Here is a 57,335-nt window from a genome sequence, read left to right as displayed (position 1 = left end):
CGCCGCCACCGCGAACGGCACAGCCAATGGGACGCCCGCCACGGTGATCTACAACGACTCGGTGGGAGGCGCCAAGTCCTGGCCCTTCGCCGTGTCGCCCTCTACCGGCGTGGCGGACTTCGGGCTGGACAACGCGCTGTGCCAGTATGCGCTGGTCAGCGGCAAGGACCCCGTGACCGGTGCGGCCCTTACGGCGGCCAGCACGCCGACCAAGGCGCAGAGCGACGCCGTGCGCAGCGGCGTGGCCGAGGTGCTGCACAACGCCAACCTGCGCGGCAAGCCCGCGATCATCGTCGCCGGCCGCAGCGATGCGCTGGTGCCGGTCAACAACAACGCGCGTGCCTATGCGGCGCTCAATCGTGCTGTGGAAGGCGCGTCGAGCAAGCTGCGCTACGTGGAAGTCATGAACGGCCAGCACTTCGATGCGTTCCTGCCCTTCTCAGGTTTCGACACGCGCTTCGTGCCGCTGCACCCGTACTTCAACCAGGCCATGGACGTGATGTGGGCGCACCTGAAGAACGGCGCCCCGCTGCCCGCAAACCAGGTCGTGCGCACCACGCCGCGCGGCGGTACCGCGGGAGCGGCGCCGGCCATTACCGCAGCCAATGTCCCGCCGTTCGCCATGAGCCCCGCCGCCGCCGACCAGATCGGCTTTGTGGGCACATCCATCAGCGTGCCGCGTTGAGGCTGCGCGGCTGAAGAGGCCCCGCCTGTGCCCCGGAATCCGGGGCAAGGCCGGGGCCCCTGCCTGGGGACTGCGTTTGGAGCTTCGAAAGGAAGGGACGGGCATGCGCAAGCTGAGGTGTTGGGTTGGCGGGTTGCTGGTGTCTTTGGCGGCTCTCGCGGCATCGGCCGCAGAGGTGGTGATCGGGCAGGTGGCGCCGCTGTCGGGCGTGCTCGCGTCCACGGGCGAGCAGATGGTGCTGGGCGGCAAGGTGTACTTTGACGCCGTCAACGCGCAGGGGGGCGTGCATGGCGCCAAGATCCGCCTGCAGGTGGAGGACGATGGCTACAAGGTGGACGACACCGTGCGCCTGACGCGTGCCATGCTCGACCACCCTGAAGTCGTTGCCCTGTTCGGCTTTGCCGGCACGGCCAACATTGCGCAGTTGCTGGCCGACAAGGTGCTGGAGCAGGGCGGTGCGGCCCTGGTGGCGCCGTACACGGGCGGCGAGGTGCTGCGCACGCCCTTCAACCCCTGGATCTTCCATGTGCGTGCGGGCTATGCCGATGAAGCCGAGCACATGGTGCAGCAGCTCGCCACGCTGGGCATCACGCGCATTGCCGTCATGTACCAGGACGACGGTTTCGGCAAGGCGGGGCTGGCCGGAGTGGAGGCGGCGCTGGAGCGGCGCCAGCTCAAGCTGGTAGCCGCGGCCGGCTATGAGCGCAACACCGATAACGTGGACTCCGCCGTGCAGACCATCCGCGCCATGGACGCGCAAGCTGTGATCATGATCGCCGTCAACAAGCCGGCTGCCGCATTCACCAAGCGCTACCGCGAGCAGGGCGGCGGCGCGCGGCTGTTCAACATCTCCGTGGTGGATCCCGCCGAAATCGTGAAGCTGGCGGGGCTGAAGAACGCGCACGGCCTGGCCATCAGCCAGGTGGTGCCGTACCCCTACCGGCCTCAATTGCCCGTGGTGCGCGAGTACCAGCAGTTGCTCAAGAAATACGCGCCAGAGGCTGAGATCAACTACACCAGCTTCGAGACCTTCCTGGGCGCGAAGGTCCTTGTCGAGGCCCTGCGCCGTGCCGGCCCGCAGCCTACCAGGGCACGCGTGCTGCGTGCACTGGAGTCGCTGCAGGGGTTCGATCTGGGTGGCGTCACGCTGAACTACGGGCCGAACAACCGTGTCGGCTCGCGCTTCGTCGAGGTCACGGTGATCGGGGGCAACGGCCGGCTCATGAAGTGAGGCGCGCCCGCGGCGATCACACTCTCCCTGCACAAAGGCTGCACCATGTCCTTCGTCTCGCGCTACGTGCGCTGCGCCGGCTATGAAATCCACCTGACCGACTGGGGCGCGCCCGGCGCGCCGGTGGTGGTAGCCTGGCACGGCCTGGCACGCACCGGACGCGACATGGACGAGCTGGCCGCACACCTGGCGGCCCATGGCTGGCGCGTGTTGTGCCCCGACACCCTGGGTCGCGGCCTGAGCCAGTGGAGCCGTGATCCGCAGCACGAATACACGCTGGCTTTCTATGCACGCGTTGTGGAGGAGCTGCTGGATCAGCTGGGTGTGCAGCGGGTGCAGTGGGTGGGTACGTCGATGGGCGGCGCCATCGGCACCGTGTGCGCCGCCGGCCTGCTGGCGCCGCGCCTGCACGGGCGCATCACGCACCTGGTGCTCAACGACAATGCCCCGCAGCTGGCCGGCCCCGCGCTGGAGCGCATCAAGGCCTATGCGGGCCAGCCGCCCCAGTTCGATACCGTGATGGAGCTGGAGGCCTTCTTTCGCCGTACCTACGCGCCGTTCGGCTGGCTCAGCGATGCGCAGTGGCTGCGCCTTACCGAGACCTCGCTGCGCCGCCTGCCCGATGGGCGCGTGACCCCGCACTACGACCCGGCCATGGTGCAGCAGTTCACGCGGCATGAGAACGACTATCTCGTCTGGCCGCACTACGACCGGCTCGACATTCCCGTGCTGTGCCTGCGCGGGGCCGAGTCCGACCTGGTGCTGCCCGCGGTGGTGCAGGAGATGCAGCGCCGGGGCCCGGGCGCACGCGGCCTGCTGGAGGTGGTCGAGGTGCCGGGCTGCGGCCACGCGCCCGCGCTCAACGTGCCGCAGCAACTGGCCTGGGTGCAGCGCTTTTTGCAGGGCCTGCCCGCGCAGGGGTGAGGCGGCGCACGGCTTGCGCGGTGTGCCTGCATTGTTGCCATCCACGCAACGCAGTTTCCTTATTTCAGGTCTCACTCGGCGCAGCCGTTGCAGCTAGCATGTGAGACTTGCATTGCCTGGGCGTCAGCGGCGACGCCGGCACGGCATGAAGGGAACCGCGACATGGGTTTTCTGGTGGATCTGATTCGCGAATACGGCCTAGGTGTCGTGTTCCTGAACGTGCTGATCGAGCAGCTGGGTGCGCCCATTCCCGCCTATCCAGTGCTGGTGGTCACCGGCGCGGTGGCGGGCGACGACTGGCAGCACGGCGCACGCATCGTGCTGTTGGCCGTGGCGGCCGCGCTCATTGCCGACCTGCTGTGGTACCAGGCCGGCAAATCCTACGGCCATCGTGTGCTGGGGCGCATCTGCCGCATTTCGCTGTCGCCCGATGCCTGCATCCGCCAGACGGAATCGCTCTACGGCCGCTGGGGCCCCAAGTCGCTGCTGATTGCCAAGTTCGTTCCAGGCTTTGCGTCGATCGCCAGCGCGCTTGCGGGTGTGGTGGGCACGCCGCGGTCGGTCTTCGTGCTGTACGACACGCTGGGCGCGTTGATCTGGGTGGGCTCGGCAGTGTTGCTGGGATCGCTGTTCAGCACCACGGTCGAGGATCTGCTGGCCGTGCTCACAGCGCTGGGCCAGGGGGGATTGGTATTGCTGGCGGTGGGGCTGGGCGTGTTCATTCTGCGCAAGTGGTGGCAGCGCCAGCGCACGGTGCGCTCGCTGAAGATGCCTCGCGTGTCGGTGCAGGAGTTGCGCGGCATGCAGGCCCAGGGGGTCATGCCCACGGTGATAGATGTGCGCACGGGTCAGGCCTACAGCGCGGGCCATATTCCTGGCGCCCAGGCGTGGGAGCTGCGCCCCCGGGACGCGGCAGCACCCCACGCCCATCTATTGCCGCACGACGCGCATCCGCACGGCGTGGTCATCTATTGCGACTGCCCGGCAGAGATATCGGCCGCCCGGCTGGCGCGCCAGCTACAGCGCGCAGGCTTTTCCAACGTGCGCCCGCTGCTGGGCGGGCTGCAGGCCTGGCAGGACGCCGGGTTCGAGGTCGCCAAGCCGTCTGCCGATACGCCCTGAGACCGCTCGCCGCGCCAAGCAACAAGGCCTCCGTGTGGAGGCCTTGTTGCGTTGTGCGCGGAGAAGGACGTCAGTCCGGCATGGAGCAATGCCCGCCCGAGGCGGCCTTGCCCGAGCCGGCTGCGATCAGCGGCGCCTCGAAGCGCAGGTCCACCGGGGCGGAGTTGCTGTAGTCCCAGGCCAGGAAGGCGGCGAGCACGGCCCAGAAGGCCAGGCGCAGTGTGGTGTGTCGTGTCATGGCGTAGCTCTCCTGGGTTCAGAAGCCGAAATGGCGACGGATGCGCAGGCCGAAGATCGTTCCTGCGAAGGCCAGCGGCACCCAGATCCAGCCGTGGAGGCTGCCCGTGGAGATGCCCGACAGCATGGCGCCGACGTTGCAGCCGAAGGCCAGGCGTGAGCTGTACCCCAGCAGCAGGCCCGCGACCAGGGCCACGGCCCATTGCGTGCCCGTCAGCGCCTTGGCCGTGACCGGCTTGCCGGCCGACACCCACAGAGCGCCCCCGAGGATGCCGATGTTGGTGATGCTGGTCACGTCCAGCAGCACGGTCTCCTGCAGGCGGGCGGCATTGCCGGGCTGGCTCCAGAACCAGTTGCCCGCCAGGTCCGCGGCACCGCTGGCCTGGGCGAGTTTTGCCGCCCACAGGCCAAAGCCGTAGACCACGCCCCAGGGCTGGCCGGCGATCACCAGGTTCAGCGTGGCCAGCAGCGCCAGCAGCACGGCGCCCACGATCCACCTGCGCACCAGCAGCGGCTGGGGCTGCGTGCCTTGCGGTCTCTGGGCACGGCGCGCATACCAGCGCACCGCCACCGCGACCACGGCCAGCACCGCCAGCGTGATCAACAGTGCCTGTTGCCAACCGAAGCGATTGACCAAACCGACGGGCTGCGCGCGGCCCAGGTCCAGCCAGAAGCCCAGGTGCATCGAGCCCAGGAAACTGCCGAGCGCGAACAGCGGCAGGATCGCCGCGTTCATTGGAATGCCCAGGCCCGCCTTGTACAGCGTGCCGCTGCCGCAGCCGTCGGCAATTTGCATGCACAGCCCGAACACGAAGGCGCCGACCAGCAGGCTCACGCTGGGTGGGCCCAGGGCGGCCGTCAGTTCAGGAAAGTGGCCCAGCAGCGGCATGGCCATGGCTGCGGCCAGCGCCAGCAGCAGCAGCTGGCCCATGACGCCGCTGGCGTCCTTGTCCTCGATGAGCATGCGCCAGCCCGTGGTGAAGCCAAAGCGCTGGCCGGCCAGCACCGCGCCCAGGCCCAGACCCACGGCGAACAGGGCCGCTTGCCGCACGGACACGGCCCACAGCAGCCAGCCCAAGAAAATGGCCAGCAGGGCCGCAAGAGGAAGTCGTTTCATGGAAGAGGGCTAGAGATTCAAAAAAGTGAGCTGCTAGCGCTTGCCTGGCAAGCGCTAGAGGCCGATTTGACTATGAGGCTGTCAGGTGCCCAGCGCAGTGGGCTGGCTTACTTGAGCTTGCGTTCCCACCACTGCTTGGCGTCGTAGGCCAGGGCCTCGGCGCGGGTGGGCTGGTTCGCCATCAGCGGCGGCTCCTGGGACTGGGTCCAGTCCACCATGGAGCCGGCGTACAGCTTCACGCCGGGCAGGCCCGCCACTTCGGACAGGCCGAACCAGTCGGTGGCCGCCCAGTGGCCGGTATTGCAGAACGCGACCATGTCCTGGCCCTGTTCGCGCTTGACCTTGGCGGCGATCTGCCGGGCCGTCGCCGCATCCACGAAGGTGGAGGTGCCGGGAACGAACCACTGGTTGAAGTCCAGCTGCTGTGCGCCCGGCAGGGTGCCAGACACCTTGGCCGCCGGCGCACGCACCTTGCCCTGGTAGAAGGCATCGGGGCGCGAATCCACCAGTGCGGCGTTGCTCAGGCGAATGTGCTGGCCCACGTCCTCGCGCGTGGCCAGCAGGCGGGTGTCCAGCGTGGGCGTGTACTGGCTGGCCGCGACCTGTGGCACCTCGGCCGTCAACGGAAGCTGGGCTTGGCCCCAGGCCTTCATGCCGCCATTGAGGATGGAGAGTTCCTTGAGGCCCAGCAGCTTCAGCGTCCAGTACACGCGCGCCGCCGCGCCGAAATCCGTCGGGTCCGCGCCCGTGGAGACCACCACGGCATGCGTGGTGGGCGTGAGCCCCAGCGACTGCACCAGCGCGGTGAGCCGGGGCAGGTCGGGCAGTTCACCCGGGTTGCTGGCGGGGCCGCGCCACTTGCCGTAGGGGGCATTCACCGCACCCGGAATGTGCTGGGCGCCGTAGCTGGCGGGGTCGCGGATGTCGATCACGCGCGGCGGCGTGGCCTGCGTTGTCTGGGCCTTCAGTTCGGCGGGCGTCAGCAGTGGCTGGGCTGCCCACGCCGCAGGGGCCACATGGGCGGCCGTGGCGAATACCGCGAGGGCGAGCAGTTTTTTCATGGCGATCTCGAAAACAGTCGTTCAGGGAAGGGCGTCATTGTCCCGCGCCCTTGAGCCTCATCAACGACAGAATCGGATTGTTCTTATAGCCAATATGGATAAGCCAGGCCCGGCCCACCGCGGCGCCGGGCGGCTTTCAGAGGCCGCTGCCGAGCCTGCGCGGCACGCGCCGCCGCCCCAGCGCCATGGCCTGCCACGCGCGGCGGTAGGCCAGCAGCGTGCTTTCGGCGCGCGCCCGCACGCTGCCTTCCCACGGCTCGTCGGGGGTGAGGCCCGCGTGCGTACCAGTGAGCAGCGCAATGCCCTCGCTGACGTGCTGCGCCGTATAGACGTGAAAGCGCCCCGCCGCGACCGCATCCACCACGGCGGGCGAGAGCATCAGGTGGCGCTGGTTGCGGGCCGGAATCAGCACGCCCTGCGTGCCGGTCAGGCCCGCGTGCGCGCACACGCGGAACCAGCCCTCGATCTTCTCGTTCAGCCCGCCCACGGGCAGCACCTCACCGTGCTGGTTGAGCGCGCCGGTAACCGCGATGTCCTGGCGCAGCGGCAGGCCCGACAGCGACGACAGCAGGGCATACAGCTCGGCGCAGGAGGCCGAGTCGCCCTCAATGCCGCTGTACTCCTGCTCCAGCACGATGGACGCGTTGAGCGCCAGCGGCGCCAGGTGTCCGAACAGCGCGCTGAAATAACTGTGCAGGATGAGCACGCCCTTGTCGTGGATCGGGCCGGACAGCTCGACCTCGCGCTCGATGTTGACCAGGCCTTCTTGGCCCGCATGCGTGCGCGCGGTGATGCGCACCGGAAAGCCGAAGCGGTAGTCGCCCAGGTCGATCTGCGTGAGCGCATTCAACTGGCCGACGCGCGTGCCGTCCAGCGTGATGAGCAACTCGCCCTCGGCAATCGATTCGTGCAATGCCTCCTCGGGGGCGTTGTGGCGCTGGCGCTTGGCGATCAGCGCGGCTTCCACGTCGGCCGCATCGGTCAGCGCCGCGCCGCGTGCCCGCGCCTGGGCCGCGCTTTCGAGCAGCAGGGCTTCCAGCAGGGAAAAGCGCGCGCTCTGGCGCGACTGGTCGTCGGCCTCGCGGTGGGTGAATTCCAGCAGGCGGGCCACGGCCGCGGCGCTGCAGTGCGGCAGGCCGCGGCGGGCGCACGCGCGCGCGATGAACACGGCGCTGGCGTAATGCGTCTGGGCGCTGGCGGTGAAGCGCTCGGCAAAATCCACCTTCACGCGAAAGCGCTGCGCCAGGTCTTCGTCGCCCTCCTGCAGCACGTAATACTCGACGGCGGTGCCGATCAGCACGAGCTTGACGTCCACATCCACGCCCTCGGGCTGCAGCGCCACTGTCGGCCCACCACCGCCATGGCTGGCGGCCGTGTCCTCGACCGCCAGGCGGCTGCAGCGCAGGAAGCGGCGCAGCCGTTCCCACAGCGGCGTATCGCCCAGCAGGTCGCGCAGGAACAGCATCAGGTAGCCGCCGTGCGCACGCAGCAGGCCGCCGGCGTGGATGCTGGAGAAATCGGCATACGGCGCGTCTTCCCCGGATTCGTACTGGATGTGGCCGAACAGGTTGCGCAGCTGCGGGTTGTCTTCGACCACCACTGGCGCGCCCTTCAGGGAAGCGTTGTCCACCGCCAAGTTCACCTGGCACAGCGCCAGCAGGTTGGCCAGTTGGTCGCGGCGTTCCTCTTCCTGCGGATCGTCGGGCTGCTCGCCTTCGTGAGGCACGAAGAGCTCAAGGTCGTCGAGCACCTCGCGCTGCACCTGGTCGAGCCAGCGTCCCAGCTTGACCGCGTCCTTGATCTGCTTGCGCAGGCCCTGGCGGATGTCGTCCAGACCGTGCGTCACCAGCGGGCCGGCGCTCTGGCGCAGAAGCTGCGCCAGCGCATCGTCGCGCGCGCGCTCCAGCGGGCGGGTCTGTTCCAGGAAGCGCACGATCTCCGCGCGCAGCTCCTGCTCGGCCAGCTCGATGGCGGCGCGCTCGGGTGCGCCGAGCGCTGCGCCATCGGCCTCCGTCAGCGGCTCGCCGCCCGGGCCCAGCAGGGTGAACACCATCTGCCCTTGTTCACGCGACAGGCGAAACCGCCGTGCACGCGCGAAGTCGGCCAACTGGCTGAAGGCGCGCGCCTCGTCGCTCTGGTAGCGCTTGTGGATGCGCTCGCGCTCGTTCTTCACGTCCGGCGCAGCCAGGCGCTTGGGGATCTCCGCCTCCAGCTGGCGGCTCCAGCTCGCCATCTGGTCGCGCAGCTGGCGCCCCTGGCCCGCGGGCAGGCGCAGGGCGCGTGGACGTTCGGGTGCGTCAAAGTCGTGCAGAAAGCACAGGTCCGGCGGCACGGGCCGGCTGGCGGCCGCTTCGTCCATGGCCTGGCGCATCAGGGAGGCACGGCCGCTGCCGACCTCGCCCAGCACGAACAGGTGGTAGTCGGGCTGTTGCATGGTCAGCCCGAACCGGGCCGCATCGAACGCGCGCTGCTGGCCGATCCACGGCAGGGGCTCGGCCACCAGTGCGCGTGTGTCGTCAAAGCCCAGGCTCTCGGGGCGGATGCTCAGGCGCAGCTGGCCGGGTGCGAGTGCCGTGCAGGGCGCGCTCATGGCTGGCTCCAGCCCGCCAGGTGCTGTTGCGCAATGCGGCTCAAGGCGGTGATCCAGGCGGGGTTGTCGTTCAGGCAGGGGATGTAACGGAAGTCCTGGCCGCCTGCGTGCAGGAAGGCCTCGCGTGCCTCCTGGTTGATCTCCTCCAGCGTTTCCAGGCAGTCACTGGTGAAGCCTGGGCACATCACGTCCACGCGGCGCGTGCCGCCCTGTGCCAGCGCCACCAGCGAGGGTTCGGTGTAGGGCTCCAGCCAGCGGGCCTTGCCAAAGCGCGACTGGAAGGTCAGCAGGTACCGGTCTTCGCCCAGCCCCAGCACCTGCGCGAGCAGCCGGGCCGTGTTGCGGCATTGCTCCGCGTAGGGGTCGCCCAATCGCACATTGCGTTCGGGAATGCCGTGAAAACTCATCACCAGCTTGTCCGCCGGGCCGCCCTCGCGCTGCCAGTGCGCGCGCACCGACTGGGCCAGCGCGGCAATGTAGTCCGGGTGGTCGTGGTAGTCGTTCACGAAGCGCAGTTCGGGAAAGCAACGCGAGCGGCGCACCCACGCGGCCACGTCGTCGAACACGCTGGCGGTGGTCGTGGCCGAGTACTGCGGGTACAGCGGCAGCACCAGCGCGCGGCGCACGCCGGCGTCCTGCAGCACCTGCAGTTGCGCACCAATGGCCGGCTGACCGTAGCGCATGGCGTGCAGTACCCTCACCGGCTGGCCGGCCTCGCCCAGCCAGCCGCGCAGCATCACCGCCTGCTTGGCCGTCCACACGGCGAGCGGGGAGCCTTCTTCCGTCCAGATGCTGGCGTACTTGGCGGCCGACTTGGCCGGCCGCGTGCGCAGGATGATCCCGTACAGCAGAGGCAGCCACAGCGCCCGCGGAATTTCCACCACCCGCGGGTCGCCCAGGAACTGCGCCAGATAGCGGCGCAGCGCCGGTGCGGTGGGGGCGTCTGGCGTGCCCAGGTTGCACAGCAGAATGGCGGTGCTTTCGCGTGCTGCGGTGGTCTGGATCGAAGAGGCTGAGGCCGTCTGGGCGGCATGGTGAGAAGGCGAGGCGGGCATGCGGTGATTGTGGCAAATGCCGGGCGGTATGCTCGGGCCATGCTCGATATTTCCCGCATCCGCGCCATCACTCTTGACCTGGATGACACCCTATGGCCTATCTGGCCCACCATTGCGCGGGCTGAGAAGGTGCTGATCGAGTGGCTGCTCACGGTGGCGCCCGGCGCCTCGGCGCTGCTGGCGTCGCCCGATACGTCCCGCATGCTCCGTGCGCAGGTGGCGTCCGCCCATGCGCACCTGTCGCACGACCTGACGGTGCTGCGCCGCGAGACCATCCGCGCAGCGCTGCGCCAGGCGGGCGAGGACGAGTCGCTCACGGACCAGGGGTTCGACGTGTTCTTTGCCGAGCGCCAGCGGGTGGAGCTGTTCGACGATGCGATCGCGGCGCTGGAATTCCTCTCGGCGCGCCACCCGTTGGTGGCGCTGTCCAATGGCAATGCGGACCTGCAGGCGATCGGCATCGGACGGTACTTTCGCGCCAGCATCAGCGCCCGCGAGTTCGGGATTGCCAAGCCCGACCCCCGCATCTTCCATGAGGCGGCGCGGGTGCTGGACCTGCCGCCCGCGGCCGTGCTGCACATAGGCGACGATGCCACGCTGGATGCGCATGGCGCGCTGGGCGCCGGCATGCAGGCGGCCTGGCTCAATCGGGGCGATGCAGTCTGGCCGCACGCGGTGGCGCCTCCTGCCACCGTGCGCGACCTGGCCGCGCTGTGCCGCCTGCTGGGGTAGGCGTGGTCCGTGTCAGCGATGGGCGTGGCGTGCGCGCCAGCGCCGCAGAGCCGCCTTCTCCAGTTCGGCCAGCGTGAAGACGGCCAGCCCGGCCAGCAGGACGCGCGACCATTCCTGCACAGACAGGTCCGTGGAGCCGAACACGGCCTGCATCCAGGGCAGGTGCACGAAGCCCAGTTGCAGCAGCGCACAGAGGGCGATGGTCAGCGGCACCTTGGGATTGCCCAGCAATCCCTCGCGCGACAGCACGCTGCGCTCGATGTGCCGGCTGTTGAGCAGGTAGAACATCTCCATCACCACCACCGCGCTGACAGCCATGGTGCGCGCGGTTTCGATCGCAGCGCCGTTGGACAGCTCCCACAGGAACAGCCCGAGCGAAGCCGCCGCCATGCAAACCGCCACCATGAGCACACGCCACGCGAACAGGCCGGACAGCAGCTTTTCCTGCGGAGGCCGGGGAGGGCGGCGCATGACGTCGTCCTCCGCAGGCTCGAATGCCAGCGCCACGCCCAGCGTGCTGGACGTGACCAGATTGATCCACAGCACCTGCGCCGCGGTGAGCGGCAGCAGCAGGCCGAATGCGATGGCGGCAAACACGATCAGCGCCTCGCCCCCATTGGTGGGCAGCATGAACAAGATGAATTTGCGCACGTTGTCGTAGATGCCTCGGCCCTCGCGCACCGCATGGCCCAGCGTGGCGAAGTTGTCGTCGGTCAGCACCATGGCGGCCGCGTCCTTGGCGGCCTCGGTACCGTTCCTGCCCATGGCGACTCCCACGTCGGCGCGCTTGAGTGCGGGCGCGTCGTTCACGCCGTCGCCCGTCATGGCCACGACTTCACCGCGGGACTGCAGGGCTTGCACCAGGCGCAGCTTGTGTTCGGGACTGGCACGTGCGAACACGTCCACGCTGGCCACCACGTCGCGCAAGGCGGCGTCGTCCAGCAGCTCGATCTCGGCGCCCGTGAGGGCGGGGCGGCCCAGGCCGATGCCCAGCTGCGCGCCAATCGCACGTGCGGTTTCGCCGTGGTCGCCGGTGATCATCTTCACGCGTACGCCCGCGGCCTGGCATTCGGCCACCGCGGCCACGGCCTCGGGGCGCGGCGGGTCCATGCTGCCCAGCAGCCCGAGCAGCGTGAAGCCGCCCTCCATGTCGGCGAACTGCAGCGCGTGCTGCTGCGCCGGCACGCGCTTGATGGCGATCGCCAGCACGCGCAGCGCCCGCGCCGCGCAGTCGTTGGCTGCGCGGCGCCAGTAGTCGTGCTGCAGCGGGGCATCGGTGGCCGCGCCATCGGCGGGCCACTGGCGCTGTGCGTTGCACATGTCCAGCACACGCTCGGGGGCTCCTTTCACCAGGATCACCGCATGCCCCGCGTGGTCGTGGTGCAGTGTGGCCATGAAGCGGTGCTCGGACTCGAACGGTATGGCGTCGATGCGCGGCTGGCGCGCATGCAGCGCCGTGGCGTCCAGCCCCGCCTTGAGCGCCAGGGTGACGAGCGCGCCCTCCGTCGGGTCGCCCGTCAGGCTCCAGCCCTGGGGTCCGTCGTGCAGCGTGGCGTCGTTGCACAGCAGCGCCACCTGGGCCACGGACTGCAGGGCAGGGTGTTCTTGCGCAGTGATGGGCACGCCCCCGATGAGGAAGCCCCCCTGCGGCGCATAGCCGCTGCCGGTCACAGCTATGACATGGTCGGCGGTCACCACGCGCTGCACGGTCATCTCGTTGCAAGTGAGGGTGCCGGTCTTGTCGGAGCAGATCACGGTGACAGCCCCCAGCGTTTCCACCGCCGGCAGGTGGCGGATGATGGCGTTGTGCTGCGCCATGCGCCGCACGCCCATGGCCAAGGTGATGGTCATGATGGCGGGCAACCCCTCGGGGATGGCCGAGGCCGCCAGCGCCACGGCCATCATGAACATGTCCGCGGGTGCCTGAGCGCGCCAGAGCACGCCGATGGCGAACGTGGCGAGCACGAACAGCCCGATGGCCAGCGCCAGCCAGCGGCTGAACTGCGCGATCTGCCGCAGCAGCGGCGTGGTGCTCGCCTGCACCTGGGCCAACAGCGTGCTGATGCGCCCCAGTTCACTGTTCGTGCCCGTAGCCACCACGGTGCCCAAAGCGGTGCCCGCGGCCACCAGCGTGCCGGAGTAGAGCATGCTGCGGCGGTCGCCCAAAGCGGCGTCGGCTGCCACGGCGGCTTCGTCCTTGTCGCAGGGCACGGACTCGCCCGTCAGCACGGCCTCGTCGGCGCGCAGGCTGCGGGCCGTGAGGATGCGCAGATCCGCGGGCACCTTGTCGCCGGACGCGAGGATGACGATGTCGCCCGGCACGAGCTGGTCGGCGTCCACCAGTTGGCGCTCTCCCCCGCGCAGCACCGTGGCCTGGTGCGAGAGCATGTGGCGTATCGCGTCCAGCGCCGACTCGGCCTTGCCCTCCTGCAAGAAACCGATGATGGCGTTGACGATCACGGCCCCCAATAGCACCCCGGTGTCGATCCAGTGCGCCAGTGCCGCGGTGACCGTCGCGGCAGCGAGCATCACGTAGATCAGCACGTTGTGAAATTGCTGCAGCAGGCGCAGCCAGGCCGGTCGGCGCGGCGGCGCGGGCAGGCGGTTGGGGCCGAAGCGTGCCAGGCGCCGCGCCACCTCGGCATGCGCCAGGCCGTGGCGGTCGTCGGTTTGCAGCCGTTGCAGCGCTTCGTCAGCGGACAGCGCATGCCACGGGGTGTCGCGGGCATCGGTGGATGGAGGCAGGTGCATGCAGGGCGGGCGCCGGGCGACGCGACGGGTCGAGTGAACCCAGTCTAGGTCCGCAGGCGCGGACCGTGCCAATGCCCCAGTGCCAGGCCGGGGAAAGTGGCCGCTATTGGCCTTCGCTTGCTATTTAAACAATAGCTGACTGCGCTTGCCGGTTGGTCGTTTAATGCTGTTTTTGATACGCATCACGCGGCCGTAAATGGTCGACGCAGGCAAGCAGGGGCTAGTGTTTCGCATGTGGCAGGGGAAGTCATATCCCCTCTGCCGAGGCGGCGGCGCCCATCATCCATCGGGCAGGGGAGCGCTGAAGGGGATGCCCCGCACCGCCGGCCCTGCCGTGCAACGATCTCAGGCGGAGATGCGTCTTGCCAGGAAGTCGCGGATGGCGAACAGCGTTGCGTCCGGTGCTTCGGTCATCTGGTGGTGGCCCGCCGGCAGATGGACGATCTGCACGTCCTTGTCCGCGGATCGCGCGGCCTGGATCAACCCCTGCGCGGCCTTGGGCGCGGTCATCTGGTCTTGTGTGCCCAAGGCAAACAGCACGGGGCACTGCACCGCTGCGATGGCCTGCTCGCCATGGGAGTAGCTGTCGCAGGCGACGAAGCCGCGGTGGAACACATTGACCTGCGGGTTGCTGCGCAGCACCTTGCGGCCCAGCGCCATGCCCGCGCCGTACACCCAGAAGCCCGCGCCTGAGGGGGGCGCGAGGGTGCTGCGCGAGAACACGTTGACCATGCGCAGCGCCTGCTCGGGGTCGGTCTGCGATGCCTCGATGAGCGCGGGCGACACCTTCATCGGGTAGGCCGTACCCACCAGCACCAGATGGCTCACGCGCGCGCCCAGGCGGGCGGCGGCCTCCAGCGCGATCAACGAGCCCCAGCTATGGCCCACCAGCGCGGCGCGCTGGATGGACAATGCGTCGAGCAGGGCGCCCACGAAGTCGGCGGCCTGCTCCACGCTTGCAGGGGCATCGCCCGCGCTTTTGCTGTGGCCGGGCAGATCCACGGCCAGCACGTTCCAGCCATGGTTGGCCATGTAGCGGCTTTGCAGCGCCCAGACGCTGTGGTCATTGAGTACGCCGTGGATGAACACCACGGTGGGCTTGGCGGCATCGAAGGGCTTGCCGCCGGTGTAACAGTAGGTCTGTGCGCCGTTGACTTGCACGTACATCACGCACCTGCCTTTCCCGCTTGCTTCTCCGCAGCCTTGAGTGCCCGCTTGAGGTCGTCGATCAGGTCGTCGGCATCTTCCAGCCCGATCGACAGGCGGATCGTGCCCTGGCTGATGCCGCCCGCGGCGAGCGCTTCGTCGCTCATGCGGAAGTGCGTGGTGGAGGCGGGGTGGATCACCAGGCTGCGGCAGTCACCCACATTGGCCAGGTGGCTGAAGAGCTTGAGCGTCTCGATGAACGTCTTGCCCTGCTCGCGGTTGCCCTTGAGGTCGAAGCTGAACACCGAGCCCGCGCCGCGCGGCAGCAGGCGCTGCGCGAGCTGGTGGCTGGGGTGGGACTCGAGCAGCGGGTGGCCCACGCGCTCGACGAACGGGTGGCTGGCCAGGAACTGCACCACCTTCTCGGTATTGCGCATGTGGCGTTCCATGCGCAGCGGCAGGGTCTCGATGCCCTGCAGGATCAGCCAGGCGGTGTGCGGGCTCATGCAGGCGCCGAAGTCGCGCAGGCCCTCGCGGCGAGCGCGCAGCAGGAAGGCGCCCACGGTGCTCTCCTCGGTGAACACCATGTTGTGAAAGCCGTCGTAGGGCTGGGTCAGCTCGGGGAAGCGGCCGGAGCCTTCCCAGTCGAAGCTGCCGCCATCGACCACGACGCCGCCGATCACCGTGCCATGGCCTGAGAGGAACTTGGTGGCCGAGTGGTACACCAGGTCCGCGCCATGCTCGAAGGGCTTGATGAGCCACGGCGAGGTGAGGGTGGAGTCCACCAGCAGGGGCACGCCAGCTTCATGCGCAATGTCCGCGACCGTGGGGATGTCCAGCACCTCCAGCCCGGGGTTGCCTACGGTTTCGCCAAAGAACAGCTTGGTGTTGGGGCGGATGGCGGCGCGCCAGCCGTCGATGTCGCCGGGCTTCACGAAGGTGGTGTCAATGCCGAAGCGGCGCAGCGTGTAGTGCAGCAGGTTCTGGCTGCCGCCATACAGCGCCGTGCTGGCCACGATGTGGCTGCCTGCGCCCATCAATGTGGCAATCGCCAGGTGCAGCGCGGCCTGCCCGCTGGCCACGGCAATCGCCCCCACGCCGCCTTCCAGCGCCGCCACGCGCTGCTCCAGCACCGCGTTGGTGGGGTTGCTCAGGCGGCTGTACACATGGCCCGGGCGCTCCAGGTTGAACAGGGCCGCCGCATGGTCGCTCGACTCGAAGACGAACGAGGTGCTCAGGTGGATCGGCACGGCGCGCGCACCTGTGGCGGGGTCCGGCTGCGCGCCGGCGTGCAGGGCCAGCGTGTCGAAGCCGGGGTCGGAATATCCGGGCATTCATGTCTCCAAAGTGGTGAATTTGTGCGCCATTGTGGGCTATATTTATTCGCTATCGGGCTGCATGCAGCGCCTGCAGAACCCTTCGGAGACTCCCCATGAAAGTCAGCGACATCCTGCGCCTCAAAGGCAACACCCTCTACACCGTGCATCCCGACGAGCCGCTGGCCCGCGCCGTGGATGCCATGGCCGAGAAGGACATCGGCTCGCTGGTCGTGATGGAACATGGCGACCTGGTGGGCATGCTCACCTTCCGCGAGGTGATCCAGGCGCTGACGAAAAATGGTGGCGGCGTGGGCACCATGCTGGTGCGTACCGCCATGGACGACGCGCCGCTGACCTGCACCCTGGAGACCGACATGGACGAGGTGCGCCGCATGATGCTGGGCCGCCACGCGCGCTACATGCCCGTGATGGACAAGCGCATGCTGATGGGCGTGGTCAGCTTCTACGACGTGGCCAAGGCCGTGGTGGACAGCCAGAATTTCGAGAACAAGCTGCTCAAGGCCTACATCCGCGACTGGCCGCAGGAAGAATCGCGGCCGGCCAACTGATTTGGTGATCAAAATAGCTGCCAGCGCTTGTCAATCAAGCGCTGGCAGCTATTTTTTTGGTAGTAACAGTGGCTCAGGGATAATCGCACTCCTATGAGCGGCAACACACTCGGTACCCTTTTTTGCGTCACCAACTTTGGTGAATCCCATGGCCCCGCCATCGGCTGCGTGATCGACGGCTGCCCGCCCGGCATGGAACTGTCCGAGGCCGACATTCAGGCCGACCTGGACCGCCGCCGCCCCGGCACCAGCCGCCATGTGACGCAGCGCAACGAGCCGGATGCGGTGGAAATCCTCTCGGGCGTATATGAGGGCAAGACCACCGGCACGCCCATCGCGCTGCTGATCCGCAACACCGACCAGCGCAGCAAGGACTACGGCAACATCGCGCAGAGCTTCCGCCCGGGGCATGCCGACTATGCCTACTGGCACAAGTACGGCCTGCGCGACCCGCGCGGTGGCGGCCGCTCGTCTGCGCGCCTCACGGCACCCACCGTGGCCGCCGGCGCGGTGGCCAAGAAATGGCTGGCCGAGAAATACGGCACCCGCTTTCGTGCCTGCATGACCCAACTGGGCGAGCTGCCCATCCCGTTCGAGAGCTGGGAGCATGTGCCGCACAACCCCTTCTTCGCACCGGTGGCCGACGTGCAGGCCTACGAGGACTACATGGACGCGCTGCGCAAGTCTGGCGACTCCTGCGGCGCGCGCATTCGTGTGCAGGCCACCAGCGTGCCCGTGGGGCTGGGCGAGCCGCTGTACGACAAGCTGGACGCCGACATCGCCCATGTGATGATGGGCCTGAACGCCGTGAAGGGTGTGGAGATCGGTGCAGGCTTTGCCAGCGTGGCCCAGCGCGGCACCACGCACGGCGATTCGCTCACGCCCACGGGCTTCGCCAGCAACAACGCGGGTGGCGTGCTGGGCGGCATCAGCACCGGGCAGGACCTCGAGGTGTCGCTGGCCATCAAGCCCACCAGTTCCATCATCAGCCCGCGCGAGTCCATCGACATCCACGGCCAGAGTACCGAGGTGATCACGAAGGGGCGCCACGACCCCTGCGTGGGCATCCGCGCCGCGCCGATCGCCGAGGCGTTGCTTGCATTGGTCATCATGGACCATGCGCTGCGCCACCGTGCGCAATGCGGCGACGTGGTGCAGGCCGTGGCTCCGATTCCGGCAGTCCGCCTGGGGTGATGGTCAAAAACGGCTGTAGCGCCCGCCCAGTGGGTGCTGCCAGCTATCAATAGAAGAGCAATGGGAGAGCTGCGGCTTACTTGCGGACTTCGTCCACCAGCGCACGGAACTCGTCGATGTCCTCGAAGCTGCGGTACACGCTGGCGTAGCGCACATAGGCCACCTTGTCGAGCTTCTTCAGCTCGCGCATGACCAGCTCGCCGATGCGGCTGGACAGAATCTCGCGCTGCCCCAGGTTGAGCAGCTTTTCCTCGATGCGCTCGATGGCCGAGTCGATCTGCACTGTGCTCACCGGGCGCTTGCGCAGCGCCAGCTTGAACGATCCCAGCAGTTTCTCGCGGTCGTATTCGACGCGGCGGCCGTCCTTCTTGACGACCGTGGGGAAGTTGACTTCCGGTCGTTCGTAGGTCGTGAAGCGCTTGTCGCAGGCGCCGCACTGGCGCCTGCGGCGGATGAAGTCCCCGTCCTCGGAGACGCGGGTCTCGACGACCTGCGTCTCCTGATGGCTGCAAAAGGGGCACTTCATCGCGGTGGTCGATCAGCGATAGACCGGGAAGCGGCTGGTCAGCGCGTGCACCTTGGCGCGCACGGCTTCCAGGTTCGCCTCGTCATGCGGATTGTCCAGCACGTCGGCCACCAGGTTGGCCGTGAGGCGCGTTTCCTCTTCCTTGAAACCCCGTGTCGTGATGGCGGGCGTGCCCACACGAATGCCGCTGGTGACCATCGGCTTTTCGGGATCGTTGGGGATCGCGTTCTTGTTGATCGTGATATGGGCCTTGCCCAGGGCTGCCTCGGCCTCCTTGCCGGTGATGCCCTTGGCGCGCAGGTCCACCAGCATCACGTGGCTTTCGGTGCGACCGCTCACGATGCGCAGTCCGCGCTGGATCAGCGTTTCCGCGAACACCTTGGCGTTCTTGGTCACCTGCTGCTGATACTGCTTGAACTCGGGTGACAGGGCTTCCTTGAAGGCCACGGCCTTGGCGGCGATGACGTGCTCCAGCGGGCCGCCCTGCAGGCCGGGGAAGATGGCGCTGTTGATGGCCTTCTCGCGCTCAGCCTTCATCAGAATGATGCCGCCGCGCGGGCCGCGCAGGCTCTTGTGCGTGGTGGAGGTCACCACGTCCGCGAACGGCACCGGGTTGGGGTACTCGCCCGCGACGACCAGGCCGGCATAGTGGGCAATGTCCACCCAGAAGATGGCGCCGACTTCCTTGGCGATCTTCGCGAAGCGCTCGAAGTCGATGCGCAGGGCGTAGGCGGAGGCGCCGGCGATGATCAGCTTGGGCTTGTGCTCGCGGGCCTTGGCTTCCAGCGCGTCGTAGTCGATCTCTTCCTTGTCGTTCAGTCCGTAGGAGACTACGTTGAACCACTTGCCGCTCATGTTCAGCGGCATGCCGTGCGTGAGGTGGCCGCCCTCGGCCAGGCTCATGCCCAGAATGGTGTCGCCGGGCTTCAGGAAGGCCATCAGCACAGCCTGGTTGGCCTGCGAACCCGAGTTGGGCTGCACATTGGCCGCTTCAGCGCCGAAGAGTTGCTTGATGCGGTCGATGGCCAACTGCTCGATCACGTCCACGTTCTCGCAGCCGCCGTAGTAGCGCTTGCCAGGGTAGCCTTCGGCGTACTTGTTGGTGAGCTGCGAGCCCTGAGCGGCCATCACGGCGGGCGAGGCGTAGTTCTCGCTGGCGATCAGCTCGATGTGCTCTTCCTGGCGGCGGTCTTCGGCCTGGATGGCGGCCCACACCTCGGGATCGGTTTGTTCGACAAGAATATTGCGTTGGTACATGGCAGTCCGATGAACTAAGTGTCCCTTGGCAATCAAGGGCTGCCCAGGCGAACGACGGATCGCTGCGGGGCTGGTGCCTGCCGCGCGGCACGCTCCCCAGTGGTTTGCAGAAAAACGCTGTTTCCTGCCGGTGTCCACGTCAGCGGCGGTGTCCCGGAAGACCTCCGCGCCTATCGCCAGTTGCGTGCCCTGCTAGTGTAGCTGAGCACGCCCTTCATCAGTGCCAGAGTAGGTTCCTTCAGAGGCCGCTCAGCAGGGCCACCTTCTCGCCAGTGGCAGGGGTTGCAGGTGCGGCTTCCGGTGTGGCAGGAGCCTTGGTGGACAAGAGAGGTGGATTCACTGGGCCGGCGGGAGAAACGCCCGTGCGACCATTGGCGACCTGGCGCAGCCGGAAATGCTCCGCCAGTACCTTGGCGGCGTAGCCCCCGTCGTCGGGCAGGTTGGCTGCGCCGACGTAGTAACGCAGCCCGCCCTCCAGCGAGCCGGCGCGCGCGATGCACTCCTGCAGCACCTTCACGCCCACGCGCAGGTTGGCCACGGGATCGAATGCCGCCAGGTGCCCACCAAAGCCTTCGTACTTGTCGGTATGCACGCGCGTCATCACCTGCATCAAGCCTTGCGCACCTACCGGGCTTTGTGCAAACGGGTTGAAGCTCGATTCCACGGCCATGACGGCCAGGATCAAGGTGGGATCCAGTTTGGTCCGCGCGCCGATTTCATACGCCTCGGTGACCAGTGCCGCCAGCGGTTCGGGCGCCACGCGGTACTTCTTGCTGAGCCAGTAGGCCACGGCAGCCTGTTCCCGCGGCAACTCCTTGGGGTTGAGCGCTACTGCCCGCTCGCTTGCGGCAGGCTCCATAGGGAAGCCCACTACGGCTTCCTGGCGGGCCTGCAGCCAGCCCATGAGTTCTTCTTCTCCTGCCTGGCGCAGGTCCGGGCGTGCCGTAAGTGTGATTACGCCGAAGACGACGCCCAGCCCGAGCAGGGCGAAGCCGCTGTGTGTCACTTCCAGAAAACCGTTGATCACATCGGCCGCAAACGTGCGGACGCCGGCAATCACATTTCCTGACGCTGTCATAGCTTTCCTTTCTAAGTCGGCTCCTGAGCGAAGAGCACTGTCGTGGTTGCTCAGGAGTCCGGTCCTGCCAGACGGAGGGGTCTGGGTGGGTATGCCGTTCAGTCCGTTTAGGCCCGTTAGGCCCAGGGGAATCTGTTGACTGTCGTAGCCGAAATCTGTAGCGGCTAGGGTTTTTACTAGGCCTTGGTTGAGGGCTGGCGGATTCTAGGAGGTCTCCAAATTCAAGGTCAACACTAACATTTGAATTTTTTAGAACAAAAAGTTCTGTTCAATCTGTGGGAAAGCACAGATTTTTCGCGCATGTCCTTTTAAGAGGGGTCTGTGCGCAAGCAATTCAACTGCTTGATGAAACAGTCAATTGCATGAAATTTTTCATTGCTAAAAGCTGTTGGAACGCGCGCTCGAATTTGCTATCTTTGAGGCGCCTGAACGATTCAGGCATCCGCCAAACGGGGCGATCAGTGCGATGAATGGCAGACAGTGCCGCGTCACATGAGATCTCCTCCAAGGCAACCCCTGGAGGCAATCCCTTGCCTCCTGCGCTTGAGACGATCCTCTCCCAAGCGCAAAAAGATGGCGAAAGACCGTTGTGTCAGCCGTCAAGCCCGGTGTACGAAGAAGTTCGACACCGGGCTTTCTTTTTTTGCGTTTTTTTACCTGCCTGCGTCAGCGCGGGACCGGTCCCATTGCGTTGGTAGCTCAACAGAATAGGTGCCGCGTGCTGCAAGTCATCAAGAACAACCCCTGGATTCGTCGATTTGCATGGTTGGTGCTGTGCTGGGGCGGCGCGTGGCTGCTCGGTTGGCTGGTGGTCCCTCCGCTGGCGCAGTCGCAGATTGAAAGGCATGCGAGTGAAGCGCTGGGGCGCAAGCTGACGGTCGAACGGGTGGAGTTTTTGCCCTGGACTTTGGAGGCCACTTTGCACGGCGTAGCCCTGGCGTCAAAGGATGGCAGTTCAGAGCAGGTACGGGTGGGCCGCATCTATATAGACGCTGAATTGCAATCCCTTTGGCGGGGCGCTCCAGTGATCGATGCGCTGCAGGTAGACGACCCGGTAGTTCGTGTCACGCAATTGGCCCCAGGGGTTTATGACGTGGACGACCTGCTCGCGCTCATGGCGGCGAAGCCGCAGGGCGAGAAATCAGCCGCGGAGCCGGCACATTTCGCGCTCTTCAATATCGCATTGAAGGGTGGTGTCGTCGAATTCGATGACCGTACGGTGGAGGTGGTGCACACGTTGCGCCGCGTGGAACTGGACGTTCCTTTCCTGAGCAGTTTTTCTGCGGACCGCGAGGTCAAGGTGACGCCGCGCCTGGCTTTTGAGCTCAACGGCAGCACCTTTGATACCTCAGCGATGGCCACTCTCTTCACGGGCGCCAGGCAAGCCGAGGTTCGCCTGCATATTGAGAATTTCGACCTGGCCCCCTTCGGCCGCTACCTGCCGCCCAGCGTGCCGGTGCGGCTCAAGGCGGGGCGATTGGGCGCGGATGTTCAACTAGGGTTCGAGCAGCGGGAGACCCCTCGACTGCTGATTTCCGGGGATGTGCAACTGAGCGGGGTACATGCCACCGATGCGCAGGAGCAGCCTTTGCTGCAATTCGAGGAAATGCGTGCCGTATTCAAGGAGGCGGAGCCCCTGCGGCGCAGGATCAACATTGATCTGCTGGAATGGCGCGGCGCGCGTGCACATGTACGCCGAAATGAGGCGGGTGAAGTAAAGCTTGCGGGATTGCCACGGGCCGACAGGGACGAGCACCCAGCGCCACAGACAAAGGAGTCTGCGGAGCCCTGGCGTGTCCATATCGCCAGGGTGGGTTTGCGGGATGGCTTCATCCAATGGACCGATGCCAGCCTGCCGCGGGGGATCGCCGCGTGGGAGGTGGAAGACCTGCAGGTAGAAGCGTCGTCCATTGCCTTGCCGCTGGAACAGCCCACGCAACTGCGTGCGAGTGCTTCCCTCAGGCAGTCTGCGGCCGCCGGCAGCAGCGAATCCGCGCGATTGGCTGTGCTGGGCCAAGTGAGTGCCTCGCAGGCGCAGGCCGCCCTTTCCATCAAGGGCCTGCCGCTGTCCATCGCTGCGCCCTATCTGGCGGGCGTGCTGCAACCCCGCGTGGAAGGTTCCGTGGATGCGGACCTGGGAATAGCACGGCATGGCGATGTCGTGCTGGCGAAGGTGGCTGCGTTGTCCGTGGATAAGTTGGCGCTGCGTTGCGCCTCCAAGGAACAATGCGTTCCACTGCAGAGCGCAGGAATCAAGGACGCGCCTGAGGATTCACTGGCCGCGTGGAGCCGGCTGGAAGCGGGCAATGCCTGGGTACGCTGGCCCCAGCGCGCCGTATCGGTAGAGCGGATTTCGTTGCAGAGGCCGCGCCTGCTGCTGTCGCGCACTCGCACGGGGGAGTGGATGTTTGAACAGTGGGGCGTGTCGCCCCCGGGGGTGAAGGGGCCCAACGCGGACGCTCCAAAGGCTGCGGGTCTTCCCTGGTCCATGGGGCTGGCTTCCCTGGAGATCGATGGCGCAGCAGTGGCTTTGCGCGACGCGGTAGCGCAGAGCGCCGTAGCGCTGAATGTGTTCGATCTGCAACTGCACGCGCGGGATTTCGCTTATGCGGACGGGCGGGTCACTCCCACGTCATTGCGCCTGGAAGGCCGGGTGGGTGCAGGGAGGACTGAATCCGGGCGATTGCGCTACGAGGGCTCGGTGGCGATGGCGCCCGTTCTGACGGCGCAGGGCAAGGTACGCGCCCAACACCTGCCGTTGCACGCGCTGGAGCCCTATGTAGGGCAGGAGCTTAATGTCGACATCCTCCGCGCCGATGGTGGCTTCGACGGAGACGTGCGCTATGTCCAGGGGAATGCCGGCGCCACTGTTTCGGTCAAGGGGGATGTGTCGCTGGACGAGGTGCGCGTGCGCGCCAAGGCTGGCTTGGACATGCCTGAGGAGACGAAGGCCGGCGAGCGGAGCGTAGGCGCGCGGGGCGAGGATCTGCTGCGCTGGAAATCCCTGGCGTTGCGCGGAGTGGCGATGAATTTGCAGCCAGACCAGCCTGTGTCTCTGGATGTGAAGGAAACGGCGCTCAGCGATTTCTTCGCACGGATCATCGTGCAGGAAGACGGCCGCATCAATTTGCAGGATATTCGCAAGGCTTCGGCAGCGGAAGACGCGGTTGCGGCATCGAACGCTGCGCCCGCCGCTCCGGCAGCGGCCCCTTCGGCTCCGCAGATCCGCTTTGGTCCCGTGGCGCTGACCAATGGGTCAGTGCGCTTCACGGATTACTTCATCAAACCCAACTACTCTGCCGACCTGAGTGCGCTCACGGGCCGGTTGAGCGCATTTTCCTCGGTGTCGCCGGAGGCGGGGGCAGCGCCGCAGATGGCCGACCTGGAATTGCGCGGTCGCGCCCAGGGGACGGCGTCACTGGAAGTCACCGGCCGCATCAACCCGCTGGTCAAGCCCCTGGCGCTGGATATTCAGGGGCGCATGCGTGACCTTGAGTTGCCCCCGTTGTCGCCTTACAGCATCAAGTACGCGGGTCATGGGATCGAGAAGGGCAAGCTCAGCATGGACGTGGCGTACAAGATCTTGCCCGATGGGCAGCTCATCGCCACCAACAAGCTGGTATTGAACCAACTGGCGTTTGGGGAACCCGTGGAGGGCGCGTCCGCCAGTCTGCCCGTGCGGCTGGCGACGGCCCTGCTGGCGGACCGCAATGGGATCATCGACGTGGATCTGCCCATCAGCGGCTCCCTCAACGACCCCGAATTCCGTCTGGGAGCGGTCATCCTGAAGGTCATCGGCAACCTCATCATGAAAGCGATCACCGCCCCCTTTTCCCTGTTGGCTGGCGCTTTCAGCGACGCGGGCGAGCAGGGTGCGGTTCTCTTCGCGCTGGGCAGTGCAGAACTGGATGAGAAGGCCCGACAGCAACTGGACAAAATCGCCAACGAACTGAACAACCGCCCCGCACTGAAGGTCACGGTCGTGGGTTGGGCACAGCCCAACGCCGAGCGGCTGGCATGGAAACGCCAGCGCTTGCGAGACATGGCCGAGGCGCAAAAGCGCAGGGCAGCCATCCGTGCGGGTGAACCTGCGGACAGCATCGCACCGCTCACTGACGAGGAATACCCCGCGCTGCTGAAGGAGTTGTATCGCCGGTCCGACATCCGCAAACCGCGCAACTTCGTCGGCTTGGCGAAGGACGTACCCGTTGCAGAGATGGAGGCCCTGCTGATGCACAACCTGACAATTCCGGACAACGCCATGGCGGATCTAGCCCTGGCGCGAGGGGTGGCCGTGCGGGACTACCTGGCGCAACAGCAAGTCCCGCTTGAACGTTTGTTCGTAGGCGCAAGCAAGCTGCAGCCGGGCGGGGAGGATGCGCGATGGCAGCCGAAGGCAGAGCTTTCTTTGAATGCCCAGTGAGGGGTGCGCGGGATTTTGTAACCTCACAGGGTGTGGCTACCGGTACAGTACCGTTCGAATGCGAGCGCGGTTCCCGCGCCATCCCGTCTATCCCTCAGATTCCTGATCTGGCGCAGCGGGAAGGCGGTGTAAAACCGGGCGAAAATAGCCGCTTGTCCGTGAGCGATGCCCACCTACTGCTTGCGCTGTTGGCGCAAGGTGGCTCGCTTGCACCTTGATAAATCCATGTTCCCTTTTTCTTCACGTAGCAAAATGTCCGACGCATCTGACGCGACCCCGGTCCCTGCCAAAACCAGCGAGCCGCATCCCCTTGATGCGTTGACGGGCGGCGCTTTCTCTGCGGCCACGTCGGGTGAACGCTCGGCACGCATCCGTGAATGGTTGTCCACCCAGCCTGGCGTGGAAAAGCTCCAGGAAGTATTCAAGGAATTGAGTGCGCGGGACAAAGGCGCCGCGCGCGCAGTGCGTGAGCGACTGGACGAGATTCGGCGCGCGGAGGGCCAGGAGGCGATCGCCGCCGAATGGGCAGCCAAGGCCGAAGCGCTGCTCGCGGCCGCCAAGCTCAACATTGCCGACGCGCTCGCCTGGCAGCGCGATGCGGCCAAGGCCGGCGCGCCGCTGTCCCGCGAACCTCTGTCGGTGCTCAAACAGCGTCTGAACGAGCGCGTGAAAACCATCGAAGACCTGCAGCATCGTGTTCAGGTGCAGCGCGAAGCCGCCGTTCTGCTCGCGCAGCGCATCGAAGTGCTCTCCACCAAACCGTGGAAGGATGCGCAGTCTGCGCTGGAACTGCTGAACGCCGATGTCGGCCGCTGGCAGGAGCAGGCCCAGGCACTTGCCGACGACAGTGCCTGGCCCAGCGTAGAAGCGCGTTTTCCCGCGTTGCTCGATGCTTCGCGCACCCAGTTGCTGGTGGTGTGGGAGGCGTTTCAGTCGGCATTGACGCAGGCTGTGCTTGCGGCAGAAGACCCCTCGGCTCCCCTGCCGCCCGTGCCCGTGTGGTCCGACGAACTGCGCCAGGCGCGCGGGCTACCCTCAGAAGCGGGAGCCGCCGCCAAGACGCCTGCCCCCCGCCCATCCAAGCCGCAGGCGACTCCTGAAATGCGCGAGAAGGCCTTGCAGGCCGTTCAGGAGGCCCTCGCCAAGCTGGAGCAGGAAACCGCACAGGGCCATGGCAAGGCCAGCGCTGGCGCAGCGACTGCGCTGCGCGCCGTGCTTAAGGTGCACGGCAAGTTGATCGATGCCGAACTGGAGCAGAAAGTGCACGCCGCCCTCGTGGCCGCGGGCGAGTTGGAGGGCTGGCAGCGCTGGAGCGCCGACCAGGTGCGCGAGGATCTCGTGGCACGGGCCGAGGCCCTGCTGCGCAGGCCGGAAGGACAGTCCCTCGGCGGGCGCAAGATGCAGGAAACGCTGCGCCAGCTGCGCGAGCAGTGGAAGCAGGCCGACCAGGGGGCGCCGGCCAACCACGCCCTGTGGAAGAAATTCGACGATGCGTGCAATGCCGCGCACAAGGTGGTCGAGGGCTGGCTGGAGAAGGTGCGTGCCGAAGGTGCCGAACACCGTGCGCAGCGGTTGGCGCTGATCGAAGAGGTGAATGCCTGGGCCCAATCGCAGGCCGCTGCCGCTGCGCAGGACTGGAAGTCCTTCAGTCGTGCATTGCACCAGTTTGCCGAGCGTTGGCGCACCGGTGGCCATGTGAGCGAAAAGATGTTCGCTGAACTGCAGCCACTGTGGAAGCAGGCACTGGCGGCTGCCAGCGCTCCGCTGGAGGCTGCGCAGAAGGCCAGCCTGGAGCGCCGCCACGCCATGATCGACGAGGCAGGCGCCCTGGGTGCGGCCCCGGGTCTGCGCATCGATGCCATCAAGGCCTTGCAGCAGCGTTGGCAGGCCGAGGCGCAGGCGGTGCCGCTGGATCGCAAGCATGAGCAGAAGCTCTGGGACGCGTTCCGCAAGCCCATCGACGAGGCGTTCAACCGCAAGTCGGCCGAACGTGAGCGCAGTGCCTCCGAGTTGAGCGCGCGCGACCGGGCCGTGCTGGAGGCATCCAAGGCGCTGGAGGCCGCCAATGCGTCGGGCGATGCGCAGAAGATCCGCGGTGCCATGGCCGCGCTGGAGCGCGCGCTGAAGGAGCCTGCCGGCGGATCGGGGGATTCCGAGAATTTGGATAAAAAAGCCGATCAAACCATTGATGGTCAAGCGCAAGCAGCTACTGATTCGGTAGCAGATCAAAACGATGCGCCGACTTCCAAACCCGTGCCTGCGGCGCGCCCGGTGGTGGCCGTGCGTGGCGATGACCGGCCGGGGGCGCGCAAGGCGGTGCCCGCGCAGCCCACGGTCACCGGCCGTGGTGGCGACCGGCGTGACGGCCGCGGCCCACGGGACAGCGGTATGCAGGGGCGGGGGCGGGAGCGCGATGGTGCTGCTGCTGCGCGAGGTCCGCGTCTGGGTGATGCGGCTTTCCGCGCGCAACGCGACGCCATGGAGCATGCGCAGGGCGCGCTGCGCAAGCTGGCGGCACAGGCCCATGGCGAAGCGCTCACGCAACTGTTGTCGGCCTGGAAAAGCCGCGACGCTGCGCAATTGCCCAGCGTCCAGGAACTGGGCGGCAAGGTGCCCCCCACGGCGCGCACCGCCTGGTCGCAGGCGATTGCGGCACCTGCGGCCGGGGGGGCCCCGGAAGCATTGCTGCGGCTGGAGATCGCGGCGGAGGTCCCGACGCCCGCAGACCAACTGGCCGCACGGCGTGCTCTGCAGCTGCAGTTGCTCACACGTCGCAACGATCCGTCGCCGGCGCAAACCTGGACGCAGGATGTGGCGCGCGTGCTGGAAGGCGCCAGCGACGAGGCAGGCGCGCGCCGCCTGCAGAGCGCATTGAAGGTCCTGCTCGGCAAATAGTCGGCGGTGTCGTCGTCCAGGGCGGGCATCCGTGTCGTTCCGGGGAAGGACGCTACGGATGCCGGCGCATCAACTCGTCCGGGTGCGCGGAACGGCAAGCCCCAAGGCAAATACGGAGTTCGGCACATCCCCTGACGGTAGCTGGGTTTTCGCTGCCCGTCGGCCTGTGGCGCTGGCGGGCGGGGCCACTACCACGGCTGCAGAATGGTCTGCATGGCAGGCGCTGGCTTCCCGTTGGGTCAGCAGGTCCGCCACCGTAATGGACTGCAGGTATTCCATGACACGCGAGTGAAAGCTGGCCCACAGCTCGGCCGTCATCTCGCCTGGTGCCGATGCGGTGCCGGTGTCCGTGCCCTTGTCATCGGCGCCGCCCAGGTATTTTTCTGAGGCGATGACGATATCTGCCACGGATAGTTCCTGTGGCGGCCGTGTCAGTGTGTACCCTCCGCCGGGCCCGCGAATGCTGTGGACCAGGCCGGCGCGGCGCAGTGCGCTGAAGATGTCTTCGAGATATGACAGGGAGATGCCTTGGCGGGCGCTGATGGAGGGAAGCGCGATGGGCCGGCCGTGGGAGCGCAAGGCCAGATCGGTGACCGCAGTGACGGCGAGTTTGCCTCGGGTGGTCAAACGCATGGTGCTGTTCCTGAGGGTAGGAAAAGGGCCTGAAGCCATCGGTCCGATGGTCAGGAAGGAAAAGAGGAAGGGGGTTGCACGCCGGCGTTGCGCGGCGCACCTGTCTCTCGCGTTCGCAGAACGCGTCCAGGCGGGCGCAACCTTTTAGGCGCGCGTAGTCAGGGACCTGGGAGGTTTAGGCTGCTTTTTCAGCACAGGGGAGAGGGCGGCTCTCTCCCATTGCGCGGGGCAACTGAACAAGCCATGGAGGGGCTTGCCGCGAAAGGCGCGTATGTTCTGATCGTCCGGTAGATCCTGCTGCGCGTCCATCAGGCCGTGCTCGCCTTCGGATAACGCGTCGTTTGCCACGGAAGGGTCAGCGGCTGCTGCCATTGCGGCCTCGCCTGCTGGTGCCAACTGCACGGAGGCGACCGCTGGCCGCAGGTGTTCCACGGGTGGCACCTTGCCAAATGCGGAGACACCCACGCTCAGCAGGAAGTGGAGGGTGAAAACCGCAATCAACCATCTCGGCATGGTGGACAAATTATACGGGCGGGTCCTTAAAGCCCTTCGGCAATACATGAGGACAGTGGTCTGACTCATTGGCCTTTGGCTACACGCGCGTGTGTCGTTGCCGGTGCGGCAGGTGGGACGGGATCCCTTGAGCCTCAAGATGATGCGCCATACTGCGGCCCAGGTTGCGCACTAACGCCAACTGTTGGTTCGCCCGCTTGTCCATTGCCATGAATGTCGTGCCTTCCGATTGCCCCCCTTTCACCTTCCACAGAGGCACCGCGCCACTGCTGGTTTCCATGCCCCACGTGGGCACCCATGTGCCAGACGCCATCGCAAGGCGCCTCAATCCCGAGGCGCGGAGCGTTCCGGACACCGATTGGCATCTGGAACGGCTCTACGGTTTTGCGAAGTCGATGGGAGCTTCAGTACTGGTCGCCACGCACTCGCGCTATGTGATTGACCTCAATCGCCCTCCTGATGGCTCCAGCCTCTACCCAGGCCAGAGCGTCACTGCGCTGTGCCCTGTGGACGCCTTTGACAGCACGCCGTTGTATAGCGGCAGGCTCGTGCCGGACGCAGCCGAGGTTGCCGCGCGGCGCGAGGCATTGTGGGAGCCCTACCATGTCCAGTTGCGGGAAGAGTTGAACCGTATGCGCGCCACCCATGGCGTGGCGGTGTTGTGGGATGCGCACTCGATTCGGTCGGTCCTTCCGCGCTTCTTCGACGGCACATTGCCAGACCTGAACCTGGGTACCGCCGGAGGCACGAGCTGCGATGCAGCGCTGGCGCAGGAGCTGTTTGCCATTGCCGAAACGGCGCTCGACCACACGGCCGTGCTCAACGGACGGTTCAAGGGAGGCTACATCACGCGCCGTTACGGCGAGCCTGCGCGCAACATCCACGCGGTCCAACTGGAGATGACACAGTGCAGCTATATGCAGGAGGCACCGCCGTTCAACTACCTGCCGGAGCGCGCCGGGCGCATTCAGCCCACGCTGCAACGCATGGTGGAGGCAGCACTCTGGTTCGCGCAGCAACGGTCATTGCGCTGACGCGCTAAGATGCGCGCATGCAGGTTTCCAGTCCCTCTCTCGTAGCGCAAGATCCGGCCGAGGCGCCGTGGGGATGGTCTAGACAATTCCGCATGCCGGTCTTCAAGCCGGGCACCCGGGTGAGGCGAGCCGGAAGTTGGGAAACTGTCAGCCATGTAGCACTGCGGCGCCAGGATCTGGCTGTGTACCTGGTGGGGCGCGCTGAACCCGTGGACCCCCTGGAGCTGGAGCTCGAACCCACCTTGTTTACCACTGCTCGGGTGCCAGAGAGGCACTGAACAGCGGGTATCAACGCACCAATAGGTGAACTAGATGCCGCAGCGGTGCGCCATGGCTTCACCCAGCCGCACGGGCCGCGCTGCTTCCCATCCCGGCATGAACTGCACTGCGCCGCGGGGAAACAGCAGCACGACCGTGGAGCCCAGCAGAAAACGCCCCATTTCATCACCCTGACGAAGCACGACTTCTCGGTCCCCATAATCCCAGCGGCGCGGTTGGCCGGTACGCGGTGGATTGACCTGGCCGTGCCATACCGTGGCCATGCTGCCGACAATGGTGGCGCCTACCAGCACGAGCGCCATGGGGCCCAGGGGCGTTTCGAACAGGCAGACCACACGTTCGTTGCGCGCAAACAGTCCGGGCACACCGCGTGCGGTGGCCGGGTTCACTGAAAACAATGCCCCAGGCACATGGTCCATACGCACCAGTCGTCCATCGCACGGCATGTGAATGCGGTGGTAGTCGCGTGGACTGAGATAGATGGTGGCGAAGCTGCCATCCTGGAACTGCGCGGCCATTTCGGCGTCGCCGCCAAGCAGAGCCGCGGTGGAGTAGAGGTGGCCCTTGGCTTGGAAGATCTGGTCCTGCTCGATGGAGCCGATCTGGCTGACTGCTCCATCCACCGGGCATACCACCGCGGCATCGGCAAGCGGGCGCAGTCCAGGGCGCAACGCACGTGTGAAGAAGTCGTTGAAGGTTGCGTAGCTTGCAATGTCCGGATTGGCCGCCTCGCTCATGTCCACGCCGTAGCGCGCCACAAACCGGCGGATGACCGCGGTGGTCAATTGGCCCGCGCGCGCGGACGCCATACGTCCGGCAAAGGAGGTCAGGGCTTGTTTGGGTAACAAGTACTGAGGCAGTACGGCGATACGATCAGACACGTGGCGGTAATCCTGGTGATGGAGTCGGATGATTCTAAGGGGAGGGTGGATTGCGCCCCAGCCGTGCGTCCCGTGCGGTTGTGGATGCCCGTAATGGTGCAAAAAACCACATGCCCTGCAAGTTCAGGGCTTGCCCGGATAATGCCCGGCTTCCTCGAGCCACGGCCGCCGTGCCGATTCTCTGCGCAGCTTGGCGCCTTCTCCCATTCATGTCTGCATCCCCATTCCCTCGCACAGACGCTGCGGTAGAGCCGCCGACGTCAGTCTTGCGGCGCGTCGCTGGCTGGCTGCGCCTTTTCTGGCCGGCACCCGCTGGCGTCAATCAGCGCGAACGCTTGCGCATGGTGTCGGGTATCACGCTTTGCGTGGCCGTGGTGGCGCTGTTTGCGCATTGGTTCGGGGCTGGCCTGCCGGTCCCGTGGATGGTGGCCTCCCTGGGCTCCAGCGCGGTGCTCATCATTGCGATGCCGTCCAGCCCCCTCGCCCAGCCGTGGCCAGTGCTGGCGGGCAGCGTGCTGTCGTACATGGTAGGCGTTGCCTGCGCCACGCTGGTTCCCCACGTCGCTCTGGCCTGCGGCGCAGCCGTGGGACTTGCCGTGGCGGTCATGCTGGCATTGCGCTGCCTGCACCCCCCCGGCGGGGCGATGGCCTTGTTCGCTGTGCTCAATCCGCAGGACGGCGCGGCTTTTGCGGTATTTCCGGTGCTGCTCAATATGCTGGCGCTGGTGTTGACGGGGATGGCCTTCAATCACTTGACCGGGCGCAGCTATCCGCATGCACAAAGAGCGCGGGGGGCCGCGCATAAGGAATCTGGCGCTTTCATCTCGGCGGATTTGGATGCCGCCTTATCGCACTACAACCAAGTGCTGGATGTCAGTCGCGCCGACCTGGAGGGGCTTTTGCACTTGGCTGGCAAGGCCGCCTTCCAGCGCACGCTTGGCGAGCTGCGATGCGGCGAGATCATGTCATCACCGGTGCATGCGGTGGTTGCCGAGACGCCCCTCAAGGATGCTTGGGCGCTCATGCGCAAGCACGCCGTCAAGGCGTTGCCGGTAGTGGACGGGGCGCGCAGGGTGGTCGGCATCGTCACGGTGGCAGACTTCATGCGCCTGGCCAATCTGGACATGCATGAAGGCATGGGCCAGCGTCTACGCTCGCTCATCATGGGGCGGCCCAAACGTCCCGAGCAAGTGCAAGGCCTGATGTCGTCTCCCGTGCAGCAGGTGCTGTCTGAACAGCATGTGATGGATCTGGTGCCTCTGTTCTCTGAGGCGGGACACCACCACATCCCGGTGGTGAACGATGCGCAGGAATTGGTTGGCATCATCACGCAGACGGACCTCGTGAAGACCTTGGCTGCCGCGGTTGCCCGGCCATAGGCCCGGCTTCGACATCGCAGTACAATTCCGCCGCTTATGCACAGCGCTTCGCCTGTCCATTGAAGCCGTTTCCCCGGCCTTACGGCCTCCTGCGCCTTTGGTGCAGCAACTCACCTGCCTGCATTGCACCTTGCTTCGAGCCCCTCAAGGGCCGATGCGGCCCTTGGGTTAGTGGACGCATCGGCTTTTTCCAGGCGCCGCCATAGATAATTGTTATCAAGAGACTGACCACACACATGGCCAAAGAAGAACTGATTGAAATGCAGGGTAGCGTGACCGAAGTCCTGCCGGATTCGCGCTTTCGCGTGACGCTGGACAACGGCCACCAACTCATCGCCTATACCGGCGGCAAGATGCGCAAGCACCATATCCGCATCCTGGCAGGCGACAAAGTGTCGCTGGAAATGTCGCCCTACGACCTGACCAAGGGCCGTATCACTTTCCGCCACCTTGCAGGGCGCGGCCCTGGGCCGGGCACCGGCTCGTCATCTGGCAATCGCTGAGTGTGACAAATACCGCCGATTTTTAGCGGTGAACAGAATCTGGCAGGTTAGAATGCCAGCTGTCGGAGCGTAGCGCAGCCTGGTAGCGCATCTGCTTTGGGAGCAGAGGGTCGCGAGTTCGAATCCCGCCGCTCCGACCAATTGAATCAAGGGGTTAGGTCTATTGACCTAACCCCTTTTGTCTTTGTTTTTGCGGGCTGCCATGTTCGCTGGCCAACGATGACAGACAATCCCCGCTGGGCTCCTCCGGCACCGTCTTACATCAGTGCCGTCCCTGTCTTCCTAGGATGAATTTTTCATTGCAGGAGCAGAAGCATGTCTGAAGAAGCAGTATTTGGTACGGCGCCTCTTTCCGAAAGGCTGGCGGCAGACCAGAAACAACGCGCACGCGACCGTGGACATTTCAACAACTACGGTATGCGGGACGACTCCACGGACGAGCCTATTGTGGATGGTGAAAATGCGGCGGATGGCGGCCGGGCGCGACGCTTTGGAGCGGGTGGCGATGAGTCCACCTATGCAAACCGGGCCGGCCGATTCCGGGAGGCAGAGCAGCCCAGCGCTGGGGAGCCTGCTATGAATTTGGTGAACGAGCCAACGTCTGCAAAGAAACCTTAATGCGGCGGCGTCGCCGTGATACGCACCCCATAATTTAGCGCTCCCTCTGGTTGCTGGGTTGTCCTGATCGGGCGAGTACTGGGGAGGGTGATCATTGAAGGGCTTGAAGCGCCAGCCTTTTTACTGGACTTGTGGGACGCGTTTTGCTGACGACCGCTCAAAAAACTGCCGAGACACGCCATGACCGACTGGACGCATTGCGCGGGTTCGCCATGGTATGGATGACGGCCTTCCATTTCTGCTTCGACCTCAGCCATTTTGGCTACTGGCCCCAGGAATTCCGGGCAGATCCCTTGTGGACTGTGCAGCGAACCCTCATCGTCAGTCTGTTCCTGGGATGTGCGGGGCTGGCACAAGCGGTGGCTTGGCAACGTCAGGTTGGGTGGGCGCGTTTCGCCCGTCGCTGGAGCCAGATCACGGCCTGTGCATTGCTGGTAACGGTTGGCTCTTTTCTGATGTTCCCGCGTAGCTTCATTTACTTTGGGGTGCTGCATGGCATGGCAGTGATGCTCGTCATCACGCGGCTGACGGCAGGGTGGGGCAGGTGGCTGTGGTTGGCCGGGCTGCTGGCACTGGTGTCGCCTTGGGTCGCAGGCTGGGCGCTGCAGGGGCCTCTTTCAGAATGGGCGCCGCTATTCAATGGGCGGGGCCTCAACTGGTTGGGCTGGATTTCGCGAAAGCCCTTTACCGAGGACTATGTGCCGCTCTTTCCGTGGCTGGGCGTCATGTGGTGGGGGATGGCGGCCGGGCAGTGGCTCGTTGTGCGCTCGGACGGCTGGCTGTCCCGCCCGTTGCCGCGTGTGGTAGCGCCCCTGGCTGGTTTGGGACGCTATAGCCTCAGCTATTACATGCTGCACCAGCCCGTCCTGATCGCAGGACTGTTGCTGGCAGGCTGGCTGGCGGGGCGGGCATAAAAAAACGCGGCCCGAAGGCCGCGTTGTCGTGCGCGAGGCGCCTGTAGTTACTCCACCTTGGCCTTGGCGCGCAGGTCTTCCTGGAACTTCGCCAGTTTCTGCTGCTGCAGTTGCTGGGCGATCTGGGGCTTGACCTCTTCCAGCTTCGGCAGCTGGGCTTCGCGCACATCGTCCAGGCGGATGACGTGCCAGCCGAACTGGCTCTTCACGGGGGTCTGGGTCATCTTGCCTTTCTCCAGCTTCACCAGCGCTTCCGTGAACTCAGCCACGTAGCTGCTCGGGCTGGCCCAGTCCAGGTCGCCACCGCGGGCGCCGGATCCGGGGTCCTTGGATTGCTTCTTCGCAATGTCCTCGAACTTGCCACCCTTCTTGATGGAAGCAATGATGGCCTTGGCCTCGTCTTCCTTTTCGACCAGGATGTGGCTGGCCTTGTATTCCTTGCCAGCGTTGGCGGCCACGAACTTGTCGTACTCGGCCTGGATCTCGGCATCGGTCACGGCATTGTTCTTCTGGAAATCCACGAACAGTTCACGGATCAGAATGGTCTGGCGCGCCAACTCCATCTGGGCCTTGTAATCGGCAGAGCCTTCCAGGCCGCGCTTTTGCGCTTCCTGCATGAAGATCTCGCGGGCGATCACTTCTTCCTTGATCTGGTTTTCCAGTTCGGGCGTGACCGGGCGGCCCGAGCGCTCCACCTGCTGCTTCAGGACTTCGGCACGTTCCTTGGGAACCGCCTTGCCATTGACGATGGCGAGGTTTTGCGCGGCAACGGGCAATGCCATCGTGCCCAGCACGGCTGCGGCCACGAGGCCGGACAAGAGCTTTTTCTTCATTGGGAATCCACTGATTGGGAAATAGGCTGCAGACGACTGGCTGCAACGCCCTTGGATCGGGGTTTTTTCAGAGAGTTTCAATGGCAATGGCGTGGGCGCCTTGGTCAATGAAAATCTGCAGCGCATCATACACAAGGCGATGCTGTGCAACCTTGCGCTTGCCTGTAAATAACGGTGACGCGATGCGCACACGGAAATGGGTGCCAAACCCGGTTCCATTGGCGCCGGCATGGCCTTCGTGCTGCCAGCTTTCGTCCACCACTTCCAGATGGGTGGGCGATAGTGTGGCGCGCAGGCGTTCGGCCATGGCCTCTGCCGTGATAGCGATGGAGGGCGTGGTGTTCATGGTTGCAGGTCCTTGGGCGCGGCATCGCCCTCATCCTTGACGTGGCGGCTCAGGTACAGCGCCTGTGCGATGACGAAGGCGAACATCAGGCCGATGCCACCGAACAGTTTGAAGTTCACCCAGGTGTCGGTGTCGAAGTTGTAGGCCACCCACAGATTGAGTACACCCATGGTGGCGAAAAAGCCCGTCCAGCCCCAGTTCAGGTTGCGCCACACGGGCGCGGGCAGATCGATCTGAGCGCCCATGAGTGACTGGATGAAGTTTTTGCGGAACACCAACTGGCCGACGAGCAAGGTGCCGCCCATGAGCCAGTAGAGCACGGTGGGCTTCCATTTGATGAAGGTTTCGCTGTGTGCCAGCAGGGTGGCGCCGCCGAACAGCACGATGACGCCCAGGCTCAGCCATTGCAGGGGTTCGACCTTGCCGTGCTTGAGGCGGATGTAGCCGATCTGCACGACGGTGGCGGCAATCGCCACGGCCGTGGCCACGTAGATGCCCCAGACCTTGAATGCGGCGAAGAACAGGATGATGGGAAAGAAGTCGATGAGCAGTTTCATGGCGCCGGGGGGTCGAAATCGAGCGAGGCGGAGTTCATGCAATAGCGCAGACCCGAAGGAGCGGGGCCGTCGGGAAAGACATGGCCCAGGTGGGCCCCACATTGTGCACACACGGTCTCGGTGCGCACCATGCCGTGGCTGCGGTCCTCGATCTCCCGAATGGCACCGGGCACGGCAAGCGAGAAGCTGGGCCAGCCACAGCCCGCGTCGAACTTGGTGTCGGAGTCGAACAGCTTGGCGCCGCAGCAGACGCAGTGGTAGCTGCCGTCGGCCCAGTGGCCTTCGTACTTGCCGCTGAAGGGCCGCTCGGTGGCCGCGTGACGCGTGACCTGGTAAGCCGCGGGCTCGGCGCCCTTGGCCTGCAGCAGCGCCTGCCATTCGTCTTCGGTTTTCTGGATGGGGTAGGTCATGAGGAACAGCTGATGGAGATGGAGGACGCCCAGTCGGGCGGAAAGCCGGCGTAGGCCTCGTGCCCCGGGTGGTCGTCGAAGGGGCGCGCCAGCAACCTTTGCAGTGTTTGGAGTTCGGAGAAGTCCCCGAGTTTCGCGGCGCGAATCGCCTGTTCGCCCAGGTGGTTGCGCAGCACGAAGCGTGGATTGGTTTTATGCATCAAATCGGCTGCTAGCGCCCATCCATCAAGCGCTAAAAGCTCCTTATATTGTAGCAACCAGGCGTCCAGAGCTGCACGGTCCAGGAACAGATCGCGCACGGGTTCGAAATCCTCCGTGGCTACTGCACCGGACAGCCGGCGCCAGAAGATGGGGTAGTCCACGCGGTCGGCGGCCAGCAGCCGCAACAGGCCATCGACCAAAGCGGCGTCGCCTTCGCGCGCCTGCTGCAGGCCGAGCTTGGCGCGTATGCGCGCCAGGAACTCCCGGCCAAAGCTGCCTTCGTACGACTGCAGCGCGGCGCGCGCCGTGTCCACCTCGCCGATCAGCGGCAGCAGCGCCTGGGCCAGACACAACAGGTTCCAGTACGCCACGCTGGGCTGGCGGTCGAAGGCGTAGCGGCCGCGTACGTCGCTGTGATTGCAGATGTGTCCAGGGTCGAAAGCATCCAGGAACTGGAACGGCCCGTAGTCCATCGTGAGGCCCAGGATGCTCATGTTGTCGGTGTTCATGACGCCATGGCAAAAACCCACGGCCTGCCATTGCGCCAGCAGTGCAGCGGTGCGCTCGCTCACGGCATGCAGCAGTGCGGCGTAGGCGTTGCCTTCCCATTCCTGCGAGCGGCGGCAGTCGGGGTAGTAGCGGTCGATCACGTAGTCGGCCAGGGCGCGCAGCTCGGCTTCCTGGCCGCGCGCCGCGAAGTGCTCGAAGTGGCCGAAACGGATGAAGCTGGGCGCTACGCGCGTGACCACGGCGGCGGTTTCCACCTCCTCGCGCTGCACGGGCGCGGGCGAACCGGTCACACACAGCGCGCGCGTGGTCGGTATGCCCAGCGCATGCATGGCTTCGCTGCACAGGAATTCGCGGATCGAAGATCGCAGCACGGCGCGGCCGTCGCCCATGCGCGAATAGGGCGTGCGCCCGCTACCCTTGAGCTGCACCTCTTGGCCCGTGGCGGTTTCGCCCAGCAGGATGGCACGGCCATCGCCCAACTGGCCGGCCCACACGCCGAACTGGTGGCCGCTGTACACGCTGGCCAGCGGCTGGCTGCCGGGCAGCAGGGCGTTGCCTGTGAAGGCCTGCAGTGCGTCGTCGCGCTGCTGCCAGGCTTCGGGCAGGCCCAGCAAGGCGCCTACCTCGGCGCTGGTGCCCACCCAGTGAGGCTGGGGCAGGGGAGTGGGGCGCAGCGGCGTGAAGAAGGCCGAGCCCAGCGCGGCGAAGCCCGGCTGCCAGGCGGGCACCAGTGGCGCGACTAGGGTAGCGTCAGGGGTGGGGGCAAACGTCATGCGGGGATTGTCCCCCGGGCCCCTATGCCCCGATCTGGTCCAAGGCCTTGTGCGCGGGAGGCGGCGCGAACGTGGGATTTCTCCGGATGGCTCCGTGGCTGGAAAGCCCCATGTTCCCCGCTACGATGGCGCAGTCTTCGTACACCCACAATTCATTACCAAAGGAGCATCCATGCTGGGCCTGATGCAGAGCCAACCTCTCTTGATTTCCTCGTTGATCTCGTTCGCCGAGCGTCACCATGGCGACGGGGAAATCGTCTCGCGCCGCGTGGAGGGGGACATCCATCGCTACACCTATCGCGACCTGGCCCGGCGTTCGCGCCAACTGGCCAATGCCCTGGATGCGCTGGGCCTGCAGTTCAGCGACCGCGTGGCCTCGCTCGCCTGGAATGGCTACCGCCACATGGAGATGTACTTCGGCGTGAGCGGCTCGGGCCGCGTGCTACACACCATCAACCCGCGCCTGCACCCTGACCAGATCGCCTGGATCGTGAACCATGCCGAGGACCAGGTGCTGTGCTTCGACATGACCTTCCTGCCGCTGGTGCAGGCCGTGCATGCCAAGTGCCCCACGGTCAAGAAATGGGTGGCGCTGTGCGACAGCGACAAGCTGCCTGCGGACTCGGGCATCCCCGGCCTTACCAGCTATGAAGACTGGATCGGCGGCGCGTCGGCCGAATACCAGTGGCCCACGTTCGACGAGAACTCAGCGTCCAGCATGTGCTACACCAGCGGCACCACGGGCAACCCCAAGGCGGCGCTGTACAGCCACCGCTCCACCACGCTGCATGCCTATGCCGCTGCGCTGCCCGATGTGATGAACCTCTCGGCGCGCGACGCAGTGCTGCCCGTGGTGCCGATGTTCCACGTCAACGCCTGGGGTATCCCGTACTCGGCGGCCCTCACGGGCTGCAAGGTGGTATTCCCCGGCCCGGCGCTGGACGGCAAGTCGGTCCATGACCTCATCGAGGCCGAGGGCGTGACCTTTGCCGCGGGCGTGCCCACCGTGTGGCAGATGCTGCTCAACCATGTGAAGTCCGCGGGCCTGAAGTTCAGCACCCTGCGCCGCACGGTCATCGGCGGGTCGGCCTGCCCGCCCGCCATGATCACGGCCTTCCAGGACGAGTACGGCGTGTCCGTGCTGCACGCCTGGGGCATGACCGAGATGAGCCCGCTGGGCACGCTGTGCACGCTCAAGAACAAGCACCTGCAGATGGGCAAGGACGAGCAGATGCACATCCTGCAAAAGCAGGGCCGTGCCATCTATGGCGTGGACATGAAGATCGTCGGCGCCGATGGCCAGGAGCAGCCCTGGGACGGCAAGAGCTATGGCGACCTGCTGGTACGCGGCCCCTGGATCCTGGACAGCTACTACAAGGGCGAGAGCCCGCTCGTCAAGGACGAGCAGGGCCGGGGCTGGTTCCCCACGGGCGACGTGGCCACCATCGACCCGGACGGCTTCATGCAGATCACCGATCGCAGCAAGGATGTGATCAAGTCCGGCGGCGAGTGGATCAGCTCCATCGACATCGAGAACATCGCTATGGCGCACCCCGCCGTGGCGATGGCGGCCTGTGTCGGCATGCCGCATCCCAAGTGGGATGAACGCCCGATCGTCGTGGTGGCCCTGCGTCCGGGCGCCCAGGTCACGCGCGAGGAACTGCTCAAGTTCTACGAGGGCAAGACCGCCAAGTGGCAGATCCCCGATGACGTGGTGTTCGTCGATGCGATCCCGCTGGGCGCCACCGGCAAGATGCTCAAGACCCGCCTGCGCGAGCAACTGGCGGGCTACCAGTTGCCCGGCCTGTGAGCGCGCCCGGGCCGGTGCGCAAGGGGCTGTTCCTGCGCGCCGGTCACATGGGTGATAGCTGCTAGGGGCAATCCCTGAACGGCGCCTCGTTGCATCCCTTGTACGCTGCGGCGTATTCATTCTCACAAGGAGACGAGGCATGAAGTTCGCTATCAAAATGGTAGCTGCTAGCGCAATCTTTGCATGTGCTGGTGGCGCATTCGCCCAAAAAGGGGAAACCGTCAAGATCGCCTGGCTCGATCCGCTGTCGGGCCTCATGGCCGCGGTGGGCACCAACCAGCTCAAGAGCTTCCAGTTCATCTCCGAGGAGTTCAACAAGAAGAACGCGTCGGGCGTGAAGTTCGAGATCATCGGCATCGACAACAAGCTCAGCCCGCAGGAGACCACCAGCGCACTGCGCTCCGCGATGGACCAGGGCGCGCGCTACGTGGTACAGGGCAATGGTTCGGGCCCGGCGCTGGCCATCATCGACGCACTGGAAAAGCACAACGCGCGCAACCCGGGCAAGGAAGTCGTCTACCTGAACTACGCGGCGGTGGACCCTGACCTCACCAACAGCAAGTGCAGCTACTGGCACTTCCGCCTGGATGCCGACACCTCCATGAAGATGGAGGCCATGACCACCTTCATCAAGGACCATCCTGAGGTCCAGAAGGTGTACCTGATCAACCAGAACTATTCGCACGGACATCAGGTCTCCAAGTACGCCAAGGAGAACCTCAAGCGCAAGCGCCCTGACGTGCAGATCGTGGGCGACGACCTGCACCCGCTGGCGCAGGTGCGCGACTTCGCGCCCTACATCGCCAAGATCAAGCAGTCGGGTGCGGACACGGTGATCACGGGCAACTGGGGCTCCGACCTCGCGCTGCTCATCAAGGCCGCCAATGATGCGGGCCTGAACAACGTGAACTTCTACACCTACTACGGTGGCGTGACGGGCAGCCCCACCGCCATGGGGGCGGGCGCCGCGGGCCGGGTGTACATGGTGTCGTACAACCACCTGAATCTGCCGGGCGAGATCGGTCGCATCGTGGGCGACTACAAGAAGAAGTTCAACGACGACATGTACACCGGCGCCGTGTACCACGCCTTCTCCATGCTGGATTCCGCCTTCGTGAAGGCCAAGTCCACCGATCCCGTGAAGGTGGCTGCTGCGATGGAAGGCATGAAGTTCAACAGCTTCAACGGCGAAGTGGAGATGCGCAAGTCCGACCACCAGTTGCAGCAGGGCCTGTTCGTGACCCGCTGGGAAAAGGCGGGCGACAAGTATCCCCGCGATGCCGAGAACACCGGCTACACCTTCGTGCCGGTGAAGTACTACGAGCCCTATGTGGCCAGCACGCCCACGTCGTGCCAGATGAAGCGGCCTTCCTGATGTAGTTCCTGGTGGGACGACCTTTGGGGCCCGAGTCTCCTCGGGCCTTTTTTTCACCTGCTGCGCGGTCTTGCGATGAATCTTGAGTTTTTCGTGATCTCCCTGCTCAACGGCGTCAGCTACGGTCTGCTGCTGTTCATGCTGAGTTCGGGATTGACGCTGATCTTCAGCATGATGGGCGTGCTCAACTTCGCGCACACCAGTTTCTACATGCTGGGCGCGTACTTTGCGTACACCTTGTCGGGTGCCATCGGCTTCTGGCCCGCGCTGGTGGTGGCACCGCTGCTGGTGGGGGCGCTGGGCGCGGTCTTCGAGCGCTATGCGCTGCGCCGCGTGCACAAGTTCGGCCATGTGCCCGAGCTGCTGGTCACCTTTGGCCTGTCGTACCTGATCCTGGAGGTGGTGCAGCTGGTGTGGGGGCGCTCCACCGTGCCCTATGGCCTGCCTGCCCAACTGCAGGGGCCGCTCTTCACCCTGTACGGCACGCAGTTTCCCAAGTCGCGCTCCTTCGTCATGCTGGTGGCGGTGCTGATGCTGCTGTCGGTCTGGCTGCTGCTCACGCGCACCCGCATCGGGTTGGTGATCCAGGCGGCGCTCAAGCATCCGCACATGGTGGAGGCCCTGGGCCACAACGTGCCGCGCGTGTTCATGCTGGTGTTTGGCGGCGGCTGCGCGCTGGCGGGGCTGGCCGGCGTGATCGGCGGCAATACCTACGTGACCGAGCCGGCCATGGCGGCCTCGGTGGGCTCCATCATCTTCGTGGTGGTGGTGGTCGGGGGCATGGGGTCGCTGGCGGGGGCGTTCCTGGCGTCACTCATCATCGGACTGGTGCAGACCTTTGCGGTGGCGCTGGACTATTCGCTGGTGCATGCCTTCGCCCGCCTGGGCATCCAGGTCACCGAACAGACCTTTGGCTACCCGCTATTCAAGCTCACCATCTCGCAGGTGGCGCCGATCCTGCCGTACCTGTTCCTCGTTCTGATCCTGATCTTCCGGCCCAAGGGCCTGCTGGGCACGCGGGAGGATTGAAAGGCCATGCACACCACTTCCTCTGCACCTTCGACCGCGGACGCCGGGGGCGCCGTGCGGTACTACCGCTTCAAGCCCTTGAATGTGGGGCGCATCGTCATCTGGAGCCTGTTTGCCCTGGCGCTCGTCGTGGCGCCCCAGCTGTTCACCAGCAGCCTGGCGCTGACGATGCTGTCGCAGATCGGCTACGCGATCATCATCTGCCTGTCGTACAACATCCTCCTGGGGCAGGGCGGCATGCTGAGCTTCGGCCACGCCGTGTACACCGGCCTGGGCTCGTTCCTGGCGGTGCACGCCATCAACATGGCCAGCGACGGGCGACTGCCCATCCCGCTGGTGCTGATGCCGCTGGTGGGAGGGCTAGCGGGCATGTTCTTCGCCGTGCTGCTGGGCTATGTCACCACCAAGAAGTCCGGCACCACCTTCGCGATGATCACACTGGGCATCGGCGAACTCGTGGCCTCCATGGCGCTGATGTTCCCCGAGTTCTTCGGGGGCGAAGGCGGCATCACCACGGACCGCGTGTACGGCCAGCCGGTACTGGGCATCACGTTCGGTCCGGCGATCCAGGTGTACTACTTGATCGCCGCGTACTGTTTCGTGTGCACGGCCGCCATGTTCGCCTTCACGGGCACGCCGCTGGGGCGCATCCTCAACGCCGTGCGCGACAACCCTGAGCGTGTGGAGTTCATCGGCTACAACACGCAGCGCGTGCGCTACTTCGCCTTCATCATCGCCGGGTTCTTCGCGGGCATCGGCGGGGCGCTGGCGGCCATCAACTTCGAGATCGTCACGGCCGCCGACAGCGTTAGCGTGGTGCGCTCGGGCAGCTACCTGCTGTTCACCTTCCTGGGCGGGGCCACGTTCTTCTTCGGCCCCATCATCGGCGCCGTGCTGCTGGTGCTGGCGTCGGTGCTGCTGTCCGAGCTGTCCAAGGCCTGGCTGCTGTACCTGGGCCTGGTGTTCCTGTTCATGGTCATGTATGCGCCCGGCGGCATTGCCAGCCTGATCATGATGAATCTGCGCCTGGCCAAGTACGGCAAGCTGCGCGGCATCATCAGCGCCTACCTGGCGCTGGGTGGAACGGCACTGGTGGCGGTGCTGGGGGCCGCAGCGATGATCGAGATGACTTATCACCTGCAGCTGAACGAGGCGCTGGGGCCGCAGCTGGAGTTTCTGGGTGCGACGCTGAACGCCAAGAGCGTGGCGAGCTGGTTCGGCGCCGGCTTCGTGCTGGTGACCGGCGTAGGGCTGTTCGAACTCTGTCGCAGGCAGTTCATGCGGCAGTGGGGTGCGATCCAGGAAGAGATCGAGCACGAGATCAAGCGTGGGGAGGCAGGCTGATGGCGGACCAGGCAACCTATGCGTTGGAGCTGCGCGACCTGCGCAAGAGCTTCGGCAAGACCGAGATCATCCGCGGCGCCAACCTGGCGGTACGGCCCGGCGAACGCGTGGCCGTCATCGGACCCAACGGCGCGGGCAAGTCCACGCTGTTCAACCTCGTCAGCGGGCGGTTCGCGCCCACCAGCGGCGAGGTGCTGCTGCACGGCGCGCGCATCGACGGCAAGCAGCCGTTCGAGATCAACCGCATGGGGCTGTCGCGCAGCTTCCAGATCACCAACATCTTTCCCAAGCTCAGCGTGTTCGAGAACCTGCGCTGCGGCGTGCTGTGGAGCCTGGGGTACCGCTATGCGTTCTGGCGCTTCCTGTCCAGGTTGCAGGATGCCAACGACCGGGCCACGCAGCTCATGGAGATGATCAAGCTGGACAAGAAGCGCGACACCCTGGCCATGAACCTGACCTATGCCGAGCAGCGCGCTCTGGAGATCGGCATCACCATCGCCGGCGGCGCCAGCGTCATCCTGCTGGATGAGCCCACTGCGGGTATGAGCAAGAGCGAGACCACGCGCTTCATCTTCCTCATCAAGGAGGTCACGCAGGGCCGCACCCTGCTGACCGTGGAGCACGACATGGGCGTGGTCTTCGGCCTGGCCGACAAGATCGCCGTGGTGGTGTATGGCGAGGTGATCGCCTTCGACACGCCCGAGAACGTGCGCGCCAACCCGCGCGTGCAGGAAGCCTACCTGGGCTCCGTCATTGCCGCGCAGCAGGCCGGGGGACATTGAGACATGCTGAAAGTCGAGAACCTGCACGCCTACTACGGCAAGAGCCATGTGCTGCACGGCGTGGGATTTGACGTGCAGCCGGGTGAGATCGTCGCGCTGCTGGGCCGCAACGGCTCCGGCCGCTCCACCGCGGCCAAGGCCGTGATGGGCCTGGTGGACTGGCAGGGCACGCTGCAGTGGAAGGGCCAGGACCTCAACGGCAGGAAGGCCTACGAGATCGCCCATCTGGGCATCGGCTACGTGCCCGAAAGCCGCGACGTGTTTCCCAACCTCACCGTGCACCAGAACCTGCTGCTGGGCCAGAAGGGCAGTGGCAGGGATAGCCGCTGGAGCTTTGACGACATGTACGAGATGTTCCCGCGCCTGAAGGAGCGCCGCAACATCGAGGCGGGCGTCATGTCCGGCGGCGAGCAGCAGATGCTGACCCTGTGCCGCACGCTCATGGGCGACCCGGACCTCATCATCATCGACGAGCCCACCGAGGGGCTGGCGCCCAAAATCGTCGAACTGGTGGGCGAGTACCTTACGCGGCTCAAGCAGCGGGGCATCTCCGTGCTGCTCATCGAGCAAAAACTCACCATCGCCATGACCATCTCCGACCGCGCGCTGGTCATGGGGCACGGCAGCATCGTCTTTCAGGGCACGCCCGACGAGCTGCGTGCCAACAGCTATGTACGCAAGGAGTGGCTGGAGGTTTGAGGGTCTCATTGGCCTCTAGCCCTTTGTGGATAAGCGCTGTAAGCTATCAAAAGGATAGTTAAACATTGGTGTGCGCGGCACGCTTGTCCCGGCTGAGACAAAAAACTGCGACCCCTGCCTCTAGACTTGCGTGCTAAAAACGCACGAGCGTACTTTTCTTTCATCCACCCGAGATTCAAGAGGAACGACAGCATGACGGCTGAATACCAGGTCCACGGCGACGTGGCCGTGATCACCCTCAACAACCCGCCCGTCAACGGGCTTGGTCTGGCCACGCGCCAGGGCATCGTCGATGGCCTCGATCGCGCCCAGGCCGACGGGGCCGTCAAGGCCATCGTCATCACCGGCGCGGGCGGCGCCTTCTCGGGCGGCGCCGACATCAAGGAGTTCGGCACCGACAAGTCGCTGCAGGAGCCCAATCTGCACTCCGTCATCAACGCTGTCGAGAACTGCACCAAGCCTGTGGTGGCTGCCATCCACACCGTCTGCATGGGCGGCGGGCTGGAGTTGGCCCTGGGCTGCCACTACCGTGTGGCCGCGCCCGGCTGCAACGTGGCGCTTCCCGAGGTGAAGCTGGGCATCCTGCCCGGCGCGGGCGGCACGCAGCGCCTGCCGCGCGTGGTGGGGGTGGAGGCAGCGCTGAACATGATCGTCAGCGGCGAGCCGGTCAAGAGCGAGATGATCGGCGCCGTGCCCGGCCAGAAGCTGTTCGACAAGATGGCCGCGTCGCCCGAGTCGCTGGCCGAGGAGGCGCTGGCCTTCGCCCGAAGCGTGGCGGACGTGCGCCCGCTGCCGCTGGTACGCAACCTGCCGTGCAAGCACCCCGAGGGCGATGCGTACTTCCAGTTCGCGCGCAACATGGTCAAGGGCATGGCCAAGAACTTCCCCGCGCCCGCCAAGTGCGTGGACGCCGTGGAGGCGGCCACCAAGCGCAAGTTTGCCGACGGCCTGGCGTACGAGCGCGAGCTGTTCATCAACCTGATGTGGACGCCCGAGTCGCGCGCGCTGCGCCACCTGTTCTTTGCGGAGCGTGCCGCGAGCAAGATCCCCGACGTCCCGTCCGAGACTCCCAAGCGGGACATCAAGAAGGTCGGCGTGATCGGCGCGGGCACCATGGGTGGCGGCATCAGCATGAACTTCCTGAACGCGGGCATCCCCGTGACCATCCTGGAGATGAAGCAGGAGGCGCTGGACCGCGGCATCGGCACGATCCAGAAGAATTACGAAGCCCAGGTCAAGAAGGGCAAGCTCAAGGAAGACAAGTACCAGCAGCGCATGGCCCTGCTGTCCACTACGCTGAACTATGCCGACCTGAAGGACTGCGACCTGATCATCGAGGCCGTGTTCGAAGAGCTCGGCGTGAAGGAGGCCGTGTTCAAGCAGCTCGACGCCGTGGCCAAGCCCGGCGCCATCCTGGCGTCCAACACCTCCACGCTGGACGTGGACAAGATCGCCGCCTTCACCCAGCGTCCGCAGGACGTGGTGGGCATGCACTTCTTCAGTCCCGCCAACGTGATGAAGCTGCTGGAAGTGGTGCGCGGCAAGGCCACGGCCAAGGACGTGCTGGCCACCGTGATGGCCTTGGCCAAGAAGATCAAGAAGACGGCCGTGGTCTCCGGCGTGTGCGACGGTTTCATCGGCAACCGCATGATCGAGCGCTACAGCCAGCAGGCCGGCTTCCTGCTGGACGAAGGCTGCACGCCCCAGCAGGTGGACAAGGCCATCGAGAAGTTCGGCTTTGCCATGGGCCCGTTCCGCATGGGCGACCTGGCCGGCAACGACATCGGCTGGGCCATCCGCAAGCGCCGCGCCGTCGAGCAGCCCGACATGAAGTACAGCAAGACGGCCGACCTGCTGTGCGAGATGGGACGCTTCGGCCAGAAGACCGGGGCGGGCTGGTACGACTACCAGGCTGGCAAGCGTGACGCGATTCCCAGCGACGTGGTGAACCAGATGATCGAGGAGCACCGCAAGGCCCTGGGCATCACGCCGCGCAAGGTGAGCGACGAGGAGATCGTGCAGCGCCTGGTCTATGCGCTGGTCAACGAGGGCGCCAAGATCCTGGAAGAGGGCATCGCCAGCAAGTCGGGCGACATCGACATGGTGTACCTGACCGGCTACGGCTTCCCCATCCACCGCGGCGGTCCCATGCACTACGCCAGCGAAGTGGGCCTGTTCAATGTGGTGCAGTCCATGAAGCGCTTTGCCCGCAACCCGCTGGACGACGCCCGTGCCTGGGAGCCCGCGCCGCTGCTGGCCCGGCTGGCCGCCGAAGGCAAGGCCTTTGCCTGAGCGCCCGTTCGTCCGCCTGAAGCACGCAGAACAAGGAATATTGCAATGACCTCCGCAGTGATCGTTTCCACCGCCCGCACGCCGCTCGCCAAGAGCTGGAAGGGCTCGTTCAACATGACCCACGGCGCCACGCTGGGCGGCCACGCCGTGCAGCACGCCGTGCAGCGCGCGGGCATTGACCCCGCCGCCGTCGATGATGTCATCATGGGCTGCGCCAATCCCGAAGGCGCCACCGGCATGAACATCGCGCGCCAGATCGCGCTCAAGGCTGGCCTGCCCGTCACCACATCGGGCATGACCATCAACCGCTTCTGCTCCTCGGGCCTGCAGACCATCGCCACCGCCGCGCAGCGTATCATCGCGGGCGAGGGCGAGGTGTATGTGGCCGGTGGCGTGGAAAGCATCTCGTGCGTGCAGCAGGAAATGAACCTGCACATGATCCAGGACCTGGCCCTGGCCAAGCAAAAGCCCGAGATCTACTGGAGCATGCTGCAGACCGCCGAGCAGGTGGCCAAGCGCTACCACATCGGCCGCGACGCGATGGACGAGTACGGCGCCGCCAGCCAGCAAAAGGCCTGCGCCGCCCAGGCAGCCGGCCTGTTCGACGCCGAGATCGCGCCCATCACCGTCACCGCGGGCATCGCCGACAAGACGCTGGGCCTGATCACCAAGCAGGTCACCGTGAGCCGCGACGAAGGCACGCGCGAGGGCACCACCAAGGAAGGCATCAGCGGTATCCGCCCGGCCATGCCTGGCGGGCTGATCTCGGCGGGCAACGCCAGCCAGTTCTCGGACGGCGCGGGCGCCTGCGTGGTGGTGGGCGAGGACTACGCTGCTCGCAACAACCTCCAGCCCCTGGGCCGCTTCCTGGGCTTTGCCGTGGCCGGTTGCGAGCCTGACGAAATGGGCATCGGCCCCGTGTTCGCCGTACCCAAGGTGCTCAAGAAACTGGGCCTGACGGTGCAGGACATCGACCTGTGGGAGCTGAACGAAGCCTTCGCCGTGCAGGTGCTGTACTGCCGCGACAAGCTGGGCATTCCCGCCGACCGCCTGAACGTGAACGGCGGCGCCATCGCTCTGGGCCACCCCTACGGTGTTTCGGGCCAACGCCTCACGGGCCACGCCCTCATCGAAGGCAAGCGCCGCGGTGCCAAGCGCGTGTGCGTGACCATGTGCATCGGTGGCGGTATGGGCGCGGCGGGCGTGTTTGAAGTGCTGTAAGCGCCGATCCGCTTTCGGACTGAAACAACAAGCGCCCCGCGCAGACGATGTGGTCTGCGCGGGGCGTTTGCTTTTGTTTTGATAGCTGTCTGCGCTTGCTGCATGGGCGGTAGCAGGAGAAACGAGTGATATTTTTGTGAAACGGGTTTCTGTACAGGGAGCGACGCAGCGGGCCAGCCGCTGGAGGGTGCTGCAAGCGTCCTGAAGTTCCGCCCAGCAGGCGGCTGCGTGTGCGGACGATTAAACTCCTCTGAATTACTGGTTGTTACAACAATCCCTGCCCGTCTTCCTGGCTTGGACGACTCGCCCTAAGGGTCGGCCAAGTCCCCTTTGAATATCCCCATGGTCGCAAGCGTTCTCGTTGGCATGCTCTGCGCGCATCTGCTGTGCTTTGCGGTGATGTTCTTGCTGATCAGCAAACGGCTGCATGGGCAAAAAATGGGGATGGATCTTTTCGCGCTCGGCAACTTTCTACTGGGCTCCGCCTATGTGCTGCAGCTGCTGGAGGGCGGCCCCGCCTGGAGTGCGATGAGTGTGGTGAACCACACGCTGACGCTGGCCTCCCCGGTGGTTTACTGGCTCGGAGCCATGCGTTTCTTTGGGCACGCCGTCCCCTTGCTGTCTCCACTTCTCGTATTTGGGGCGCTCTACAGCCTTGCGCAGGTACTGGTGCAATGGAGCTTGGGGCCGGTTGCACGCTACGCCATGCTTTCAGGGGGATCGGCACTCCTGTTTTTTGTGATGGCCCTGACGGTCATCTACGGCGTTCGCACATTTGCCAAGGATCTGTATGGCGAGATGGTCTTTTTTGCCGCGCTGATCAGCGGCCTATGCGTACTTAACGCGCTCAAGTTCATGAAGCTTCTGGATGGCGGCCTGGATGCATTGCAGATGGACCGCCAGTTCCAGCTGGTGTTCTACATCTACATGTCATTCCTGGCCACGGTGCTGCCGCCATCGATCGTCTGGCTGGTACTGCGCCGCTTGACCGATCAGTTGCGCCATATCGCTGCGCGGGACCCGATGACGCAGTTGCTCAATCGGCGAGGTCTCACCGAGGCGCTGCAGCTGTCTTTCAACCAGCGCCGGGCGGAGCATGCGCACTTGCTCGTTGTCGACGTTGACCATTTCAAGCGGATCAACGACACCTACGGCCACCACGCCGGAGACACCGTCCTGTGCCGCGTGGCGGAGATACTCCAGGCCACGGCGCGCCGTGGCGATTTGGTAAGCCGTCTGGGCGGGGAAGAGTTCGCGGTGATCTGCCTGCACACCGACTTTCCCGGGGCCATGCACATGGCGGAGCGATTGCGTGCAGCCATCGAGACGCAAACCATCGACATTGCAGAGGGCGGTCATCCGCTGCAGTGCACGGTCACGGTCGGGGTTTCACAGGGCTTTGCAGATGCACACGCCTTGGAGGCAGCCCTGCAACAGGCCGACGCGGCTCTTTACCGTGGCAAAGCCGCGGGACGCAACCGCGTCGAAACGGCCGGGCCGTCAATGGCCACCCCTTCGTACGCCTGAATGACGGGCAATACCGAGACGCCGAGACGGTGATTGGGCCAAAGCCCCGGTGTTCCAGCGCGCGATCCAATGGACCCCCGCGGTGCGCGTCACCCAGCGGACAGGCTTCATCGGCCCGTCCCTTCCATAATTTCGCGCATGACCACCTCCCTGCGCTCCACGCTCGACTTCCTGCTCTACGACTGGCTCCAGGCTGAATCGCTCAATGCGCGCGAGCGCTTTGCGGACCACTCGCGCGAGACGTTTGACGCTGTGCTGGACACCTGCGAGCGCATCGCGCGCGAGAAGTACGCGCCGTTCAACCGCACGGTGGACACGCAGGAGCCCCAGTTCGACGGTGAGCGCGTCATCCTGCCCCAATGCACGCACGACGCACGCCAGGCGTTTGCCGACAGCGGCATGCTCAGCGCGGCGCAGGACTACGCGCTGGGCGGCATGCAACTGCCGTATGTCGTGGAGTCGGCGGCCAACAGTTTCTTTGGCTGCGCGTCGATCAGCATTGGCTCCAACCTGCTGACCACGGGCAACGCCAACGCCATCCTGGTGTATGGAACGCCTCTGCAGCAGCAGGTGTTCGCCGCCAATGAGTTCAACGGCCGCTGGGCGGGCACCATGTGTCTTTCGGAGCCTCAGGCAGGCTCGTCCTTGAGCGACATCACCACGCGCGCCGAGGCCGACGGCGCAGACTTCGAGGTCGACCCGCTGGGCCCGCGCTACCGCCTGCGTGGCAACAAGATGTGGATCAGCTCCGGCGACCATGAGCTGACCGAGAACATCGTGCACCTGGTGCTCGCCAAGATCCCCGGGCCGGACGGCAAGCTGGTGCCGGGAGTGAAGGGCATTTCGCTCTTCATCGTGCCCAAAAAGCTGGTCGATACCGATGGCCATCTGACGGGCGAGCGCAACGACGTGGCGCTGGCCGGACTGAACCACAAGCTGGGCTGGCGCGGCACCACCAACACGCTGCTGAATTTTGGCGAGGGCAGGTACCCCGTGCGCGGCGGCGCCGGCGCCATCGGCTACCTCGTGGGGCGGCCAGGCGAGGGCCTGAGGTGCATGTTCCACATGATGAACGAGGCACGCATCGCCATCGGCATGGCGGCAACCACGCTGGGCCTGGCAGGCTACTACGCCAGCCTGGACTACGCCAGGACGCGGCTGCAGGGCCGCCCGGTACAGGGCAGCACCAGCGCCGCCGGCAGTGCCGGCAAGGACGCCAGCCAGCCGCCGGTGCCGCTGATCCGGCATGCGGACATCAAGCGCATGCTGCTTGCGCAAAAGAGCTACTGCGAGGGCGCGCTGGCGCTCAACCTGTACTGCGCGCGGCTGGTGGACGAGGGCCGCACGGGCGAGCCGCAGGCGGCGCAGGATGCGAGGCTGCTGCTGGAGGTGTTGACCCCCATCGCCAAGAGCTGGCCCAGCGAGTTCTGCCTGGAGGCCAACAGCCTGGCGATCCAGATCCACGGCGGCTATGGCTACACGCGCGACTTCCCCGTGGAGCAGTACTGGCGCGACAACCGCCTGAACATGATCCACGAGGGCACGCACGGCATCCAGGCCGCCGACCTGCTGGGTCGCAAGGTGGTGATGCAGGGCGGCGCAGGCCTGCAGCTGCTGGGGCGCACCATTGGCGCCACCATTGCCCAGGCGCGCAAGCATCCGGAACTCGCCGCTTGGGCGGACCAGCTGGCCCAGGCCCTGCAGGACGTGGGCGAAGCCACGCAGGCCGCCTGGGCCACCGGCAACCCTACCGAGGCGTTGGCCAACGCCGTGCCCTACATGCAGGCCTTCGGCCACACGGTGCTGGCCTGGATGTGGCTGGACGTGGCGTGCAGCGTGCTCGCACGGGATGCTACTCTTTCAATAGCTGCTAGCGCTGGTAGGATGGGCGCTGCACGCTATTTTTACCACTTTGAATTGCCGCGCATCGGTGCCTGGCTGCAGGTGGTGCGCCAGCGGGACCTGACCTGCGCGGCCCTGGATGAAGACGCGTTCTGACGCCACGCGCTTTCCGCAGGGTGGTGGTCGCCCGCATGGGCAACGGTCTATGCTTGCCGCATGGATGCGTCCCAGACCCTGCTGATCGTCTACCACTCGCTGACCGGTGGCACGCGCCAGATGGCCGAGGCCGCGCGCGCCGGTGCCGCGGCCGAGCCCGCCGTGTCGGTGCGCCTGCTCCACGCGGCGCAGGCGGGGCCGGACGATGTGTTGGCCGCGCAGGGCTACCTGTTCGCCACGCCGGAAAACCTGGCGGCCATCAGCGGCCAGCTCAAGGACTTCTTCGATCGCTGCTACTACCCGGTGCTGGACCGCGTCAACGGCCGGCCCTACGCCAGCCTGGTCTGCGCCGGCAGCGACGGCCAGAACGCCGCACGCCAGATCGCCCGCATCGCCACGGGCTGGCGGCTGAAGGCCGTGGCCGAGCCGCTGATCGTCTGCACCCACGCCCAGACGCCCGAGGCGATCCTCGCTCCCAAGCAGATCGGCGCGGCGGACCTGGAGCGCTGCCGTGCGCTGGGCGAGGCACTGGCCACCGGGCTCGCGCTGGGGGTGTTCTAGTGCGGCAACCTGAAGGTGTTGGGACATGAAAGCGCGCCTTCGCCCGCGAGGCGGCGTTGCCCATCCTCGCAATGGCCACGGACGTTGCTGCGGTTCGCACCTGACCCTTGGGGCGAAGCCATCGATCGCCTTTTGTTCCTCTACTCCCTGGTTGCGGTACTAGGCCCTGCCCATCCAGCGGCGCAGCGCCGCGCTGGCCCAGTCCACCGCAACCGATAGCACCAGCATCGCCACGATCACCGTGCCCGCTTGCGCATGGTGGAACAGCGACAGCTCCACGTACAGCAGCTGCCCCAGCCCGCCCGCGCCGACGAAGCCGAGGATGGCGGCCATGCGGATGTTCATCTCCCAGCGGTACAGCGTGTAGGCCACCAGTTGCGGCGCCGCCCCGGGCAGCGTGCCGTACAGGAACGCCAGGGCGCCGCTGCTGCCAGCCTGGCGCAGCGCACGCGCGGCCGTGGCCGGGGTGTTCTGCAGCGCCTCGGCATACAGCCGGCCCAGCACGCCCGTGGTGTGCAGGGCCAGGGCCAGGGCGCCGGCAAACGGCCCCAGGCCCACGGCCAGGGCGGTGAGCGTGGCCCATACCAGTTCGGGCACCGAGCGCAGCAGGTTCAGCAGCAGGTTCCAGCCCGCGCGCCAGCGCGGCAGGGCCAGCAGCAGCGCCAGCAGGGCGGCCAGCAGCGTGCCCACGATGGAGATGGCCAGCGTCTCCCACACGCCGCGCGCCACCTGCCGCAGCCAGGTGCTGCCCAGCTCGGGCGGGAAGAAGCCGGCGGCAAACTCCGCCATGCTGCGCGCCGCCTCGGCGGTGAAGAGCGCGGGCAAGTCCATGTCCAGCAGCCACAGGCTGGCGGTCAGGGCGGCTAGCACCGTCGCGGTCAACGCGCCGCTGCGCCAGCCCAGCGGCGCGGCGCGTGCCGCGGGGGGCGCATCCAGCGCGCGGCGCAGCCCGCCCGACAGCGCGTCGGCCGCCAGCACCAGCAGCATGAAGGTCACAAGGATGGTGCACGCCTCGCCGCCGTTGAGCATCTTCATGGCCTGGTCCATGAGCTGGCCCAGCCCGCCCGCGCCCACGAAGCCCATCACCACCGAGGCGCGCACCGCGCATTCCCAGCGGTACACGGTGTAAGACGTGAGTTCGCGCGCCGCCTGCGGCAGCAGGCCGTAGAGCAGGGCGATGGGCCGGCGCGCGCCACTGCGCGCCAGCGCCTGGGCGGGTGCGGCGGGCACGGATTCGAGGATCTCGGCATACACCTTGCCCAGCATGCCGCCGTAGGCCAGCCCCAGTGCCAGCACGCCGGCCGTCGGCCCCAGGCCGAACACGCGCACGAACACCAGCGCCCACACCAGCTCGGGGATGCCGCGCAGCACCGTGAGCACGCCGCGCGCTGCCGGGTTCAGCCGGGGGCGTTCGCGTGCAGCGTTGCTGGCCCAGTAGGCCAACGGCACCGCCAGCACGAAGGCCAATGCCAGCCCAGTAGTAGCAATCGCCAGCGTTTCCAGGGTGGCGCGCGCCAGCAGGGCCAGGAAGTCGGCCCCCGTTTCAGGCGGCAGAAACTGGCGCAGGAACCCGCCCAGCACGCGCAGGCTTTCGGGCGCCAGCAGAGCGGCCAGGTCAAAGCCCGACGCCTGCAACAGCGGCCACAGCAGCACCACGGCCAGCAGCGCGCCGCCCAGCCGACCGCGTGCGGCCGGGTCGCGCAGGTGCGGGGCGGGGCGCGTCAGCGGCATGAGGCGTAGCTGCTGGTGGTCGGGGGCGGCGTGGGCGTTTCATCCGGCGGGAGCGCGCCGTCGCCGGGCGGGGCGTACAGCGCCTGCAGCAGATCGGGCGTGACCGCGCCGGCCGGCAGGTCGAAGGCGATGCGCCCCTCGCGCAGGCCCACCACGCGCGCAAAGCAGGCCAGCGCCAGGTCCACCGCGTGCAGGCTGGCGACCAGCGTGGCGCCACGTGCGGCCGCGTCCTGCACCAGCAGCTGCACGGTGGCCAGCGCCAGCGTGGGGTCAAGGGCAGAGACGGGCTCGTCGGCCAGCAGCAGCGCTGGCTGCTGGTACAGCACGCGGGCAATGCCCACGCGCTGCAGCTGCCCCCCTGAGAGCTGGTCGCAGCGCGCGAACAGCTTGTCCTGCAACTGCACGCGCTGCAGCGCGGCGTGCGCACCTGGCAGGTCGGCCGGGTACAGCAGCGAGGCCAGCGCCTTCCATGCGGGCCATTGGCCCAGGCGCCCGGCCAGCACGGCGGTCACCACGCGCTGGCGCGGTGGCAGGGGCGGTGCCTGGTGGACGGTGCCGATGCGCGCGCGCAGCGCACGCGGCGGAGGCCACGAAGCATGGGGCGTGTCGGGCGACGACGCGCCCAGGGCGGAGCCCAGCACGTGCACGCGGCCGGCGCTGGCGGGCAGGGCTGTGCCCAGAAGGTTCAGCAGGGTGGTCTTGCCCGCCCCCGAGGGGCCGATCAGCGCCAGGCTCTCGCCCTGGCGCGCGGCCAGGGTGATGCCGCGCAGCGCCACATGGCCGCCGGGGTGGCATAGATCCACGCCGTCCAGCTCGAAGCTCATGGTTGCTCTTGTTTCAATAGCTGCTAGCGCTTATTCAGCAAGCGCTAGGGGCTGATTTGATCAAAAACGCCAATGGCGCACGCGCGGGCTACCTGGGCCAGGCCCGCGCGCGCCGGCGCGCTTACTTCAGCAGGCCGGCCGTCTTGGCGGCGTCTTCGATACCGTCGTAGTTGCGCGGCTCGGTGGCGATGAAGCGCGAGGCGCGCTGCAGTTCCAGGATGGCCTTGTGCTCGGGCTTGGCGGGGTCGAGCGCCAGGAAGGCGGCCTTGATCTTCTGCACCACGGCGGGATCGAGATCGCCGCGCACGGTCCAGTTGTAGTCGAAGTAGGGTGGGGTGGTGGCGAACACCCGTACCTTGGACGGATCCACCTTCTTGGTCTCGACCAGCTTGTCCCAGACGGAGGCGTTGAGCACGCCGGCCTGCGCCTTGCCAGCGGCCACGAAGGCGACGGTCGCGTCATGCGCGCCGGAATAGGCCACGGTCTTGAAGTCCCGCTCGGGCTGGACGCCGGCCTGCTGCAGGAAGTAGCGCGGCATCAGGCTGCCCGAGGTGGACGAGGGAGCGCCAAAGGCAAAGGTCTTGCCCTTGAGGTCGGCCAGGCCCTGGATGGTGGGGTCGGCGGTGATGAAGCGCGAGGTAAAGCGTGCGTCCTCCTCCCGCTGCACCAGCGGAATGGCCGTACCGCCCGTGCGGATGCGCGCCTGCACATAGGTGAAGCCGCCCAGCCAGGCCAGGTCCAGCTTGCGCGTGGCCAGGGATTCGACCACGGCGGCGTAGTCGGTTACCGGGGTGAACACCACCTTCATGCCGGTGGCCTGCGACAGGTATTCGCCCAGCGGCTTGAACTTGCGTTGCAGTTCGGTAGGCGCTTCGTCGGGGATGGCGGATACGCGCAGCACCTGCGGCTCGGCGGCCTGGGTGGAAAGGAAGGGAGAGAAGCTGGCGACAGCGGCGGCGGCTGCGGCAAAGCGGCGCAGCGCCGCACGGCGTGCGGTCGTTGAAGAGGTCATGGCGGTGCGGGAAAGTTGAATCGAGCGCGCTGCAAGCCGAGGGCCTGCGGGGTGTGCGCGAGGGCCGCCATTGTCGCCCAAGGTGGCGCCGGCTGCCCGGGTGGCGCGCGGCCGGCGGTGAACGCTCAGCCCGCCGCCTGGGGCGTGGGCAGCGCCGGGTGGCGCCGCCCCGGCAGCAGCAGCGCCACCCCCGCGGCCACCATCAGCAGTGCGCCCGACAGGCCGAAGGCGATCCAGTGCGTGCCGAAATGCTCATAGCCCCAGCCGCCCAGCCAGGCGCTGATCATGGCCCCCACCTGATGCCCCAGGTAGGCCCAGCCGTAGAGCACGCCCACCAGCCGCACGCCGAACATGTCGGCCAGGATGGCGGACGACAGCGCGATGCTGCCCGCCCAGGCAATGCCGCCGATCACCGAGGTGCCGTACAGCTCCAGGGTATTGCCCGCCAGCAGCAGCGCGAAGAACCCCACGCCGCGCACGCAATAGATGGCGGCCAGCAGCTTGCGTCGCGGCAGCCGGTCGGCCAGGCGCCCCAGCACCATGGTGCTGGGAATGGCCACCAGCCCGATCAGGCCGATGCCGAAGGCGCTGGTGGTGGCGTCAAAGCCATGGTCCATCAGCATGGGCATGCCGTGCGTGCCCAGCAGGTTCATGCTGAAGCCGCAGGCGAACAGGCCCAGCGTGATCTTGAGGAAGGTGCCGGTGCGCATGGCCTGCAGCACCGTGTAGTGCTGCCCTGCGGGAGCCACCGGGTTGGCCGCACGAACGGGGCTGCCGGGCAGCGGGGCATCGCCATCGGCAGGCGCCTCGTCGCGGATCACCCACAACGCCGTG

Annotated in this window: 48 protein-coding genes, 1 tRNA gene and 1 riboswitch (2 of these 50 only partly in view); of the genes, 27 read left to right on the top strand and 22 right to left on the bottom strand. The window is 66.1% G+C overall.

Annotated elements, in window-relative coordinates:
- From QY917_RS07125 to QY917_RS07110, 4 genes are all read left to right on the top strand, one after another.
- Positions 1-685: the final stretch of a 3-hydroxybutyrate oligomer hydrolase family protein gene (locus tag QY917_RS07125; protein WP_123675678.1), read on the top strand. The gene continues 1,496 nt to the left of window position 1, outside the view; 685 of the gene's 2,181 nt are visible here — the last part of the coding sequence; its start codon lies off the left edge, out of view; its stop codon occupies positions 683-685.
- A gap of 103 nt (positions 686-788) precedes the next feature.
- Positions 789-1,916 carry an ABC transporter substrate-binding protein gene (locus QY917_RS07120; protein WP_123675679.1) on the top strand — a complete coding sequence of 376 codons (1,128 nt, stop codon included), beginning with the start codon at positions 789-791 and terminating at the stop codon, positions 1,914-1,916.
- A 45-nt stretch (positions 1,917-1,961) separates the two neighbouring features.
- Complete coding sequence (locus QY917_RS07115; protein WP_123675680.1) at positions 1,962-2,840, top strand: alpha/beta fold hydrolase; 879 nt, start codon at positions 1,962-1,964, stop codon at positions 2,838-2,840.
- 162 nt (positions 2,841-3,002) lie between these two features.
- The gene (locus QY917_RS07110; protein ID WP_088886513.1) at positions 3,003-3,962 is read left to right on the top strand and encodes a rhodanese-like domain-containing protein; all 960 of its coding nucleotides are present in this window, start codon (positions 3,003-3,005) and stop codon (positions 3,960-3,962) included.
- A gap of 70 nt (positions 3,963-4,032) precedes the next feature.
- Here the strand turns inward: QY917_RS07110 and QY917_RS07105 are convergent, their stop codons facing one another.
- From QY917_RS07105 to hemH, 5 genes are all read right to left on the bottom strand, one after another.
- The gene (locus tag QY917_RS07105; protein WP_011804920.1) at positions 4,033-4,200 is read right to left on the bottom strand and encodes a hypothetical protein; all 168 of its coding nucleotides are present in this window, start codon (positions 4,198-4,200) and stop codon (positions 4,033-4,035) included.
- Between the two features lie 18 nt (positions 4,201-4,218).
- Positions 4,219-5,316, bottom strand: a complete 1,098-nt coding sequence (locus QY917_RS07100) for a YeeE/YedE thiosulfate transporter family protein (RefSeq protein WP_123675681.1) — start codon at positions 5,314-5,316, stop codon at positions 4,219-4,221.
- 107 nt (positions 5,317-5,423) lie between these two features.
- The gene (locus QY917_RS07095; protein ID WP_011804922.1) at positions 5,424-6,377 is read right to left on the bottom strand and encodes a sulfurtransferase; all 954 of its coding nucleotides are present in this window, start codon (positions 6,375-6,377) and stop codon (positions 5,424-5,426) included.
- A gap of 136 nt (positions 6,378-6,513) precedes the next feature.
- On the bottom strand, positions 6,514-8,967 hold the full coding sequence (locus QY917_RS07090) for a Lon protease family protein (RefSeq protein ID WP_123675682.1): 2,454 nt from the start codon (positions 8,965-8,967) through the stop codon (positions 6,514-6,516).
- Positions 8,964-10,022 carry a ferrochelatase gene (hemH, locus tag QY917_RS07085; RefSeq protein ID WP_123675683.1) on the bottom strand — a complete coding sequence of 353 codons (1,059 nt, stop codon included), beginning with the start codon at positions 10,020-10,022 and terminating at the stop codon, positions 8,964-8,966. Before hemH ends, QY917_RS07090 begins: the two co-directional genes overlap by 4 nt.
- 39 nt (positions 10,023-10,061) lie before the next feature.
- On the opposite strand from hemH, the gene QY917_RS07080 reads away from it, so the two are divergent.
- Entirely contained in the window at positions 10,062-10,754 is a 693-nt protein-coding gene (locus QY917_RS07080; protein ID WP_123675684.1) for an HAD family hydrolase, read from the top strand.
- 12 nt (positions 10,755-10,766) lie between these two features.
- Here QY917_RS07080 and QY917_RS07075 read toward each other — a convergent pair whose 3' ends face one another.
- The 3 genes from QY917_RS07075 to QY917_RS07065 all read right to left on the bottom strand — a co-directional run bounded on the left by QY917_RS07075 (position 10,767) and on the right by QY917_RS07065 (position 15,985).
- The gene (locus QY917_RS07075) at positions 10,767-13,505 is read right to left on the bottom strand and encodes a cation-transporting P-type ATPase (RefSeq protein ID WP_123675685.1); all 2,739 of its coding nucleotides are present in this window, start codon (positions 13,503-13,505) and stop codon (positions 10,767-10,769) included.
- A gap of 345 nt (positions 13,506-13,850) precedes the next feature.
- Entirely contained in the window at positions 13,851-14,672 is an 822-nt protein-coding gene (locus QY917_RS07070) for an alpha/beta fold hydrolase (RefSeq protein ID WP_123675686.1), read from the bottom strand.
- Positions 14,672-15,985 (bottom strand): O-acetylhomoserine aminocarboxypropyltransferase, encoded by a 1,314-nt coding sequence (locus QY917_RS07065; RefSeq protein ID WP_088886521.1) that lies wholly within the window; start codon positions 15,983-15,985, stop codon positions 14,672-14,674. Before QY917_RS07065 ends, QY917_RS07070 begins: the two co-directional genes overlap by 1 nt.
- A 98-nt stretch (positions 15,986-16,083) precedes the next feature.
- Here QY917_RS07065 and QY917_RS07060 point away from each other — a divergent pair, with 98 nt between their 5' ends.
- Both QY917_RS07060 and aroC read left to right on the top strand, forming a co-directional pair.
- Positions 16,084-16,539: a CBS domain-containing protein gene (locus tag QY917_RS07060; RefSeq protein WP_047351400.1), complete on the top strand. Its 456-nt coding sequence runs from the start codon at positions 16,084-16,086 to the stop codon at positions 16,537-16,539.
- A 93-nt stretch (positions 16,540-16,632) separates the two neighbouring features.
- Positions 16,633-17,733 (top strand): chorismate synthase, encoded by a 1,101-nt coding sequence (gene aroC, locus QY917_RS07055; RefSeq protein ID WP_123675687.1) that lies wholly within the window; start codon positions 16,633-16,635, stop codon positions 17,731-17,733.
- 76 nt (positions 17,734-17,809) lie between these two features.
- Here aroC and nrdR read toward each other — a convergent pair whose 3' ends face one another.
- From nrdR to QY917_RS07040, 3 genes are all read right to left on the bottom strand, one after another.
- On the bottom strand, positions 17,810-18,259 hold the full coding sequence (gene nrdR / locus QY917_RS07050) for a transcriptional regulator NrdR (protein WP_011804930.1): 450 nt from the start codon (positions 18,257-18,259) through the stop codon (positions 17,810-17,812).
- Positions 18,260-18,271: 12 nt separating this feature from the next.
- Positions 18,272-19,516 carry a serine hydroxymethyltransferase gene (gene glyA, locus QY917_RS07045; protein ID WP_123675688.1) on the bottom strand — a complete coding sequence of 415 codons (1,245 nt, stop codon included), beginning with the start codon at positions 19,514-19,516 and terminating at the stop codon, positions 18,272-18,274.
- A gap of 34 nt (positions 19,517-19,550) precedes the next feature.
- Positions 19,551-19,710: riboswitch (ZMP/ZTP riboswitch) on the bottom strand.
- 44 nt (positions 19,711-19,754) lie between these two features.
- Positions 19,755-20,594 carry a lytic transglycosylase domain-containing protein gene (locus QY917_RS07040; RefSeq protein WP_123675689.1) on the bottom strand — a complete coding sequence of 280 codons (840 nt, stop codon included), beginning with the start codon at positions 20,592-20,594 and terminating at the stop codon, positions 19,755-19,757.
- A 718-nt stretch (positions 20,595-21,312) separates the two neighbouring features.
- Between QY917_RS07040 and QY917_RS07035 the strand changes: the two genes are divergently transcribed.
- Together QY917_RS07035 and QY917_RS07030 are read left to right on the top strand one after the other, a co-directional pair.
- Positions 21,313-25,017, top strand: a complete 3,705-nt coding sequence (locus QY917_RS07035) for a DUF748 domain-containing protein (protein ID WP_123675690.1) — start codon at positions 21,313-21,315, stop codon at positions 25,015-25,017.
- Between the two features lie 252 nt (positions 25,018-25,269).
- A complete protein-coding gene (locus QY917_RS07030; protein ID WP_123675691.1) occupies positions 25,270-27,912 on the top strand; it encodes a DUF349 domain-containing protein in 2,643 nt (880 codons plus the stop codon).
- A gap of 69 nt (positions 27,913-27,981) precedes the next feature.
- Here the strand turns inward: QY917_RS07030 and QY917_RS07025 are convergent, their stop codons facing one another.
- Positions 27,982-28,545, bottom strand: coding sequence for an Rrf2 family transcriptional regulator (locus tag QY917_RS07025; protein WP_123675692.1), 564 nt, complete (start codon positions 28,543-28,545; stop codon positions 27,982-27,984).
- A 722-nt stretch (positions 28,546-29,267) separates the two neighbouring features.
- Between QY917_RS07025 and hutG the strand changes: the two genes are divergently transcribed.
- The gene (hutG, locus tag QY917_RS07020) at positions 29,268-30,092 is read left to right on the top strand and encodes an N-formylglutamate deformylase (RefSeq protein ID WP_123675694.1); all 825 of its coding nucleotides are present in this window, start codon (positions 29,268-29,270) and stop codon (positions 30,090-30,092) included.
- Between the two features lie 17 nt (positions 30,093-30,109).
- Complete coding sequence (locus QY917_RS07015; protein ID WP_011804938.1) at positions 30,110-30,370, top strand: hypothetical protein; 261 nt, start codon at positions 30,110-30,112, stop codon at positions 30,368-30,370.
- 30 nt (positions 30,371-30,400) lie between these two features.
- On the opposite strand, the gene asd is transcribed toward QY917_RS07015, so the two are convergent.
- A complete protein-coding gene (gene asd, locus QY917_RS07010) occupies positions 30,401-31,252 on the bottom strand; it encodes an archaetidylserine decarboxylase (RefSeq protein WP_123675695.1) in 852 nt (283 codons plus the stop codon).
- Positions 31,253-31,461: 209 nt separating this feature from the next.
- Here asd and QY917_RS07005 point away from each other — a divergent pair, with 209 nt between their 5' ends.
- The 5 genes from QY917_RS07005 (at position 31,462) to QY917_RS06985 (ending at position 34,666) form a co-directional block, all read left to right on the top strand.
- On the top strand, positions 31,462-32,631 hold the full coding sequence (locus QY917_RS07005) for an HPP family protein (protein ID WP_123675696.1): 1,170 nt from the start codon (positions 31,462-31,464) through the stop codon (positions 32,629-32,631).
- A gap of 236 nt (positions 32,632-32,867) precedes the next feature.
- On the top strand, positions 32,868-33,134 hold the full coding sequence (gene infA, locus QY917_RS07000; protein WP_011804941.1) for a translation initiation factor IF-1: 267 nt from the start codon (positions 32,868-32,870) through the stop codon (positions 33,132-33,134).
- Between the two features lie 63 nt (positions 33,135-33,197).
- Positions 33,198-33,274, top strand: a tRNA-Pro gene (locus QY917_RS06995).
- 175 nt (positions 33,275-33,449) lie between these two features.
- A complete protein-coding gene (locus QY917_RS06990; protein ID WP_123675697.1) occupies positions 33,450-33,752 on the top strand; it encodes a hypothetical protein in 303 nt (100 codons plus the stop codon).
- Positions 33,753-33,895: 143 nt separating this feature from the next.
- Positions 33,896-34,666 (top strand): heparan-alpha-glucosaminide N-acetyltransferase, encoded by a 771-nt coding sequence (locus tag QY917_RS06985; RefSeq protein ID WP_123675698.1) that lies wholly within the window; start codon positions 33,896-33,898, stop codon positions 34,664-34,666.
- 47 nt (positions 34,667-34,713) lie between these two features.
- Here the strand turns inward: QY917_RS06985 and QY917_RS06980 are convergent, their stop codons facing one another.
- The 5 genes from QY917_RS06980 to QY917_RS06960 all read right to left on the bottom strand — a co-directional run bounded on the left by QY917_RS06980 (position 34,714) and on the right by QY917_RS06960 (position 38,296).
- Positions 34,714-35,499 carry a peptidylprolyl isomerase gene (locus QY917_RS06980; RefSeq protein WP_015913520.1) on the bottom strand — a complete coding sequence of 262 codons (786 nt, stop codon included), beginning with the start codon at positions 35,497-35,499 and terminating at the stop codon, positions 34,714-34,716.
- A 67-nt stretch (positions 35,500-35,566) separates the two neighbouring features.
- Positions 35,567-35,845, bottom strand: coding sequence for a BolA family transcriptional regulator (locus QY917_RS06975; protein WP_088886532.1), 279 nt, complete (start codon positions 35,843-35,845; stop codon positions 35,567-35,569).
- Entirely contained in the window at positions 35,842-36,402 is a 561-nt protein-coding gene (locus QY917_RS06970; RefSeq protein WP_011804946.1) for a septation protein A, read from the bottom strand. The genes QY917_RS06975 and QY917_RS06970 overlap by 4 nt, the downstream gene beginning before the upstream one ends.
- Positions 36,399-36,812, bottom strand: coding sequence for a peptide-methionine (R)-S-oxide reductase MsrB (gene msrB, locus QY917_RS06965; protein ID WP_123675699.1), 414 nt, complete (start codon positions 36,810-36,812; stop codon positions 36,399-36,401). Before msrB ends, QY917_RS06970 begins: the two co-directional genes overlap by 4 nt.
- A complete protein-coding gene (locus tag QY917_RS06960) occupies positions 36,809-38,296 on the bottom strand; it encodes a YdiU family protein (protein ID WP_123675700.1) in 1,488 nt (495 codons plus the stop codon). Before QY917_RS06960 ends, msrB begins: the two co-directional genes overlap by 4 nt.
- A gap of 172 nt (positions 38,297-38,468) precedes the next feature.
- Here QY917_RS06960 and QY917_RS06955 point away from each other — a divergent pair, with 172 nt between their 5' ends.
- From QY917_RS06955 to QY917_RS06905, 11 genes are all read left to right on the top strand, one after another.
- Entirely contained in the window at positions 38,469-40,106 is a 1,638-nt protein-coding gene (locus QY917_RS06955; RefSeq protein ID WP_011804949.1) for a 3-(methylthio)propionyl-CoA ligase, read from the top strand.
- Positions 40,107-40,245: 139 nt separating this feature from the next.
- Positions 40,246-41,481 (top strand): branched-chain amino acid ABC transporter substrate-binding protein, encoded by a 1,236-nt coding sequence (locus QY917_RS06950; RefSeq protein ID WP_088886536.1) that lies wholly within the window; start codon positions 40,246-40,248, stop codon positions 41,479-41,481.
- A gap of 75 nt (positions 41,482-41,556) precedes the next feature.
- On the top strand, positions 41,557-42,510 hold the full coding sequence (locus QY917_RS06945) for a branched-chain amino acid ABC transporter permease (protein ID WP_123675701.1): 954 nt from the start codon (positions 41,557-41,559) through the stop codon (positions 42,508-42,510).
- A gap of 6 nt (positions 42,511-42,516) precedes the next feature.
- Positions 42,517-43,854: a branched-chain amino acid ABC transporter permease gene (locus QY917_RS06940; protein WP_123675702.1), complete on the top strand. Its 1,338-nt coding sequence runs from the start codon at positions 42,517-42,519 to the stop codon at positions 43,852-43,854.
- On the top strand, positions 43,854-44,636 hold the full coding sequence (locus QY917_RS06935) for an ABC transporter ATP-binding protein (RefSeq protein WP_123675703.1): 783 nt from the start codon (positions 43,854-43,856) through the stop codon (positions 44,634-44,636). The genes QY917_RS06940 and QY917_RS06935 overlap by 1 nt, the downstream gene beginning before the upstream one ends.
- A 3-nt stretch (positions 44,637-44,639) precedes the next feature.
- Positions 44,640-45,335, top strand: coding sequence for an ABC transporter ATP-binding protein (locus QY917_RS06930; protein ID WP_015913514.1), 696 nt, complete (start codon positions 44,640-44,642; stop codon positions 45,333-45,335).
- Positions 45,336-45,527: 192 nt separating this feature from the next.
- Entirely contained in the window at positions 45,528-47,627 is a 2,100-nt protein-coding gene (locus QY917_RS06925; RefSeq protein ID WP_123675704.1) for a 3-hydroxyacyl-CoA dehydrogenase NAD-binding domain-containing protein, read from the top strand.
- A 45-nt stretch (positions 47,628-47,672) separates the two neighbouring features.
- Positions 47,673-48,848, top strand: a complete 1,176-nt coding sequence (locus tag QY917_RS06920; RefSeq protein ID WP_011804956.1) for an acetyl-CoA C-acyltransferase — start codon at positions 47,673-47,675, stop codon at positions 48,846-48,848.
- A 342-nt stretch (positions 48,849-49,190) separates the two neighbouring features.
- Positions 49,191-50,375: a GGDEF domain-containing protein gene (locus QY917_RS06915; RefSeq protein ID WP_123675705.1), complete on the top strand. Its 1,185-nt coding sequence runs from the start codon at positions 49,191-49,193 to the stop codon at positions 50,373-50,375.
- A 138-nt stretch (positions 50,376-50,513) separates the two neighbouring features.
- Positions 50,514-52,373 (top strand): acyl-CoA dehydrogenase, encoded by a 1,860-nt coding sequence (locus QY917_RS06910; protein WP_123675706.1) that lies wholly within the window; start codon positions 50,514-50,516, stop codon positions 52,371-52,373.
- A 60-nt stretch (positions 52,374-52,433) separates the two neighbouring features.
- Positions 52,434-52,934: a flavodoxin family protein gene (locus QY917_RS06905; RefSeq protein ID WP_123675707.1), complete on the top strand. Its 501-nt coding sequence runs from the start codon at positions 52,434-52,436 to the stop codon at positions 52,932-52,934.
- 159 nt (positions 52,935-53,093) lie between these two features.
- Here QY917_RS06905 and QY917_RS06900 read toward each other — a convergent pair whose 3' ends face one another.
- From QY917_RS06900 to QY917_RS06885, 4 genes are all read right to left on the bottom strand, one after another.
- Entirely contained in the window at positions 53,094-54,665 is a 1,572-nt protein-coding gene (locus QY917_RS06900) for an ABC transporter permease (RefSeq protein WP_123675708.1), read from the bottom strand.
- A complete protein-coding gene (locus QY917_RS06895; RefSeq protein WP_123675709.1) occupies positions 54,656-55,489 on the bottom strand; it encodes a phosphonate ABC transporter ATP-binding protein in 834 nt (277 codons plus the stop codon). The genes QY917_RS06900 and QY917_RS06895 overlap by 10 nt, the downstream gene beginning before the upstream one ends.
- Before the next feature lie 121 nt (positions 55,490-55,610).
- Positions 55,611-56,501 (bottom strand): putative selenate ABC transporter substrate-binding protein, encoded by an 891-nt coding sequence (locus QY917_RS06890; protein ID WP_103737952.1) that lies wholly within the window; start codon positions 56,499-56,501, stop codon positions 55,611-55,613.
- Positions 56,502-56,626: 125 nt separating this feature from the next.
- On the bottom strand, positions 56,627-57,335 hold the 3' portion of the coding sequence (locus QY917_RS06885) for an MFS transporter (RefSeq protein ID WP_162844540.1). 560 nt of this gene lie beyond the right edge of the window; the window shows 709 of its 1,269 coding nt (coding positions 561-1,269); its start codon lies off the right edge, out of view; the stop codon is at positions 56,627-56,629.

It is taken from the genome of Diaphorobacter sp. C33 (assembly GCF_030503915.1).
In the GTDB taxonomy this organism is placed as follows: Bacteria; Pseudomonadota; Gammaproteobacteria; order Burkholderiales; family Burkholderiaceae_C; genus Diaphorobacter; species Diaphorobacter nitroreducens.
This window is presented reverse-complemented; position numbering and strand designations above follow the sequence as displayed.

Bases quoted from the DNA above. Each gene is read 5' to 3' on its own strand.
- QY917_RS07090 (WP_123675682.1), bottom strand. From the start codon at position 8,967: ATGAGCGCGCCCTGCACGGCACTCGCACCCGGCCAGCTGCGCCTGAGC.
- QY917_RS07080 (WP_123675684.1), top strand. From the start codon at position 10,062: ATGCTCGATATTTCCCGCATCCGCGCCATCACTCTTGACCTGGATGAC.
- QY917_RS06950 (WP_088886536.1), top strand. From the start codon at position 40,246: ATGAAGTTCGCTATCAAAATGGTAGCTGCTAGCGCAATCTTTGCATGT.
- QY917_RS06955 (WP_011804949.1), top strand. From the start codon at position 38,469: ATGCTGGGCCTGATGCAGAGCCAACCTCTCTTGATTTCCTCGTTGATC.
- QY917_RS06905 (WP_123675707.1), top strand. From the start codon at position 52,434: ATGGATGCGTCCCAGACCCTGCTGATCGTCTACCACTCGCTGACCGGT.
- QY917_RS07120 (WP_123675679.1), top strand. From the start codon at position 789: ATGCGCAAGCTGAGGTGTTGGGTTGGCGGGTTGCTGGTGTCTTTGGCG.
- QY917_RS06945 (WP_123675701.1), top strand. From the start codon at position 41,557: ATGAATCTTGAGTTTTTCGTGATCTCCCTGCTCAACGGCGTCAGCTAC.
- QY917_RS06970 (WP_011804946.1), bottom strand. From the start codon at position 36,402: ATGAAACTGCTCATCGACTTCTTTCCCATCATCCTGTTCTTCGCCGCA.
- QY917_RS06915 (WP_123675705.1), top strand. From the start codon at position 49,191: ATGGTCGCAAGCGTTCTCGTTGGCATGCTCTGCGCGCATCTGCTGTGC.
- QY917_RS07030 (WP_123675691.1), top strand. From the start codon at position 25,270: ATGTCCGACGCATCTGACGCGACCCCGGTCCCTGCCAAAACCAGCGAG.
- QY917_RS06930 (WP_015913514.1), top strand. From the start codon at position 44,640: ATGCTGAAAGTCGAGAACCTGCACGCCTACTACGGCAAGAGCCATGTG.
- QY917_RS06890 (WP_103737952.1), bottom strand. From the start codon at position 56,501: ATGACCTCTTCAACGACCGCACGCCGTGCGGCGCTGCGCCGCTTTGCC.
- infA (WP_011804941.1), top strand. From the start codon at position 32,868: ATGGCCAAAGAAGAACTGATTGAAATGCAGGGTAGCGTGACCGAAGTC.
- QY917_RS07115 (WP_123675680.1), top strand. From the start codon at position 1,962: ATGTCCTTCGTCTCGCGCTACGTGCGCTGCGCCGGCTATGAAATCCAC.
- QY917_RS07025 (WP_123675692.1), bottom strand. From the start codon at position 28,545: ATGCGTTTGACCACCCGAGGCAAACTCGCCGTCACTGCGGTCACCGAT.
- msrB (WP_123675699.1), bottom strand. From the start codon at position 36,812: ATGACCTACCCCATCCAGAAAACCGAAGACGAATGGCAGGCGCTGCTG.
- QY917_RS07060 (WP_047351400.1), top strand. From the start codon at position 16,084: ATGAAAGTCAGCGACATCCTGCGCCTCAAAGGCAACACCCTCTACACC.
- hemH (WP_123675683.1), bottom strand. From the start codon at position 10,022: ATGCCCGCCTCGCCTTCTCACCATGCCGCCCAGACGGCCTCAGCCTCT.
- QY917_RS06895 (WP_123675709.1), bottom strand. From the start codon at position 55,489: ATGAGCTTCGAGCTGGACGGCGTGGATCTATGCCACCCCGGCGGCCAT.
- QY917_RS07070 (WP_123675686.1), bottom strand. From the start codon at position 14,672: ATGTACGTGCAAGTCAACGGCGCACAGACCTACTGTTACACCGGCGGC.
- QY917_RS07040 (WP_123675689.1), bottom strand. From the start codon at position 20,594: ATGACAGCGTCAGGAAATGTGATTGCCGGCGTCCGCACGTTTGCGGCC.
- QY917_RS06900 (WP_123675708.1), bottom strand. From the start codon at position 54,665: ATGCCGCTGACGCGCCCCGCCCCGCACCTGCGCGACCCGGCCGCACGC.
- QY917_RS07005 (WP_123675696.1), top strand. From the start codon at position 31,462: ATGTCTGCATCCCCATTCCCTCGCACAGACGCTGCGGTAGAGCCGCCG.
- QY917_RS07100 (WP_123675681.1), bottom strand. From the start codon at position 5,316: ATGAAACGACTTCCTCTTGCGGCCCTGCTGGCCATTTTCTTGGGCTGG.
- QY917_RS07015 (WP_011804938.1), top strand. From the start codon at position 30,110: ATGCAGGTTTCCAGTCCCTCTCTCGTAGCGCAAGATCCGGCCGAGGCG.
- QY917_RS07065 (WP_088886521.1), bottom strand. From the start codon at position 15,985: ATGCCCGGATATTCCGACCCCGGCTTCGACACGCTGGCCCTGCACGCC.
- QY917_RS07095 (WP_011804922.1), bottom strand. From the start codon at position 6,377: ATGAAAAAACTGCTCGCCCTCGCGGTATTCGCCACGGCCGCCCATGTG.
- QY917_RS06910 (WP_123675706.1), top strand. From the start codon at position 50,514: ATGACCACCTCCCTGCGCTCCACGCTCGACTTCCTGCTCTACGACTGG.
- QY917_RS06980 (WP_015913520.1), bottom strand. From the start codon at position 35,499: ATGAAGAAAAAGCTCTTGTCCGGCCTCGTGGCCGCAGCCGTGCTGGGC.
- QY917_RS06920 (WP_011804956.1), top strand. From the start codon at position 47,673: ATGACCTCCGCAGTGATCGTTTCCACCGCCCGCACGCCGCTCGCCAAG.
- QY917_RS07105 (WP_011804920.1), bottom strand. From the start codon at position 4,200: ATGACACGACACACCACACTGCGCCTGGCCTTCTGGGCCGTGCTCGCC.
- QY917_RS06935 (WP_123675703.1), top strand. From the start codon at position 43,854: ATGGCGGACCAGGCAACCTATGCGTTGGAGCTGCGCGACCTGCGCAAG.
- QY917_RS07075 (WP_123675685.1), bottom strand. From the start codon at position 13,505: ATGCACCTGCCTCCATCCACCGATGCCCGCGACACCCCGTGGCATGCG.
- QY917_RS06940 (WP_123675702.1), top strand. From the start codon at position 42,517: ATGCACACCACTTCCTCTGCACCTTCGACCGCGGACGCCGGGGGCGCC.
- QY917_RS07110 (WP_088886513.1), top strand. From the start codon at position 3,003: ATGGGTTTTCTGGTGGATCTGATTCGCGAATACGGCCTAGGTGTCGTG.
- QY917_RS06975 (WP_088886532.1), bottom strand. From the start codon at position 35,845: ATGAACACCACGCCCTCCATCGCTATCACGGCAGAGGCCATGGCCGAA.
- nrdR (WP_011804930.1), bottom strand. From the start codon at position 18,259: ATGAAGTGCCCCTTTTGCAGCCATCAGGAGACGCAGGTCGTCGAGACC.
- QY917_RS06960 (WP_123675700.1), bottom strand. From the start codon at position 38,296: ATGACGTTTGCCCCCACCCCTGACGCTACCCTAGTCGCGCCACTGGTG.
- aroC (WP_123675687.1), top strand. From the start codon at position 16,633: ATGAGCGGCAACACACTCGGTACCCTTTTTTGCGTCACCAACTTTGGT.
- glyA (WP_123675688.1), bottom strand. From the start codon at position 19,516: ATGTACCAACGCAATATTCTTGTCGAACAAACCGATCCCGAGGTGTGG.
- hutG (WP_123675694.1), top strand. From the start codon at position 29,268: ATGAATGTCGTGCCTTCCGATTGCCCCCCTTTCACCTTCCACAGAGGC.
- QY917_RS06925 (WP_123675704.1), top strand. From the start codon at position 45,528: ATGACGGCTGAATACCAGGTCCACGGCGACGTGGCCGTGATCACCCTC.
- QY917_RS06990 (WP_123675697.1), top strand. From the start codon at position 33,450: ATGTCTGAAGAAGCAGTATTTGGTACGGCGCCTCTTTCCGAAAGGCTG.